Raw genomic sequence first — 41,443 nt, 5'->3', positions numbered from 1 at the left:
GCGCCCCCGCCCCCCCGCCCCCGCGCTCCCCGCCCTCGCCGGGGGCGGCGGTCGCCCCCCGCGCCCCCCCCCCCCCCCCGCCCGCCCCCCCCCACGACTCTCACATGGCCATGGGGCGGCCGACCGGCTGTCACATGACCACTTGGCGGTCGACGGCTGTCACATGACCACGTGGCGGCCGACGGCTGCTCCTACGCCACGTGGAGGGTGTAGTGACCGGAGGTGTGCGCGGTGAGGCGCCAGCCGCCGGGCTGTTCCGTCGTCCGGATGCCGGTGAGGCCGCTGCCCTTGGCCTCGGGGCGGCCCGAACCGGGGACCCACACGTCCAGCGTGCCCGTCCCGGAGCCGGACAGCCTCAGGTCCCGCTCGGTGCGGGAGGACCGCAGAGAGCTCAGGCGGCCGGGAGCGCTGCGCGGATACGCCTGGGAGAGCGCCGTGGTCTCGAAGGCCGGGCTCGCCAGCGGCTTGCCGTCGGGGCACGTGTACAGCACGACACCGCCGCCCGAGGTGGTGGCCTCGGGGTCGTTCTGCGGATCGCCGCAGGCCTTCTTCCACACCCAGATCGCCGAACCCAGCGCATCGGAGTTCTGCCGGTCCAGGAAACGGTCGAACCGGGAGCGGAAGTCGTCGGGTTCACCGAACCATCCCCACTCCCCCGACCACAGCGGTGCCCCGTACGCCCGCGCGGTGCGCTCGGCGGCGACGTAGCCCTGCTCGATCGAGGTCAGCGTGACGCCCAGGCCCTGGTCCATGGTGATCGACTCGCTGTACAGGTGGGGCGAGAAGACGAGCTGCGGGTCGTCGGCGAACCCGGCCGGCGGGGTGGTGTCGAAGCCAAGTCCCGACCACAGGATCGAGGGCTCGAAGTACACCAGGTGGTGGAAGCCGCCCGCCACCTTCGACTCCGCGGCCCGGATCGAGGCGATCGCCTGCTGGTAGAGACGTCCGAGCAGGATCGAGGAGGTCACGCCCGGTGCGTCGCCGGGGCCGGGCTCGTTGAGGAGGTCGTAGCCGGCGACCGCGGGATCGTCCGCGAAGATCTTGGCGAGGCGGCCCCACATGCGGGCGAACTCGGTGCCGATGTCGTCGGTGTCGTTGTAGAGGTTGGTGAACGCCTGCTGCACATTGGGCGAGAGGTCGCGCCCGAGGAAACCGCAGGCCTTGGCTCCGTCGGTGCGGGTCGCCCACTTCGGGGCGCCGTCGTTTCCGAACTCCGGTGAGGCGTTGGCGCGGCATCGCGTTCCCGGCGCCGCGCTGACGTACTTCGAGAAGGTGTCCTGGTGGATGTCGAGGACGGTGTGGATGCCGTGGGCGGCGGCCTGGTCGACCGCGGTGCGGATCCGCGCCAGATACGCCTCGTCGAAGACGCCCCGCTTCGGCTCCAGGGCCGACCAGGACAGGGCGAGGCGCTGGACGTCGAATCCGTACCGTTCCATCTGGGCGTAGTCGGAGTCCTTCAGCGGCCACACCGTGGGCTTGGCCGGGTCGGGCTGTCCGTAGTCGATGAGCTGATTGACGTTCACACCGCGGAGCAGCACCTGCCGCCCCTCGCTGTCGCCGATCACCGGGGCCTGTCCGTTCTCGCGCAGCACCATCAGCGGCAGCAGCCCGTTCCGGTCGCGGCCCGCGACCTGGGTCTGCGCGCCGACGGCGGCCACCGCGGGCCCCGGTGCCAGAGTGCCGGCGGCGAGCGCGAACACGGCGGCCACGGCGACGGGCGGCGCCCATCGGACGACCCAGGCGAGACCGCCACCGGCCGAGGGCTCCGTCCGGCGCCGCCACGCCAGTTCCGCGACCCAGGGCACGCACACGACGCCCGCGCACACGCCCGCGGTCACGCCCTCCGCGACCCGTACGAGGACGGACGCGACCGGGAACAGCTCCCCGCCGAAACCGTTCAGGCACCCGTCGAGAATCCACAGGGGCACGAATCCGAGCACGCCCGCCGCGGTGAGGGTGGTAGCGAGCGACCACAGCGTCGCGCCGGTACGCGGTCGGGTCAGGCCGGGCGACACCACCCGGCGCCAGAGCCCGATGCCGGCGAGAACCGCCGTGACTCCGCTGAGAAGCGTCGCCGTCACGAGGCCGCCGGGTATCGGTCCGGCCGCCCAGGCGAACACACCGGTCCCCGCCTGGAGCGCCACGGCGGCACCGGCCGGCAGCCAGGCGAACCCGGCGACCGGGTCGAGACCGGCACGCGATGACCCCGCGGGACGCTCGGAGCGCTTGCCGCCCTCGCCCGCCCCGGCACCCTCGTCCGCGGTGTCACCGTCGCCGACCTCGCCGGCCGTGGCACCCTCGGCACTCCTGCCCGCCTCGGCACCCTCACCCACGTTGACGGCCTTGGCGGCCGTGCGGCGGAGGCGCCATACGCCGATCCGGTACGACGCCGCCGCCAAGCCCGCGACCAGCGGCCCGAAAACGGCGTACTTCGCGCCGGTCAGACCGCACTCGGCGAGCAGCGCCCCGGCCGTCGGGAAGATGTGCAGGCCACCCGGTCCGGCGATCGCCAGCAGCAGCACGCTGTAGGCCAGCTTCGCCAGGAACGCGACCAGGACCAGACTCGACCAGACCCCGCCGAAGACCCATCGTGCCCTCGCCTCGGGAGCCGCGGCGCGCACCAGCCGGTGAACGGCCACCGCGCTGCCGGCGATCAGCAGGGGCAGGAACACCACGGTCGCCCAGGCGGGGCTCGTGGCGTTGCCGGGTACAAAACCCGCGTCCAGCCAGTTCTCCGGCGCGAACAGTCCGGTCCCGTCGGCAAAGCCGAGGGCGGCACAGAGAACCGCGAGTACGACCGCGGTGGTGAGGGATGCGAGGCCGGCGAGCAGACGGCCGCCGCGCTGATCATCGGCAAGGGGCATGGATGGAGAAGATAAGGCAGCCCTGAGGTCGCGCGGAAGGCCTGTGAGCAGGAATTTCTTCGGGTTCACGAGGGCTCGGACCGCGTCCGGACCGGGCGCTGAACCAGAACCGCTCGAGGGATGCGTTCCGACGGGACAGGTGCGGAGGTCCGAACTCCCGCTCCGGGCTTGGGAGTCACCGGGTCCGGCGCCCGCCCTCCGCCACGGAGCCGAGGCCCCACAGGGAGGGCGCGCGCCCGTAGGAACGTCACATCACCTGCGCCGCCGACGCGGGTCTCGATCCCATTCCGTTGTTCAGTCGAGACAAAACTCGTTGCCCTCGATGTCCTGCATCGCGATGCAGGACTCGTTCTCGTCGTCGGCGAGCAGTGTCTGCACATGCGTCGCGCCGAGCGCGATCAGCCGCTCGCATTCGGCCTTCAGGACGGCCAGACGCTCGTCACCCACGAGGCCGGTGCCGGCCCGCACGTCCAGGTGCACCCGGTTCTTGACGACCCTGCCCTCGGGAACGCGCTGGAAGTAGAGCCGCGGGCCGACGCCGGAAGGGTCGACGCACGCGAACCACGAGCCCCGATCCTCAGGGGGCCGCGAGCCCTCGTAGTCCTCCCACGTGGCGGACCCCTTCGGCGGTGACGGCACGACGTACCCGAGCACCTCGCACCAGAAGCGGGCGACGCGCTCGGGTTGCTCACAGTCGAAGGTGACCTGGAACTGCTTGACGGATGACATCGGCCCACCGTAACAGGGCGAAATGACGGCCGAACTCTCCGTAGAGAAGGGCACGTTGACACAGCGACAGGAGCTTCTCGCCGGGCTGTGTCCCCGTTTCCTCCCGGAATTGTCCGTGATCCGTAACAGACGCATCCCCCGGCCGTCATCGCTCGTCCTGCCAGGTGGTCGGTGGGCGACCGAGGAACTGCGCGAGAGCGGGGCGGACATGGCACGGCACGGCAGCAAGCGGGGCTGGTACGGGAAGGTGGCCGCGGCGGCGCTTGGGGTGACGGTGCTGGCCGCCGGCACCTCGGTGTGGACCGCGCAGGCCGGTGCCGTGCACGACCCGTCGCCCCGCCCGGCCGCGTCGGCCGGGCAGTCCGCCGTCAAGCCGGTGGCGGTGACCATCGCGCACGCCTCGGACAAGGGAGCGAGCGGCGTCAACATCACCATCGACGACGGCCCCGACCCCGTATGGACTCCTCAAGTGCTCGACGTCCTGCGCGAGTACGGAGTGAAGGCCACCTTCTGCATGGTGGGGACTCAAGCGCAGGCGCATCCGGATCTCGTCAAGAAGGTGGTCGCCGCCGGACACCGGCTGTGCGACCACTCGGTGTCGCACGACACCACCATGGACACCAAGTCGCAGGCCTACCAGTCGCAGCAGATACTCGACGCCGAACGCATGATCACCAAGGCGTCCGGGGGCGTGCGGCCGATGTACTACCGGGCGCCCGGCGGGGCCTTCACCCCCTACAGCCGCAAGCTGGCCGCCTCGCGGGGCATGCGTCCGCTGGGCTGGAACGTGGACTCCAAGGACTTCGAGCGGCCGGGCACGGACGCGGTCGTCGCCACGGTCGAGCGGGAGCTGCCCAACGGGCCGACGCTCCTCTTCCACGACGCGGGCGGCGACCGCTCCCAGACGGTCGAGGCCCTGCGCCAGATCCTGCCCCGGCTCAAGGAGCAGGGCCACACGTTCGGCTTCCCGGTGCGCTGAGCCCAGGGCCGCAGCCTGCGGTTCAGGACTGATTCGGGAGCCTGGACCGCCCAGTGACGGGCGGCGGGGGCGGGCGCCACGGACGGCGGGGGCGGGCACCACGGGCGGCGGGCGCCACGGACGGCCTCTGTCACGGACGGCCCCGTCACCACCGCCGCCCGGAAGCCGTCGGCTTCCGGGCGGTCGAGGCGCGTCAGGGCAGGCGGGCCCGTACGGCGGATCAGCGCTGCTGTGTCCCGGGCGGAAGGGCCAGGCCGACGGGAGCGGCGGGCCAGGAGCCCTCGGCCGCGACGGGAGCGGAAGCCTCGAGAGGCGGCATCACCCGCTGCAGGTCGCTGCGAATCCGCTCGGCCTCACCTCGGACCTGCGCGGGAACATCACCGCGCTCCGCGACGAGCTGGCGGTAGATCGGGGCTTCCTGGAACACGGACAACGCGTCCTTCCTGTCGGGGCCTCGCGCCGGACACGGAGGCGGTTGCCGAGTGTACGGGCCTCACGGCCCCCTCCGTTCCAGCACTGGACCCCGGCGCCCCCACCACACGCCTCCCGGCCCGCGACCGTGCCGGCACGGAAGTGTTCCTCCGGTCCCCCACGGAGGCCAACAACCCACGAACAAGCGACTTTTCAGCCCCTGTCACCTTCCCCGTACCGCCACGAATGTGCGGCTGGCCACACCGACGCGACCGGGCCCGACGAAGGCCTTCAATCCCGCCGTGGCGGCGACGGCGTCACGGCGGGGTGCTCAAGCGGTGACCTCATGGCCGCGGGCCGGGCGTCTCGTCGGACTCGCTTCTCCGGGTGAGGTGCTGGAACTGCCGTTCGTGCACGCCGGGCAGCCAGTCCTTGCCGTACGTGGCCGACGGGCCGAGCCGCGGGTCGCTGGGGGCATGGGCGTCACGCACGGCTTGTACGTAGGCGCGATCCTGGGCGATCCGCGCGCGAACCTCATCTCCGCGACCGACGGACCCGTGGCCGGGGATGACGACATCGACGTCGTCCGCCACGTCCTCGAGCAGCCTCAGTGCGGCGAGGTAGCTCTCGATCGGGTCAGGGCTGTTGTTCAGATCGAGCATCGGGATGAGCACGTCGGAGAGCATGTCGCCGGCGACGAGGACCCCGCGTTCCCCGATCAGCAGCGCCGCATGGCCTGGGGCATGCGCGTCATGCTCGATGATCCGGACGAGAGGGCCGTCCCAAGGAATCCGCGCCGCCTCGGCGGGCAGCCCGGAAATGCGGCCCAGCAGGTCCAGGGGTACCTGCTCGACGATGTCCGCCGGGATCAACGTGGCCACTCGGGCCATCGCACCTTCGCCCGACAGCCGATCCCGGACAGTGGCGGCGCAGCGGGCCGTGCCGTAACGGGGCGCCGAGCCGAGCGTGGCGTGCCAGAGAAGGTGATCCCAATGAGGATGCGTGGAAAACCCCGCCACAACGGTCTGCCCCGCATCGGACAGGTCGTTCGCGAGACAGACCATTTCGTGGCCCTGCACCCCGGCGTCGATCAGCAGCACACCGGCACGTCCCTGGACGACAACGGCGTTGGTCCGCATGAACTCACTCTCGTGAACCAGCACACCCTCCGCGACCCGCTTCAGCACGTGGACTCCTTCCGCTCGCGGTTTGCATCCCTCGCCGAGACCGTAGTACCTGCCGGACCTGTTTCCCGCTCAACACCGACTTTCCTTCTCAACACCGACTTCCCTTCTCAATACTGACCTTTCTTCCCGACACCGACTTTTCCGCTCGACACCGACAGGTGGTGCCATGTACGACCTCACAGCGCTGCTGCGCGAGTACGACCGGGCCCGCGGCTACACCGACGAGCTGTGGAGGGACCTCACCCCGGACGAGGTGATCTGGCGCCCTCATGAGAATTCCAGCGCCATCGGGTGGCATCTCGGGCACCAGGCCCACGTCGCCCACTTCATGATCCGCAACCTCACCGCGGCGGAGCCCAGCCCCGACCCGGAGCTCGACGCGATCATGGACTCGGCGAACCCGGAGAAGTTCCGCGGCGCACTGCCCACGGTCGAGCGGCTCTCCGCGTTCCGCGGCGCCGTCGCCGAACGCGTCCATGCCCGTATCGGCGACATCGCGGCAGGAAACGTCGGCGCCCCCGCCCAACTCACCATCGTCGCCACCCATCTGACGATCGCGCTCATCAACCACGAGTACCAGCACGACCAGTGGATCAGCGAGGTCCGGGCCGACAACCTCGGCCACGCGCTTCCACCCGACCCCGAATCCGACCGGCTCAGCCGCGTCGACGGCTACCTCGTCCTCGACGCATAGGGCCACCCTGACCGCTGGGCATCGGTGGAAGTCCCTCACCACCCCCACTACGCTTATGGGGAGATAGAGGCCGCCGCGCTGTCGAGCCGCGCCGCCCGCGTGCCCCGGGAGGGTGCGCCGACCGGGCTCCGCGCAGACCCGCGAGCACGCGTCGAGCCCGCCTGAAGGCGGCGCCGCACGCTCGGACTCAGCCCATGTACGCGGAGGTACCCTGGACACGGCAACTGACTTCCCGCGCAGGATACAAGCGGTTCCCAGCAGGCACCCTCGGAGTATCTTCATGGCATCGCACCAGTCGCCCACCCATCGCCCCGGCGTCAGCCGACGTGTCTGGCTCGCATCCGCACTGGCGGTGTCGCTCGCGGCGGCGGGACTCGCAGGTGTCCAGGTCTCGCGGGCCGCCACGGTCGACCCCTCCACTCCGGTGTCCAAACTCGCGGCGTCCACGTGCGCCGACCGGACCTACTCGGCGATGACCGCCTCCCAGCGGGTCGGTCAGCTCTTCATGGGAGGGGTCACGCCGTCCGCTCCGGACAGCAAGCGGATCAGCCTCATGCGCCAGTACCACGTCGGCTCGGTGTTCCTCGCCGGGCGCAGCAAGGCCGGGACGGCGGCGACCAAGAGCGTTGTCGACGGTCTTCAGGCGAAGGCGGACACCGTGGCCGGGCATCGCGTGGGCCTCCTGATCTCGACCGACCAGGAGGGCGGACAGGTGCAGGTGCTGTCCGGTCCCGGTTTCTCGACCATTCCGAGTGCGCTGACGCAGGGGACGTGGACGACGACGAAGCTGCGCAGCGAATCGGCCGTGTGGGCCAAGCAGCTCAAGTCGGCCGGTGTGAATCTGAACCTCGCGCCCGTCGCGGATGTCGTGCCGGCGAGCCTGGGCACGGCCAATCCTCCGATCGGCAAGTTCAACCGCGAGTTCGGTCATACCGCGGCGGTCGTGGCCCCGCACAGCGACGCGTTCCTGGAGGGCTCCCTGCAGTCCGGGGTCCTGGCCACGCTCAAGCACTTCCCCGGGCTCGGCTATGTCCGCGGCAACACCGACACCACGGCAGGCGTCGTGGACTCGGTGACGACGAGCACGAGTTCGAGCATCACGCCGTTCAAGTCGGGGATCCAGGCCGGGGCGCCGTTCGTCATGATCTCGTCCGCGACGTACAGCAAGATCGACGCGAGGAACCGGGCCGCGTTCTCCTCGACGGTTATCCAGACGCTGCTGCGCAAGAACCTGGGGTTCAAGGGCGTGGTCATCTCGGACGACCTCGGGAACGCGGTGGCGGTGAAGGCCGTGGCCCCGGGTGACCGCGCGGTCAGGTTCCTCTCGGCCGGCGGCGACGTGGTCCTGACGGTCGAGCCGAACCTGATCCCGGCCATGACGAAGGCGGTGCAGAGCCGGATGACGCAGAGCTCGGCATTCCGCACGCAGGTCAGTCAGAGCGTCCATCGCATCCTGAACGCCAAGCAGAAGGCGGGCCTGCTCACCTGCAGTTGACCGTCTCGTCTCCCGGAGGTGCGCGACAGGACCGGGGGCGTGCGGCAGGCTCCCGTCATGGACAGGGAGCGCTGTCCACCGCCCGGCGATGGCCGGCGGACCGAACCCGGGCCTCCGCGTGAGCGGTTCGCACCCCCGACGCCGAGCGGTTCGCGCCCCCGACGCCGTGCGGTTCGCACCCCCGTGGCTCGGTGGGCGCCGCACGGCGTCGAGGGCTCCGGTCACTCGGTGCGCAGGGCCGTGGCCGTGCGGACCTTGGCCGCCCATCCCGCCGGGGCCATCGCGCCGATCAGGGCGACGAGTACTCCGGCCAGGCCCAGCAGCACCAGTTGCGTGCCGTCGTACACATCGAGGACCGAAGGCGGCAGGCCGGTGCCGGCGGCCTCGCCCATGACCGGCAGGACGTAGTCGTGCAGCGCGAACCCGGCCGGGACCCCGATCAGTCCGCCGACCACACCGATGCCGGCCACCGAGGCGAGTACGAGACTCACGGTCTGCCGCGGGGACATGCCGAGCGCCTTGCACACGCCGAGGTCGTGGACGCGTTCGCGGGTGTCGAGGACAACGGAGTTGAGCACGCCGAGGCCCGCCACGGAGACCAGCATCAGGGTGAGGAGCGCGGCCATCGCCTCCAGCAGGACGATCATGTTCTCCCCCTCGGGGGCGGATTCGGCGAAGGCGGCGCCGCCCAGCGGCTCGACCACGGCGGCGAGCTTCCGCGCGTAGTCGGCGGGTGAGACCCCCGGCTCGACCTCGATGTGGAAGGCCTCCGGCTCCGCTTTGGAGAAGCTCGCCAGATCCGCGTGGACCCGCATGCCGTCGTCCGACGTGTCGAAGGCCTCGCCGACGATGCGCAGGCTCACCGTCTCCTTCCGGAAGGTGACCCGCACGGACTCGCCGATCTTGGTGCCCGTCCGCTCCAGGAAGTGGGTGGGCACCACGACCTGGCCCCGCCCGGTGATCCAGTGCCCCGCGATCATCTCGTAGCCGCCGGCTCGGGAGTCACCCTGGTAAAGGGTGGCCCGGACGGTGCCGGAGATCCCGGCCACCCTGGCGTCGCCCGTCGCGGTGCCGTAGTACGAGGCGGTGCCGGCCTGCTTCGCGATCGCGGCACGCACCGCGTCCGGATCGGCCGACGGCTGCTGCTGGTTCGACCCCGAACCGGCCGGAGCACGCCCGGCCGCGGGCGCCTTCTCCACCCGGCCGGCGCCGGGACCCGAGCCGCCTGCCCCGCTGATGGCGGTGACATCGGCGCTGTTCTCGGGATCCTGCGCGCTCGCCACCGCGTTGAGGGACTGGGTCAGTCCCACCGCGAACGTCGCGGCCACGGTCCCGAAGGTCACCGCCAGCACCATGGCGATCGCCCGCACGGGATGCGCGAAGGGACTCGCGAGGCCGTACGTGACCGGACGGGGCAGTGGGAGCCGCCCGGCCGCGCGGTGCGCCCACTGACCGCGCGTGGTGCGCGGCGCCCTGCCGACGGCGATGGCCTCCACCGTGCGCAGCCTCCCGGCCCGTAGCGCGGGCACCAGCGCCGCGACCGCGACCACCAGCAGCGCACCGGCGGGCACCACCACGTCCACCCACCAGGCCACCGACAGCGACACGGTGCCGTACACGGACTCGGTGTCGTTCAGCAGCGGCACGGCCAGCAGGTTGCCGAGGACGACACCCAGGGCGATACCGGCCGCGGCGGGGATCAACGCCTGGGCCACATAGGCCCGTACGACCTCACGCGGGGTGAATCCGATGGCCTTGAGGATGCCGATCCGGCGCAGACTGGTGCCGACGGCGCCGCTGATGACACTGCCGACGATGATCACCGACATGACGATGCCGAGCACGCCGAACGCGAACAGGAACGGGATCGTCGCGGCCGCGCCCTGATCGGCGGCGCGCTTGGTGTCCAGCCACGACTGGGTACCGACCAGCGCCCCGGAGGGCAGGGCGGCGGCGAGCTTCTTGCGGTCGGCGGTGATCTGCGCCTTCGTGGCCGCGGAGTCGAAGCGGTAGAGCATCTGGCTCGCGAGGCCGCTCTCCCCGGTGGCGAGGGACCTGACCTGGGCGGGGGTCGCCCACATGTCGGCGCTCCCGCTCGCGGAGAGCGCGAAGCCGACGAGGGTCAGCGTCTGCGCGTCCGCCTCCTCGGAAGTCTTCAGGGTCGCGCCGAGCACGAGATCCGGGCCCTGGAACGAGGCGGACAGCACGATCTCACCCGATGTGCGCGGCCACCGGCCGGACTTCAGGTCGAGTACGTCCACGTCCTTGCCGGGACCGGGCCGTCCGACGAGCGTCAGCGCGGGCAGGTGTCCGCCGCCCTGGCCGATCGGGTTGATCGTCGTGGAGGGGAACGGTCCCGCGCTCGCCGTGACGCCCTCCAGGCCCCGGGTGCTTGCCAGTTGGGCGGCGTCGGCCTTCTTCGGGTCGAGCTGGGCGACGAGGTGCGCCCCGTGCTGCCGCGCGAAGGCGTGGTCGAAGGGAGCGTTCGTGGCGACCATGAGGGACCCGGCGACCACGGCCGAGGCCACCGCCATCATGGTGGCCACGGCGATCACCAGCGTCTGGACGCGTCGTCTGCCGACCCCGGAGCGCACGACCCGCCCGAGGGCGCCATTGCCGAACCCGGTCATCGGACGGCCTCCGCGTGCGTGTCGACCGCGACCTTGCCGTCGACCAGATGGATCGTGCGGTGCGCGCACGCCCGGGCCAGCTCCAGGTCGTGCGTGACCAGGACGACGGTCTGCCCGCCGCGGTGCAGATCCACGAGCAGTTCCCGGACCTCCTGCCCCGACGCGGTGTCCAGCGCGCCGGTCGGCTCGTCGGCGAGCAGCAGCGCGGGCTTGTTCACCAAGGCCCGTGCCACCGCGACGCGTTGGCGTTCGCCGCCGGACAGCCGTCCGGGGTAGGCGCGGGCGTGCTTCTGGATTCCGAGTACCTCCATCAGCTCCCCGGCACGGGTCGCCGCCGCCCGCCGGGCGGTTCCGGTCAACTGGGCCGGGAGCTGGATGTTGTCGGCGACGGTGAGGTCGTCGAGCAGATTGAAGAACTGGAAGACCATGCCGATCCGTTCGCGGCGGAACCGGGCCAGCGCGTGCTCGCTCAGCCGGTCGATGCGCTGCCCGGCCACGGTCACGATTCCCTCGCTCGGCCGGTCCAGACCGGCGATGAGATTGAGCAGCGTGGACTTGCCGCTGCCGGACGGCCCCGTCACGGCCAGGGCCTCGCCCTCGGCCACGCCGAGATCGACCGGTCCGAGCGCCGCGGTGTCGGCGCCGCCGTACCGCTTGGCCACGCCCTCCAGTTCGATCACGTGATTCATGGGTGTGTCCGTCCTTCGTGGTCGGGAAGCCGATGCCCTGTGGGGGCTCGGTGAACGTACGGGCGGACGCCGCGGCGGCGCGTCGGCCGTGGCACCGACATACGGCCCTCCCCGCGGAGGACCCGGCGGCGGGGTCATCCTGGAGGAGTACGCCTGGCGGTCGGGTGCGCCGGTCACACAGGGGGACGTGGACCCGTGCCGCGGGACCGCACAATGTGCGGATGGAGAAGGAGGACCCGTACGGGCGGCCGCGCGACACGTCGTGGGCGGACACAGGGCGAGAGCGGACCGGCCACTGGCAAAAGCGGGCCGGCCACTGGCGGGAGCGGGCCGGCGACGTACTGCGGCCGTGGACGTGGTGGGCGCGTCTCCGCGACGCGATGCGGCCGGAGGGCGAGCCCGCCCCGCTGTCCCGGCGAGCGGTGCGCCTGGACGTGCTGCTGGCGGTCGTCCTGACCGTCGTCGCGCTGGTCGTGGCGGCGCGCTACCCCGGGGACGGGCCGGTACGGATCAGCTCCCGGGCCGTGACCGAGGGCCGGGACTCGATCCCGTACCCCCCAGCCGTTCCCGAACCCGGGCCGATGTTCGAACCGGAAACCCAACCCAGATCCGCGTCCTGGGTCCTGGTCGTGCTGTCGGCGCTGCCACTGGCGGCCCGGCGCCGGTATCCGCTGCTCGCGTTCGGAGTCATCGCCATCGCCGTACTGGCCCTGGCGGACGACGTCTCCTGGATCAACGTGCTGACCTGCAGTATCGCCGCGTACGGAGCGGTCGCGCACAGCCGCTACCGCACGCGGGCCCTGGCCGGTCTGATCGTCGCGGCCGTGCTGGCCGGTCTCGCGTTCCGGGACGCGGATCCCATGCTTCCCGGCTGGTCCAGTCCCGCCGTGGTGCTCCTGGTCGTCGGGGTGCTGGCCAGCCTCGTCCGGCTCGGGCGACTGCGGCTGGAGGCCAGCCGAAAGCGTTTCACGGACCTCCAGCAGACCCAGGAGAAGGCCATGCGCCGGGCCGTCGAGGAGGAGCGCGCCCGGATCGCCGCCGAGCTCCACGACGTCGTCACCCACAATGTGAGCGTGATGGTCATCCAGGCGGGGGCGGCACGCAAGGTGATGGACGCGGCGCCGGAACGGTCCAAACAGGCACTGCTGGCGGTGGAGGCCGGGGGCCGCGCCGCGATGGCCGAACTCCGCCATGTGATGGGCCTGCTCGCGGGCGCGGAGGCAGGCGCCGACACCCCCGCCGACGGTCTGGAACCGCAGCCCGGCCTCGGGCAGCTCGACGCACTCGCCGAGCGGGTGCGGGCCGCCGGGACTCCCGTGGGCCTGACGGTGTCGCTGCCTCCCGGCCCGCTGCCTCCCGGGGTGGAGCTCACGGCGTACCGCGTCGTCCAGGAGGCACTCACCAACACGATCAAGCACGCGGCGGGCGCCGGCGCGGCGGTGTCGATCGGCGTCGCCGGCTCCTGGCTGGAGATAGAGGTCACCGACACGGGGGCGGTACGGGACTCGCCGCCGGTGGACGGCAACGGCCGCGGGCTGATCGGGCTGCGCGAGCGGCTCGCGGTCTACGGCGGCAGGCTCACCGCCGGGCCCACGCTCACCGGCGGATACCGGGTCACGGCCCGCATCCCGTGGGAGGCGGTGTGAACGGGCCCGCCCTGCGCGCCGTCATCGCGGACGACCAGGCCTTGGTCCGTACCGGTTTCGGGATGATCCTCGCCGCCGACGGGATCGAGGTGGTGGCCGAGGCCGCGGACGGCGCCGAGGCGGTCGACGCCGTGAGACGCACCCGGCCCGACGTCGTCCTCATGGACATCCGGATGCCGCGGATGGACGGCATCGAGGCTACCCGGCGCATCCTCGGTGCCGGCCCCGAGGGCTCCGAAGGGCCCGCGGGTTCCCCGGGAACCCGGGTCATCATCCTCACCACGTACGACCTCGACCACTACGTGTACGCGGCGCTCACCGCCGGAGCGAGCGGGTTCCTGCTCAAGGACGTCACCCCCGAGCACCTCGTGGCGGCTGTACGGCTCGTGCGCTCGGGCGACGCGCTGCTCGCGCCGACGATCACCCGCAGACTGATCGAGCGCTTCGCGCACCGCCAGGAGTCCCCGCAGACCGGCCTCCACCGCGATCTGTCCGGGCTGACCCCGCGCGAACTGGAGGTTCTCCGCCTCATGGCGACCGGCCTCAGCAACGCCGAACTCGCGGACCGTCTGTTCCTGAGCCCGACCACGGTGAAGACACATGTAGGCCGCATCCTGTCGAAGCTCGATCTGCGGGACCGGGTGCAGGCCGTCGTCCTCGCCTACGAGAGCGGGCTGATCTCTCCCCAGGGGCCGAACGGCACCGGCTGACGTCCTGGTCCGGTCCCCCATGTGATGGGTTCGCCCGCTCGACCGTCATGGCGCGCCAGTGGGCACCAACGGCCCCTCACAGATGACGAGTTCGCAGCCGTTCGCAGCCGTTCGCAGCCCGCAGGAAGGTGTCGGCGTCGTCGGCTTCCGCCAGGCGGCAAAGCTCCGGCCAGGAACCGTCGCTGAAGCGGAGCCGGAACGCGGCGAACCCCGGAACCGACCCCGGTTCACTCGCCCTTGACGGTCCTGCTCTCGACGCCCGGGATCCCCTTGTCCCACCAGTGGTTGTAGCGGCTGTACGGGGCCGGGTCCCGGTCCGCGAGCAGGGCCGCCAGCTTCCGCGCCTCCTCGGTCAGGCCGCGCCAAGCCGCCTTGTCGAGCTTGCGGAACGCGGTCAGTTCCAGGCCTCCGTCCGCCGCGCGCCACACCCCGGCGACCTGACCGTCGACGAGCAGGGTGGGCAGCATGTCGCCGTTGCGCCGGACGACGAGCGGCCGGTATTCCTGGGGCATGACGCGCCCGGGGAGGGCGTGGGCCAGCAGCGTGCTGTCCCACATCGGCAGCAGCCTCGGCGGCGCGGGGGTGTCCTCCGCGGGCACGGTGGCGTCCGGCAGGTCGAACAGAGCGGCGCGGGCCGGCCCGGGAACCCGCACCACCTGGTCTCCGAGCTCGCTCAGCGCCTGGGTGATCACGGGGCGTCCCAGCAGGGTGAACCGTGCGAAGTCCGGTGCCGACGCCGGTCCGAACGCCCGGAGGTAGGAGAGCAGGAGCCGCCGTACTCCCGCCGCCGCGTCCTTCGTCTCGTCCACCGGGTCCACGGCCGAGGCGCGATAGGTGTTCGGCAGCTTGAAGGACCACGGACCGCCGGTCGGCGTGTGCTGGATCGGCGCGTACGTCCTCAGGGCCCACCACAGGCGGTGCACGTCGCCGCCGAGGCTCTCGGTGAACTCGGCCTCCACGTCGGCTCCGGTGCGGGGGCGGGCCAGGAACTCGGCGAGCCGCGGAAGCAGCGTGTCGGCGTCCTCCTCGCGCAGCTCGGTCGAGGTGTAGCGGCGGTCGTACAGCCGCGACGCCCGCAGGCTCCGGACCATGGCGGCGTGGTACGGCGCGTAGTCGTCGGCGTGGACGGCGTGCAGGGTGATCCGCATGAGGGTCGCCTTCACGATCCGGCGGTCCGTGAACGCCGCGTCGAGATCCTCGGGTACGAAGCCCTCCACGCGGTTCCACAGAGCCAGGTAAGGCGAAGCGGGCGCCTGTGCCTGAACGGCGCAGACCTGGCGGACCGCCTCCGCCACGTCGAGGCGCTTGCGCTCCAGGAGGAGCTGACGGTCCAGGGTCGCCAGGGTGAGCTGCCGCGCGGTGAGGGTCACGCCCGGATTATCCCGCCCGCTCGGCATCGGCGGCACCGTTATCCTCACGGACGGGGGTGCCATGAGCGATCAGGACTGGTACGACGACAGCGCGTACGAGAACGCGGCCGAGCAGTCCCACCGGGTGGCGCGGGCCGGGTGGACGGCGATTCTGGGCGTGTCGGGGCTGCTGGGCGCGGCCGCGATCGCCGCCGCCGTCGTCTGCGTGGCCTCCGCCGCGGGCATGATCTACGTCGTCATGACGGCCACCCGTTAGCGCGTCCCCGCCAGTTGGTCACCGAGCCGGATCGTGAACCGCGGCACGGCATAAACACACCCCGGAAACCGCCGCAGAAGCACCGCGCATCACCCCTGACACCACGTCAGGGTCCGCTCAGGGTCGAGGCGGGGGCGTCACGGATAGCAGGGGTGGTGTCGCGGGCGGAAGGCTGTGGGCATGTCGAAGACCACTCCTGATCGCCGCCGTCCGTCTCGCCCCCGCCGCGCCGCGCTCGCTCTCGCCGGGGCCGCCGCCCTGACGGGGCTCGTGGGGGCGTACACCCCGAGCTTCGCGTCCGCGGAACCGAGTTCCACCACCCCGACGTCCGCCACCGACTTCAGCGATTGCCCCGCCCTTCCGGCCGGAGCCGACCCGGCTCGCTGGCGGTGTGAAGTCCACACCGCTGCACCTCGGTTGACCATGGGGAAGGTCGAGGTGACTCTCGCTCCGATCACCATGACGCACGCCGAGGGGCCGATGCCGGACGGCTCCAAGGCACAGGTCTGGGGCGCGATGCACAGCGCGCCCACCGCCGTTCCGGGCGGACTCACCGGCACCGCCACGGGTGAGCACGCACGACAGCTCCGTCTGGCGATCAAGCCGGAGTACGGGGGCCGGTCCGACTTCTACACCGGGCAATTCAGCCTGCGCTTCCGGTTGTTGAGCCCGCTGCTGCCGCACGGATGCACCATCGGGGCGAGCACGCCGGTCGACTTCCAGCTCAAGCGGTCGGGCCCCTCCAAGTGGGTCTCGCAGGATCCACCGATCATCGAGTTCTCGGCCTACGACGACACCTTCACCGCCCCAGCGGCCGAACACTGCGGGCCCCTGACAGGGCCGCTCAACCGCCGCCTGGGGCTGCCCGCGTCGAGCGGAAACCTGATGACGTACGACGCGACCTACACGTTCCGGATGTACGACCAACTGCCGTCTGCGTAAGGCTGGCAGTCGGCCACCACGCGCACACCGGGCCACCGCCCACGTACGCGCCCCCGTACGCGCCACCGCCACCGCCCCCATGCGCGCACGCGCACGCTCGACGATCTCTCACTCGGTGGTGTGAACTTGTCGGTCACACCCGTAGCGGCTGATCAACTCCGTGCGTTTGGGGAGTCGTGTCCGCTCTAGACTCCCCGCGCATCTCGCTCTGGCTGCTCAACCACTTCAGCACCTTCACGCTGACCGTCGTCATCGTCGGTGGGACCGTCCTCCTCGCTGTCGGCGGCAGTGTGCTGCTGCGCCGCAGGTACCCCTCGGTGGCCCGCGGCGAACACAACGAGATGGTCGGGGTGACGCTCGGCATGTTCGGCGCGATCTACGGGATCATCCTCGCCTTCGTCATCGTCACGCTCTGGACCCAACTGGAGGACACCCAGACCATCGTCGCCTCCGAGGCCACCGACGCGGCGCTCATCACCCGGGACGCCACCGCGTTCCCGGCGCCGGTACGTGCTCGGCTCGACGCCACGATGAACGGTTACGTCCACGCGGTCGTCGAGGACCAGTGGCCCCGGATGCGCGCGGGAAACCCCAGCTACGGGGCCACGGAAACCCACCTGCGATCCGCCTTCCTGGTACTCCAGGAATACGACCCGAAGAGCCAGAGCGAGCAGGTCTTCTACGAGGAGGCCGTCACCCATCTCAACGACGTCGCCTCCCAGCGCCGCGCCCGCATCACCATGGCACGCCAGGAACTCCCCGCGCTGCTCCAGGTCCTGGCCTTCGGCGGCGCACTCGTCCTGGTCCCGCTCACGTTCCTCTACGGCATGCGCAAGCTGAGGGTCCAGATCCTCTTCGTCGCCTCGGTCGCCGGACTCGTCGGCTTCAGTCTGCTCCTGGTCTTCGTCCTGGACCGCCCGTTCGCCGGCGAACTCAGCGTGACCCCGGCCCCGTTCAGAGAAGGGGCTCTCGCCCAGTACTGGACCCGGTGAGCGGGCGCCGTACGCGGATGGGATGAACCGTGAGCCCCAAGCGCCGAGTTCTGCAAATAGAGGCCTCGGCGTCGCCTGAAACGGTGTCATCCCCAGCTTCGACGGGACCGTCAACGCTGTGCGACAGCCCTCCGTCGCCCCGGGGCCGACCGCCGCCCCGCAGGCTCTCACCTACCGATCCGAAGCCTCGCCACAAGGCATCTGACCTGGCGTTTTGGAGAATCTCGCGTACCGTGACGAGCTCTGCCGGACACCGTCTCAGGGGGTCTTCATGAGCCAGGAAATCACCGGTATCTACACAGCTCGCGGTCGGGTGCTGGAAGGGTTCGAAGCCGTACGGAAGCGGCCGGGGATGTACGTCGGCTCGACCGGTGAACGCGGCCTGCGTCATATGGTGTTCGATGTCGTCGAACGCGCGGCCACCGAGGCTCTGGCCGGCCGGGGCGGGCGCATCGACGTCACCCTCACGGAAGACGGCGGTGTCCGGGTGGCGGATGACGGGCCGGGCATTCCCGTGGAAGCGGCCGGTCACACCGACGGCCCCGGCCTCGAAGGCATGCTGACTCGCCTGCGTACCAACCCCCGCAGCCTTCGTGGCCGTCACACCATGGCCATGAGCCCCATGGGCGCCGAACCAGCCGTGGTCAACGCACTGTCGAGCCGACTGACGGTCGAGGTGCGCCGTGGAGGCGGACGTTGGGTCCAGGAGTACACGCGCGGCGTCGCCGTCGCCCCGCCCGCCGCCGTGGGGGCGACGACCGGAAGCGGGACCACCATCACGTTCTGGCCCGACGCCGACATCTTCGAGACGACGCGGCCCTCGTTCACGGACCTGGCGAACCGCTTCCGTGAAGTGACCGCCCTGAACCGGGGCTTGTGCCTTTCGCTGACCGACGAAGGCAACCGGAACGAGCCCCGGTTCGCGGTGTTCCGGTTCTCGGACGAGGAGCGGGACCTGGCCGCCGCCCTCGGAATGGAGACAGGGTCGCGAGTGCACCCGGACGTCATCGCCTTCCAGGAGGAGGACACCCGGATGGCGGGGACCGTCGAGGTGTCCCTCCGGTGGTGTGACTCCCCCGAGGAGAGCGTCCGGAGTTTTGCCAACAGCATGCACACCTACGAAGGCGGCACCCACGAAACGGGTCTCCGTGACGGGGTGGCCGACGCCGTCAACGCATACGCCCGCAGGCACCTCCTGTTGACAGCCACGGATCCCCGACTGAGCTTCGAGCACATCGGCGAGGGCCTGACGGCCGTCGTGTCCGTCAAGCTGGACAGCCCCGAGTTCTACGGGGCCACGCGCACCCGTCTGGGCGGCGACGGCGACGCCGTTCACCCCGACGTGCGGGACACCGGCGCCGTACACGCCGGTGTCCGGGACGCCGTCCGAGCGCACCTCGGCACATGGCTGGAGCAGCATCCGGACCAGGCCGCGGCCGTCATCGGCCGGATCATCGAGAGATCCCGCCAGGGCTGATCCGGCCCGGACCCGCGCCCCTGCGCCGCGCCCGGCCTCACGGCCCGGCCGCGGGCAGGAGCAGGTCCTGGTACGGATTGAACTGGAACTGAAGCGGTGGAGCCATGTCGCCGAAGGACTCGCCGAACGCGCTTGGCGTGTCCCTCAGTTCGCTCCGAATCCGCTCCGCCGTGTCGTCGCCGGTTAGGCCGGGCGCGAGGGCAGCGCAGACTCGTACGCCCGTATGCGGATCGGTGAGCCAGGGGCGCGTGTCGCCGCCGAGACGGCCGATGGCGATCAACAGGGTCGCCACTTCGTACGCGGATTCGGCGGCCCGGGCCATCGACGTCAACCGGTCCAGCAGCGCCGGGCGTTGCGCCGACGCCGAGGGGTGTCCGGCCAGTGACCCGACGGCCACGGCGGCACACGTCCTGCGCTGGAGACGTTCCGAGGCGAGGTGCGGCAGCGTTGGCCGCAGGAGCGTGGGAACGAGGTCGAAGCAGGCGAGCGCCGCCCGGTCGAGGACGAGTTCGCCCCGGCCCGTGCCGTCCCGCCACATGCGGGCCCGCGCGTCGGCGTCGGCCGCCAGATAGGCGTCGGTCCACGCTCTCAGCTCCGCCGCACGCCCCTCGCCCCGGGCACGGACCTCCGGCGCCCGTTCGCCGAGGTCGGCCGCGACGCCGACCGCGTACAGGTAGGCGAGCATCGCGTCCTGCATGGAGGGATCGTCGGGGCCCAGCAGCGGATTGTCGAGAAGTTCGGCGACCAGCAGCGCGGTAGGCGCCGTAGCGGGCCAGGCCTTGCCCTCCCGGCGGAGCGTCGTCGACCACAGGTGCGTGTACCCGTCGACGAACGCGTCCGCGTCGTCACCGAGGAGTGCGGCCAGACGACGCGGGGTGTCGGAGGCCCGCCCCTCGGCGTGGAAGAGCCCGGACCAGTCCACGTCATCCATACGATCGACCACGGTGGGGATGGTGCCACACCGTTCCGACCGGCTGGACTCGACCAGCCGCAGCGCACGGGAAACTCGGATGCGCTTCCCACACGGTCCTCCCTAAGCTGCACGCGCGCGGAGCGCAGCGCGTCGAATCGACCGTCAGCGAATCGGAGTTGCACAGGTATGACCAGTCGACTGTTCGCGATCTGCTTCAACGCCACCCGGCCGTCGGACCTGGCGCGGTTCTGGTCCGGTGTCCTCGGCTGGCGGTCGGCCGACGGCCCCGACGACGACGTCGCGATCCTCCCGCCCGACGGATCCGGGTTCCGCATCCGCTTCCTCCCGAGCCAGGAGCCGAGGACCGGCCGGAACCAGGCGCACTTCGACCTGCCGAGCGCCACACCGGAGGATCAGCGGCAGACGGTCGCCAGGGCTCTGGAACTCGGCGGTGAGCACATCGACGTGGGCCAACTCCCGGAAGAGGAACACGTGGTGCTCGCCGATCCGGACGGCAACGAGTTCTGCGTCATCGAGGCGGGCAACAAGTTCCTCGCCGACACCGGCGTGATCGGCGCGCTGGCCTGCGACGGTACGCAGGAGGTCGGCTACTTCTGGAGCGAGGCGCTGCGGTGGCCGCTGGTCTGGGACCAGGACCAGGAGACCGCGATCCAGTCGCCGGACGGCGGCACGAAGATCACCTGGGGCGGTCCCCCAGTGGCGCCGAAGGCGGGCACGAACCGACTGTTCTTCGAGCTGGCGCTCCCCGCCGACGCCGACCGCGAGGCTGAGCTCGCCCGCCTGGTCTCACTCGGCGCGACACGGACGTCCACCGGTGAGGGTCACAGCGACCGCGTCCTGCTGCTCGACCCCGACGGCAACGAATTCGTCGTACAGCAGCAGCGGTAGCGACCCGGCCCCGCCGTTCGCCTTCCCGCTCACCCGCCCGCGGCGCTCGCCGACTCCTCCGCTCCGCCTGCCGCGTCGCGGCGCCCCTGCCATGCCGGGCGGCTCACCGGCGAGCCACCCGCGTTCGCGGCTCTCTCACGCGTTCCGGGTGAGGTGATGCCTGACCGGTGTCCTGCCGGCCGGCGCGCTTGGGGCGGCCCAGGACGACTCCGGCCAGGACCAGGACCAGTCCGCCCAGTTGCTGCACGGTCAGCGACTCTTTCGCGACCACCGTGCCGAGCAGGACGCCGGTGACGGGATTGAGCAGTCCGATCAGTCCGACGGTCCCGGTGGGCAGATGCCGCAGCCCGGTGAACCAGGCGGCGAAGGCCAGCGCGGTGGCGATCAGGGTGACGTAGCCGAACGCGAGGACCGTCTGCCCGGAGAGCGCGGGCGGGCGGCCTTCCACGGCCGCGGCGACCGGGAGCAGGAACAGACCTCCGGCGGTGAGCTGCCAGGCGGTGGAGGCGAGCACGTCGACACCGGCGCTCCACCGTTTGGCCAGGATGAACCCGAAGGACGACACCAGCATCGCGGCGGCCGAGGCGAGGACTCCCGGGACGCTCACCGTCTCCACCCCGGAGAGCAGCATGAGGCAGACCCCTCCGAGTCCGATCGCGGCGCCGGCCAGGTGGGCGGTCCGGGGCCGCTCGGAGACCAGGGGCCAGGCTATGAGCATCATCGTCAGCGGGGCCACCGCCATGACGGTCGAGGCCACGCTCGTCGGCAGGAGCTGGGAGGCGGTGTAGACGAGGACGAAGAACACGCTCATGTTGAGCAGCCCGAGCACCGCGGACCGCCACCACCACGCGCCGCGGGGCAGCCGTCTGCACAGGGCCAGCAGAACGAGGCCCGCGGGCAGCGCCCGCAGGGCGGCCCCGTAGAGGGGTCGGTCGGCCGGCAGGAACTCGTGCGTCACGAAGTAGTTGGTCCCCCAGGCCACCGGCGCGACCGCGGTCAGGGCCACCCATCGCATATTAGCTTCCATGGAAGCTAATATAACTTCCCGGGAAGCTAATATGAAGCCATGGAGCACGGTGAATCTCTCGAGCACGGCGAATCTCCCCAGCACGGCGAGTCTCTGCAGCACGCTGAATCCGTGGAGCACGGTGAATCTCAGGACCGCGTGGCCCGCATCCAGGCGGAGTGGCGCCGCGAGCGCCCCGACGTCGACATCGCCCCACAGGGAGTGATCGGCCGGTTGCACCGCCTGGCCGACCGGCTCACCGAGGAACTACGCCTCGTGTACGACCGCTACGGTCTGAGCGAGGGCGAGTTCGACGTCCTGTGCGCGCTGCGCCGGACCGGTGAACCCTACGAACGGGCGCCCGGGGAACTCGCCGCCCACACCATGGTCACCACCGGCGCGATGACGAAGAGGATCGACCGCCTGGAGCGGGCCGGGCTCGTCACCCGCCGCCGTACCCACGGCGATCAACGCGGCCGGATCGTCGCCCTCACCGGGCCCGGACGCGAACTGATCGACCAGGCGTTCACTGACCACATGCGCAACGAACGGCACCTGCTGGACGCGCTGACGACGACCGAGGCCGCGTCGCTGGAATCGCTGCTCGTCACCTGGCTCTCCCGCATGGACGATCCGCGCACTCCCGTCGGCGAGTGACGAGAAGCCGCCGGCGCGAGGGATCGTCGGCGTCGCACGCTACGTTGGCGGCATGATCGAGGGAGAGAACAGGACCGAACACATCAGGCCGCAGCGCTTCCACGAGACCGCCGGTCTCGAGGACTGGCGCGTGGTCGGCGAGGGGGCGTGCGCCTACTTCCGAACCGGGTCGTTCGCGGTCGGCGCCCAACTCGTACGGGCCATCGGCGAGTTGCCGGGAGTCGTCGAGGACCACCCGGACGTCGACCTGCGCCGGGAGGGTGTGACCGTACGGCTGATCACGCTCACGGACGACTACTACGGACTGACCGAGCGGCACATCGATCTCGCCGGACAGATCTCCGCGCTCGCGCGCTCGCTGGACATCACGGCGGACCCGTCCGCCGTCCAGACCGTCCAGGTCACCGTGGACGCGCTCTCCGGCGCTGACGTGGTGCCGTTCTGGCGTGCGCTGCTCGGTTACCGGGACCGCGCGAACAGCGGCGAGGACCTGGTCGACCCGGGCGGCCGAGGAGCGCCGTTCTACTTCCAGGCGATGGACGCCCCGAGGCCGCAGCGCAACCGCGTCCACATCGACGTGTGGGTGCCGTACGACCAGGCCCAGGCACGGATCGCCGCGGCCCTGGCGGCGGGCGGGCGCCTGGTGAGCGACGCCGACGCCCCGTCGAACTGGGTACTGGCCGACCCCGAGGGCAACGAGGCCTGCGTCGGCGTGGCCGGTCCCCCCGAGCCGGCCGCCGAGCGGCGATAGGCTCGCGCGAACGGATCTGGAGCGAAGGGCGAGCCGAGCAGTGATACGAGACCTGTACAACGTCCGGACGCGGCCCGCGGAGGATTCGCCCGAACCGCTCTCCGCAGAGGAAGAGGCACGCTTCCGGGCGCTGCTGTTCACCGAGCTCGGCGACAGGATCGCCGACGAGGGTTGGGCGAGGTATCCCGCGTACACCCGGGAGGACCGCCGTCGGCTGGTCGACGTGGCGCACCGCCTCTCCGCCCACTGGGGCCGGCAGGTGGGCGTCGAGGCGGAGGACGAGTGCCGTCTCAGGCTCTTCCTCGTCGACGAGACGCCCGGTGCATCGCTGCCGGCCCGTTCCTGACACGGATCCGCCGGGACCACCGGCCCGCCGGAGCGGGTCCCAGCCTGCCCGGGGTCGGCCCGGGCAGGTACCTCAATGCCGGGCCGGTGCCCGGACATGCGCGTCGGCCTCGGACAAGGCGCCGCGGACCGCTTCGGGGTCCCGCACCTCCGGAAAGACCCACCGCAGGTCACCTCGGCTCAGCGGGATGGTGTCCATGCGCCCGAGTCCGGTCCACCGGGGCGCGCGGCGGAAAGGGCAGCAGGACGCGGGGCGGAAAGAGCAGTAGGACGCTGGGCGGAAAGAGGCACAGGGCGCGGGGCGGGGAGAGGGACAGATCCCCGGCGCTCCGGTGACCGGCTCATTGTTCCGGGCGCAGGCCGCCCAGCTCCGACGCTCGCTTCAGGGCCGGGACGAACTCCGGATTCGCCTGGAGGACGAGGATCGCCACGGTCCTGGCGTCGCGCCGCACCAGCTCGAACCGGTGGAAGGTGAGCAGGGGCGACAGGTTCGACATGTGCTTCAGCTCGGTGACCCGGTCCCACGGAACGACGTGCTTCACCTGGCCGAACAGTCCCGTGACGGCGAGACCGCCGGTGTGGATGTGGCACAGGCGCACCCCGGCCCGCGCGGACAGTCGGCCCCACGCGATCCGCAGCCCGATCAGGCCGAGGATCACGGCTATCGCGATCAGCCCCTTGGAGAGCCCGCCATGAGGCCTCTTGAAGACCAGGAATCCCAGAAAGATGAGAAAGAACAGCACGGTCAGGCGCCGGAACATCTGCAGAACCCCGCCCATGGCACCGGCTATCGGGTAACTCCCGCGTCTGTCACCGAGTTCCGCCGTAATCCTGGCACCCCGCACCACGCCGCCCCCCAGTCATCGGTACCGCCTCCATGGAACGGATCACCATGGAACGGGTCAACTATCAAGGGACTCACCCGCGTTGACAAGACCGTATCCGGTGCGCCCGTCTTGACCCTCACGCGGCGTGATGCCGCATGGTCGGTGGCGTGGAGGAACACCTGACCGTGGGACGCGTGGCGGAGCTGGCCGGCGTGAGCGTCCGCACGCTGCATCACTACGACGAGATCGGCCTCGTACGGCCGTCCGCGCGGACCGCGGTCGGATACCGGGCCTACGCGACGGGCGATGTGCAACGGCTGCGCGAGGTGCTCGCCTACCGGCGGCTGGGCTTCGGATTACGGGAGATCGCGGATCTGGTCGACGACCCGGCCACCGACGCGGTCGCGCACCTGCACCGGTTGCGCGGCCTGCTGCTGGAACAGCGGGACCGCGCGGCGGCCATGGTGACGGCGATAGACAGGGAACTGGAGGCACGAGCGATGGGGATCAGGACGACACCGGAGGAGCAACTGACCATGTTCGGAGCGAAGTTGTACGACGCCATCGGGTCCGCGTACCCGGCGACCCGGCGGACCGAGCCGCGGATCGCGGCGCGGGTCTGGGAGGCACTCGGGGACGCCCGGACGGTGCTGAACGTCGGCGCCGGCACCGGCTCGTACGAACCCTCGGACCGTGAGGTGACCGCGGTGGAACCGTCGGCGGTGATGCGGGCTCAACGCCCCGCGGACGCCGCGCCCTGCGTGGCCGCGAGCGCGGAGAACCTTCCGTTCGAGGACGGGTCCTTCGACGCGGCGATGGCCTTCAGCACGGTCCATCACTGGCGGGACCCGATCGCCGGGCTGCGCGAGATGCGGCGCGTGGCCCGCCGCGTGGTGGTGGTCACGTACGACGCGGGCAGCCCGGCCTGGCGTGAGCGGTTCTGGCTCACCCGCGACTATCTGCCCGAGTTCGCCGACCTTCTGGTCGACTGGCCTTCGCTGGCCGACCTGACCCACGCGATCGGGGGCCGGGCGGAGCCGGTGCTCATCCCGTGGGACTGCGCCGACGGATTCCTCGAGGCCTACTGGCGCAGGCCCGAGGCGTACCTGGACGAACCCGTGCGCCGCGCGGTGTCCGTATGGACAAGGGTCGGACCGGAGGCCGAGCGGCGGGCGGTGACACGGCTGCGCGAGGACCTGTCCTCGGGCCGGTGGGCAGAACGCAACCGCGACCTCGTCGCCCTCGACGCGGCGGAACTCGGACTCCGCCTGCTCGTGGCCTGAAACGACAAAGGCAAGGAGAGCCCTCTCCTTGCCTGTCTCAACGTATAGCGCACTGGGGGGCTTGCCGCAAGGCCCCCGTCACCGCGCACAATCGTCGCTCCGTGCCTCAGCCCGCGACGGCGCGGGGTGCGCGCCGCCCGACTGGCGGAGCGGCCGGACGCCGCGTCAGCGGGAAGGCAACGAGGGACGACGACGTGTTCGGCAAGAGGTTCGACAGAGTGGGGGGCGCCAGTGACCGGACAGCGCAGGACGACACAGCACGGCCGCCCCGGAGGCATCGCGATGACAGAGCAGTTCGAGTGCGACGAGCAGGACGAGCGGTACGTGCTGGATCTTCGAGAGGCCGACCGGACGCGGGTCGCGGTCGTCGGCGGCAAGGGCGCGCATCTTGGCGCGCTGTCGGAGATCGAGGGCGTCCGTGTACCGGCCGGCTTCGTCGTGACGACGGACGCGTTCCGCCGGATCACGGCGGCGGAGCCGTCGCTCGACGACCGGCTCGACGAGTTGTGGCGTGTGAACCCGGACGACCGGGAGGCGATCCGTACGCTCAGCGCGCGGATCCGCCGGACCGTCGAGGAGATCGCCGTCCCGGATGATCTCGCGGCGGAGATCACCCGCGCGCTGGCCGGGCACGGTGACGAGCGGGCCGCCTACGCCGTCCGGTCCAGTGCGACGGCGGAGGACCTGCCGACGGCGTCCTTCGCCGGTCAGCAGGACACGTATCTGAACGTCATGGGGCCGGCGGAGATCCTGCGGCACATCAGCCGGTGCTGGGCATCGCTGTTCACCGAGCGGGCGGTGACCTACCGCCGCCGGAACGGCATCGACCACCGTGCGGTCCACATGGCCGTGGTCGTGCAGCGGATGGTGTTCCCGGAAGCGTCCGGGATCCTGTTCACGGCCGACCCCGTCACGGGTGACCGGAAGGTCGCCACCGTGGACGCCGGGTTCGGTCTCGGCGAGGCGCTGGTCTCCGGACTGGTGAACCCGGATGTCTTCAAGGTGCGGGACGACGTCGTCGTCGAGCGGACGATCGGCGCCAAGCAGCGTGCCGTTCAGGCCCTGCCGGCCGGTGGTACACGGGACGTGGTGATCGACGCGCGGCGGCAGGAGCAGCCGGCGCTGACGGATGAGCAGGTCGTACGGCTCGTTCGCCTGGGGCGGCGGATCGAGGCGCACTTCGGCCGCCCTCAGGACATCGAATGGTGCCTGGCCGACGACGACTTCCGGATCGTGCAGAGCCGGCCCATCACGACACTCTTCCCCGTCCCGAAGGCCGACGACCAGGAGAACCACGTCTACGTCTCCGTCGGCCATCAGCAGATGATGACCGACGCCATGAAGCCGCTGGGGCACTCCATGTGGCGTCTCACGGCCATGGTGCCCATGCACGAGGCCGGCGGGAGGCTTTTCGTCGACGTCACCCGGCGCCTGGCCTCGCCCGCGAACCGGGCCGCCCTCCTGGACGTCATGGGGAAGGGGGATCCGCTGGTCAGAAGCGCTCTGGAGACCGTCCTCGACCGCGACGGCTTCGTCCCCTCGCTCCCTGATCCGGCTCCCGGCGGGCCCCCGGCGGGCGGCGGGTCCACCCCGGCCGAGGCCGATCCCGCGATCGTCACCGAACTCGTCGGGCGGAGCCGGGCGTCCGTCGCCGCCCTGGAGCGCGGCATCCGTACGAAGACCGGACCGGCGCTGTTCGACTTCCTGCTGGAGGCCTTCGAGGAGCACAAGCGGGTCCTCGGTGATCCGCGGAACATGCGGGCGATCATGGCGGGGATGGAGGCCACCTGGTGGCTCAACGACAAGCTGCTGGAGTGGCTGGGCGAGAAGAACGCGGCGGACACGCTGACGCTGTCCGCTCCCGACAACATCACGTCGGAGATGGGCCTGGAACTGCTCGACGTCGCCGACGTGATCCGCTCACGGCCGGAGGTCGTGGCGTTCCTGCGGGACGTCGAGGACGACGGCTTCCTGGACGAGCTGCCGAAGCTCCCCGGCGGGACCGAGGCCCGCGACGCCATCGAGGCCTACCTCGACCGGTACGGCATGCGCTGCGTCGGCGAGATCGACATCACGCGGCCACGGTGGCGCGAGCGCCCCGCCACGCTCGTGCCCGTGATCCTCGACAACGTCAGGAACTTCGAGCCGGGCGCCGCCGAACGGCGCTTCGAGCAGGGGCGGCACAGAGCGCGGGAGAAGGAACAGGACGTCCTGGCACGCCTGCGGGCCCTGCCGGACGGGGACCGGAGAGCCGACGCGACCAAGCGGATGATCGACCAGGTCAGGGCCTTCGCCGGATACCGGGAGTATCCGAAGTACGGCATCGTCAGCCGCTCCTTCGTCTACAAGCGGGCTCTGCTGGAGGAGGCCGAACGGCTCGTGCGGGCGGACGTGCTGGCCGAGAAGGAGGACGTCTTCTACCTCACGTTCCAGGAGCTTCACGAGGTCGTCCGCACGAACCGGGTGGACGCCCGGCTCGTCCAGCGGCGCAAGGAGGCGTTTCGCCGGCACCAGTCGCTCACACCGCCCCGGGTGCTCACCTCGGACGGTGAGGCGGTCAACGGGGCCTACCGGCGTGACGACGCGCCCGACGGCTCCCTGGTCGGCCTGCCCGTGTCCGCCGGGACGATCGAGGGCAGGGCCCGCGTCATCCTCGACATGGCGGACGCCGATCTCGAACCGGGCGACATCCTGGTCACGCCCTTCACCGACCCCAGTTGGTCGCCGCTGTTCGTGGCGGTCGCGGGCCTGGTGACGGAGGTGGGCGGCCTGATGACCCATGGCGCGGTGATCGCCCGGGAGTACGGTCTGCCGGCCGTCGTGGGCGTGGAGGGGGCCACCCGGCTGATCCGGGACGGGCAGCGGATCCGCGTGCACGGCACCGACGGGTACGTCGAGCTCCTGTCCTGACCGACCGCACCGGCGGGTGTGCCTGCCCGTGCCCGCTCCCGGGGAACGCCGGCCTCGCTGGTGCTCCCCGGGGACACGGGCTTCGCCGGGGCGGGGCCCGGCACGGTCCGGCGGGCGTCTCGTACGGCGCCTTCCACACGTACTTCGAGTCCCGGGAAGACCTGCTGCACCACGTCGTCCGATCGGTCGCCGGCGAGATGTTCGCGTCCAGTCTGGTGCCGCCGGACACGCGGACGACCCGTACACGAAGCTCGTGGAGGCGAACCGCCTGTACCTGCGCGCCCGGGACAGGACGTCGAAGGTGCTGCGGCTCGTGGACCAGGGGGCGGCCGCTGCAAGGCGTGGCATCCCACGGCGTTGGTGCCACGGTCGCCCTCACGGTGCGGCGGGGTCGGTGTAGTCGTCGAGCAGGGGGCTGTGGCGTTCGGTGAGGGGGCCGACTCCGAGGTCTTCACGCATCAGTTTGCGCATCGTGGCGGCTGCCTTGCCGCGAGCCTCCCAGCGGGCGCGGTCCTCCGGACTGCTGACAGCGGTGCCCTCGATGTAGCTGTCGCAGATGCGGCGCAGACAATGGAACACGCTGTTGGAGGCCTTGACGACGGGTTCGGGTGCGGTGAGCCACATCCGTTCCGACGCGATGCCTATGCCGGATTCCCGGAAGGCCTCGCGCAGCGCGTGCGCCCGCTCGCCGTCGGAGGGGTGCTCGCGCCCGGCCAGAGCCCGCAGGGTCTCGCCGAGGACCTTCACGGTGGTGGTGTACTGCGTGTAGACGTCGAGCCGGAGGCGAACGCTGTCCTTGACATCCTCGTGCTTCCACCGATTCCGGTCGGCGATGAGGGTCGAGCCGATGCCGATCGCGGCACCGGCCAGGGTGGAGAGCAGTGGCAACCAGTCCATGCGAGCCAGCTTGGGCCATCCCGCACCGGCCGCACCAGGTGTACCCCCGAGAACGAACCCGTACCCACGCCTTCTCCGCGGACCGGGAGCCGGCAGGGTCTGCTCGGTCTCGCGGTGGATCAGGAACACGGAGGCGGCGGGAACGCCGGCTACCGGGACCGCGCCGTGCTCGCCGAGAAGTTCGGTCGTGCGTACGCCGCCGACTTCGCCATCGGCCTGCACGACGACATGATGGTGGGCGACCGAGCTCCAGAAGCGCGTCGCGAACCGGTCTCCGCAACTCCACTGCGGTTACGGCTACATGACCGACCACCCGATCGCCCAAGGCGTTCACGGACGGCCGTGTCCGGACCATCCACGGCGGGACGACCGAGATCATGAAGGAGATCATCGGCCGCTCGCTGCTCGCCCGACCTGTGCGGTCGGTACGGTTCGATCATGTCCGCGTTTCTTCAGCAACTCCCCGCTCTCATAGGCGTCGTGATCGGTGCCCTCGGTTCCTATCTCGCCCTGGTCCGCAGCGACCGCGAACGCTTCAAGCGCGATCGGGCGAGCCGGTGGGAAGAGCGGCGCCTCGCGGTGTACTCGGAGTACGCACGGTCGCTGAAGAAGTCGGTGACGCTCACCTACCGCGTCGCCGCCCACATAGGCAACGACCCGCATCCGCACCCGTTGACCCTGGCCGAGGCCGAACCGCTCCTGGCCCGGGCCACCGACGACCGCGATCCTCCGGGAGAGGCCCTGCTCATGCTGGGGAGCCGCGAAGTGGTGGACCGGGCCCGGGTATGGGTGACCGTGGTGATGGAGATGGAACGGTTCCAGCGCGCCGGCACCCGCGATCCGCAGGCATGGCAGGCGCTCCTGGAACGTCAACGCGTCGGCCGCGAGGGCTACTACGCGGCCGTACGCGAAGATCTCCAACTGCCCCCGGGACACCCGGGCCGATGGCTGACGATGCCGGAGGCGTGAGCGGAGGCGCGACCGAAGCGCTCTGGCGTCACACTTGTCTCGTACCGCTCGCCATTCGTACCGCTCGCCATTCGTACCGCCTGCTCGTCGTACCGCTCGCCATTCGTGCCCCTCGCCATTCGTACCCCTCGCCATTCGTACCGCCTGCTCGTCGAACGGCCTGCTCGTCGTCCACTCCCCCCATCCGCTCCAGGAGGAGAACGTTGGCTCCCACCGATGCCACCTACGCGATCACCGGAGCCTCCGGCCGCCTGGGCGGGCGGATCGCGCGCCGACTGGCCGCCGCCGACATCGCGCAGACCCTCCTGGCCCGCACCCCCTCCCGCGCTCCGCAGCTCCCCGGCGCGATCGCGGTACCCGGCGGCTACGACGACCACGAAGCCCTCGTGGCCGCCCTGCGCGGCACCGACCGCGTCCTGATGGTCTCGGCCTCGGAGTCCCCCGACCGGCTCCAGGACCACCGCACCTTCATCGACGCCGCGACTCGGGCCGGGGTCGCCCACCTGGTGTACATCTCCTTCTACGGGGCCGCGCCCGACGCGACCTTCACGCTGGCCCGGGACCACTGGCACACCGAACAGCACATCCGCGCCGCCGGAATCCCCTTCACCTTCCTGCGCGACAACCTCTACGCCGACTTCATGCCCGCTCTCGTGGGCGCCGACGGCGCGATCCGCGGGCCGGCCGGTGACGGCAGAGCGGCTCTTATCGCCCAGGATGACATCGCCGACGCCGCGGTGGCGGTCCTGCGCGATCCGCGTCCGCACTCCGGCCGCGCCTACGAGCTCACGGGACCGGAGGCGCTCACCCTCACGGAGGTCGCCCGGATCCTCACCGCCGTCGGCGGCCGGCCGGTCGCCTACGTCCCGGAGACGACCGAGGAGGCATACGTCTCCCGTGCGGCGTACGGGGCACCCGACTGGCAGCTCGACGCATGGGTGTCCACCTACACGGCGATCGCCGACGGCTCCCTCGCCACCGTGACGACAGCCGTCGAGGACCTCACCGGGCACCGGGCGACATCGCTGGACGAGGTCCTGCGGGCAGAGGCCGACGGGCGGTCGACTGCCTAAGGAACAGCCTCAGCGGGCACGTCGACTGCCTCAGGAGCTGCCTGAGGGCGGCGAGTCCCGCAGCCGCGTTCAGCGCGGGATCACCCAGCGCGGGGTCCAGGTCCCGGCCGCGTCGTGACCGGCCGCCGCGGCGGCGAGGTAGGCGCGGAGCGTGGCCGGCGCCGGATGGGGATTGTCCCGGTGCCACAGAAGCGAGTGCGGGTAGACGGGGGTCGGGTCGGTCACCGGGATCAGCCGCAGACCGCGCTCGTCGCGCCAGACGTTCGGAGCACCTCCCGGCGACAGCCTGGGGAGGGTCCGCTCGCCCATGAACGTGGCGAGCGCCGGGGTGTCGGCGACGGTGTCGAGGAGCGCGTCGGAGCCGAAGTTCGGACCGGTCGCCTCGATGGTGAGTCCGAACTCGGCGGCGAGGTCGTCGTAGTACGCGGCCCACTCGGTGCCGGGGACGATGCCCGGCATCCAGATCCGGTGCCCGACGAGCTCGGCGACGGTCACCGAAGGGGCCCCGGCCAGCGCGTGTGCGGGGCCGGTGAGCAGATGGAGCGGCTCGTCGAGCACACGTACCGACTCGATGTCCTCGGGCAGGGGCCGGCCCGGTACGGCGACGGCACGGAAGGACGCGTCGATCGCACCGGACCGGATGGCGGCGACGGCCGTCTCGATCTCGAACAGCATCACCACGTCGAGGTCGATCTCGGGGTACGCACGATGGAAGCCGCGCATCAGGCCGGACGCCGCGCCGCGCGAGGCGATGATGTCGACGCGCAGCGGACGGCGGCCGGGGCGCACGGAAGCGACCGCGCGTTCGGACACGCGCAGCAGCTCACGCGCGTGGGGCAGGAACGCCTGGCCGTCGATGGTGAGCTCGGCCCCTCGCGGAGTCCGGGTGAACAGCCGAACTCCGAGGGTCCGCTCCAGCACGGCGACGCGTTTGGAGACGGCCTGCTGGGTGACCGCCAGCTCGGCGGCGGCCTCCTGGAACTGCCCCGCGTCGGCGACGGCGACGAACGTCCGGACAGTGTCGAGGTCCACACGGCCACCCTAGCGCCACAACCGATGGTTGTGGCGTGCGCTCATGCGGTTGTTTGATCCCCGGTCACGGTGCTCGCTTTGATGTCTTCGGACACGGATCGGTCATGCGGGTCCGAGTGCGGATGCGGAACGAGGGGCAGGGTGCGAGGGGTGTCGGGCATGAGGAGCGGGCACCGGCTGGGGCGGCCGTTCGGGTGGCTCTGGGGGGCGTACGGGGCGAGCGCGCTCGGCACGTGGCTCGCCTTCGGCTCCTTCGAACTGATCGCCATCCGGGTGCTGCACGCCGGCGCGGCCGAGGTGGCCGTGCTCGCCTCCGTGGGGGCGGCGGTGGGCGCGGCCGTGGCGGTACCGCTGGGCCCGTGGGTGGAGTTCCGGCGCAAACGGCCGGTGCTCGTGGCGATGGACCTGGTGCGGTTCGCGGCGCTGCTGACGATCCCCGCCGCGTTCGCGCTCGGTGTGCTCACCTTCGTTCAGCTCCTGCTCGTCTCGATCGTCGTCGCCGCGGCCGACATCGCCTTCCGTGCCGCCTCCGGCGCCTACCTGAAGACGCTGGTGGCGGCGGAGGACCTGCTGATCGCGGGCGCCCGGTTCGAGTCGACGGCCTGGACGACCACGATCATCGGACCACCGCTGGGCGGCGCGGCGGTCGGGCTGCTCGGTCCGGTGGCGACGGTGGTGGCCGACGGGGTCAGCTACCTGCTCTCCGCCCTGGGCATCCGCGCGACGGGCGGGCACGAGCCGCGGCCCGAACGCCGGGAGGCCACGCGTGTGCGGGCCTCGGACCTGCTCGACGGCTGGCGGTACATCCTCGCCGACCGCACCCTGCGTCCGCTGTTCTTCAACACGGCCTTGTTCAACGGCCTGGTGATGGCCGCCCAGCCGCTGCTGGCCGTCCTGATGCTCGGCAGGCTCGGGTTCACACCGTGGCAGTACGGTCTGGCCTTCGCCGCGCCCTCGATCGGCGGCCTGCTCGGGTCACGGCTGGCCCGGCCGCTGGTCACCCGGTTCGGGCAGCGTCAGGTCCTGGTCGCGTCCGGGGCACTGCGCGCCGTCTGGCCGCTCGGCCTGGCGTTCCTGGGGCCGGGCACCGGAGGGCTGCTGCTGGTCATGGGCGTCGAGCTCGGGCTCATCTTCTGCTGCGGGGTCTTCAACCCCGTCTACTCCACGTACCGCCTCGAACGCACCGCGACGGACCGGGTCGCCCGCACGCTGACCGCCTGGGCGGTGACGACCAAGGGCGCGACCGCGCTCCTGACGGCCCTGTGGGGCGTACTGGGCACTCTGCTCGGCCCGCGCGCGGCCATCGCCCTGGCCGGAGTGCTCCTGCTGGCGACCCCGCTGCTCCTCCCCCGGCACACCCGGGCGAACCCCACGACCACGAAGGCGGCACGGGGGCACGTCTGAAACGGGTGTCGGCTCAGCCACGCCCCTTGATGTAGCGGCCGATGCAGCTGTTGGTGGTCGTGCGGCCGCGTTCGGCGCAGAACGCGAGGGCCGCGCGGTTGTCGGCGAACGGACCGGGCGCGTAGATCACCCAGTAGCCGGGGCGCAGGGGCGCGTAGTCGTCGCTGCGCAGCACGAGCGCTTCCGGCACAGAGAGACGAATGTCCGCGAGATGCCGGTCGCGGGCCGCGGTACCCGAGGAGACGGGTTCGGAGGACAGCTGGGCGATCCAGCGACCTGACTCCGCCGGAGCGGGCGACGACTCGGAACGGGCGGGGGTGGACACCACCGCATCACTGCGGGCGGGGCTGGACACCACCGGATCACTGGGCGCGGCGGCGGGACTCGCACTCCGCTGCGGCGGCGAACTCTGGGCTGTGGTGGCGGGTGCGGCGGATGTGCTCGGCGCGGCACCTCCTGTCCGGGCGGACGGCTTGTCGTCGCCGAACGGGGCCAAGGTGAGGACCAGTGTGGTGACCGCGATGACGGTCAGGGTGAGCGCAACGGCGAGGACGGCTCCGCGGTGCCGGTGCGGATGTCCTGGGAGCGGGGAATCCGGCCGGGTGGGCGCTGCCGGGAAGGAGGGTGCCGGGGAGAACGGTGCCGGGACGGGCGGGGCCGGGATCGACGCCGCCGTCAGCGTCGGCGGGTCCCACCGCGGGGGGGGCGCCCGACTCGACCTGGGCCAGCAACGCGTCCAGTCGCGCGCCGTCGGGGCGGGCGGCCGGGTCGCGTACGAGGAGGGAACGCAGGACCTCGGAGAGGGGGCCGGAGCGCGCGGGCGGTGGCACCGGGTCGTCGAGGACGGCGGCCAGGGTGGCGAGCGTGGTCCCACGGCGGAGCGGGCTCACACCCTCCACGCACACGTACAGGAGCAGCCCGAGGGACCACAGGTCGGAGGCCGGGTCGTCGCCGTGGCCGCGGATGCGCTCGGGGGCCATGTACTCGGGAGAGCCGACGAGTTCGCCGGTGACCGTGAGTGCGGTCGCGCCCTGGAGAGCGGCGATACCGAAGTCCGTGAGAACGGCCTGGCCGTCGGGACGGAGCAGGACGTTGGCCGGCTTGACGTCCCGGTGCTGAATGCCTGCCGCGTGGGCGACACGTAAGGCGGCGAGCACCTGCCTGCCGATGCGCGCGGTCTCCTCCGGGCTCAACAATCCTTCGGACAAGCGTTGTTGCAATGACTGGCCGGGCACCAGCTCCATCACGATCCACGGGTGGGGGTGTGTGTCGACGATCTGATGGACGGTCACCACATGCGGATTGCTGAGCCGTGCCAGGGCCTTCGCCTCGCGCATGACCCGTTCACGGACTGCCTGGGACGCCTCCGCCTCGGGGTGTACGGCTTTGAGGGCGACGTCCCGGTCCAGCACGGTGTCGCGAGCCCGCCACACCGTGCCCATACCCCCGCTGCCCAGCCGATCGATCAACTCGAAGCGTCCGTCGATCATGTCCCCCGGTGCATTCATATGCGCCAGATTAGGGCAGCGGGACGAAGACCTGGACAAGGTTGCCGAAGCGGAGCCCGTCGGCACACCGGCAGGACAACCGATCAGTGTGCGGCCGAGTGGCGACCGCCCGCACGCTGTTCCAAGGGGCATTCGGTCAGCAGTGCCGATGCGTCCGCGTCGGCCGGGCGCGGCACGGTGTGGTCGGCCGGAGGGCGTCCGTCGCCGGCCAGCCAGCGCTCCAGTGCCGTGAAGGCCGAGCGGTGGCAGGGTGTCATCGGGCGGAGCCGGTCCGGGAAGGCGTCGACGAGCGAGTCGGTGTGGGTCCCGTCCGCGATGCGGTAGTACCGCAGCAACGGGCCCCGCCCGGCCTCGCGCACCATGCGGGCGTAGACGTCCCCGTCGCGGCTGATCGGCAGCAGCACGTCGAGCGTGCCCTGAAGGGTGATCAGCGGTTTGCCGATACGCCCGGTCAGCGCGATGCGGTCGACGGCGCGGTGCACGGACCGAGGTCGGGCGCCGTAGTCGTAGTCGGCGTCACAGCCGGGGATTCCGGAGGCGCAGAACGGGGTTCCGGCCTCGGTCGCCCCGTCGTAACCGGGGTCCATTTCCTCACGGTAGATGCGCTGCGTCAGATCCCAGTAGGTCTTGTAGTGGTACGGCCACAGGAACTCCGACCCGGCCGGATAGCCGGCCGCGTGCAGGGCGTCCTGAGCCTCTTCGGCGCCGGGTCCGCCTGCCGCGTAGTCCGGGTACGCGCGCAGCGCGGGCGGCAGGAAGGTGAGCAGCCCGCCGTCGGAGTTCCAGAGCGTGCCCTCCCAGTCGACTCCCCCGTCGTAGAGCTCGGGGTGGTTCTCCAGTTGCCAGCGGACCAGATAGCCGCCGTTGGACATGCCCGTGGCGATGGTGCGGGACGGGGGCTTCCCGTAGCGCTCCTTGACGACGGAGCGGGCTGCCCGGGTGAGCTGGGTGAGCCGTGTGTTCCACTCGGCCACGGCGTCGCCCGGCCTGCGGCCGTCGCGGTAGAAGCTGAGACCGGTGTTGCCCTTGTCGGTGGCGGCGTAGGCGTAGCCGCGTGAGAGCACCCAGTCGGAGATCGCGCGGTCGTTGGCGTACTGCTCGCGGTTGCCCGGTGTTCCGGCGACGACGAGTCCGCCGTTCCAGTGATCGGGCAGCCGGATCACGAACTGCGCGTCGTGATTCCAGCCGTGGTTGGTGTTGGTGGTGGACGTGTCGGGGAAGTAGCCGTCGATCTGGGTCCCGGGCACTCCGCTGGGCGTCGGCAGGTCCTTGGGCGTCAGGCCCGCGTAGTCGGCGGGATCGGTGTGGCCCGAGGCCACGGTCCCGGCGGTGGTCAACTCGTCCAGACAGACGGCCTGTTGGTAGGCGGCGCCGGGTACCCGCGGCTGATCGTCCGTGGAACAGGGCCCGGTGTGCGGGCCGTGGCCGCCGACGGCGGGTGACGGGGTGGCTGACGCGAGGACGCCCGAACCGCCGGTCGCGAGCATCAGCGCGCAGAGCGCGGCCCGCCACCGGCGCCGTCGTCCGCCGGGTGGGGTGACGTCCGTACTGGGGTGGAGCATCCGGGACCTCGAATCCGAGTGGGGTGGAGTGGGGTGGAGTGGGGTGGAGTGGGGTGGAATGGACGCGCCGGAGGCTGATAGGACGGGGACCCGTGGGGACATGTGCCGGGCCGCCATGACGGCGGTGCCGGGAGCAACGCCGGCCACGATGGCGGCCGAAGTCACCATGTATGGAAGGGCCCTGAGATGCAGTCAGGGACAACCGCCGTCGGCGATGGTGTAGGTGCCGACGGGGGACTCCTTCAGGGTGTGGGTGACGAAGGTGTTGTACAGCCCCATGTTCTGGTTCGAGCCCTTGGCGTAGGTGTAGCCGCCGCTGGTGACGGCCCGGCCGGCCTGGACGTGGGCGTAGTTGCTGCTCGTCCAGCAGGCGGCGGTGCCGCCGCCGGTGGTCGTGGCGGTGACCGTTCCCGAACGGGGGCCCGCAGTAACGGCGTTGTCGCGCGCGGCGACCGCGTAGGTGTGCGTGGTGCCCGCCGTCAGTCCGGTGTCCGTGAACGACGTACCGCTCGCCGTCCCGACCGGGTCGCCGTCGCGGAACACGGTGTAGTCGGCGGCGCCGCTCACCGCCTCCCAGGTCAGGCTGACGCTGGTGCCGGTGACCGCGCCCGTGACCAGTCCGGTGGGTGCGGGCAGTGAGCCCCCGCCTGATCCGGCGCCTTCGAGGCCGAAGAAGCGGGCGATCCAGTAGCTGGAGCAGATCGAGTCGAGGAAGTACGGGGCACCGGTGGCACCGCACTGCTGGTCACCGCTGCCCGGTTCGACCGGGGTGCCGTGCCCGATGCCCGGTACCGCGTCGACCTCGACGGCGACCGTGCCGTCCGCCGCCAGGTACTCGTCGTGCCGGGTGGAGTCCGGTCCGATGACGGAGCTGCGGGTGGGGGTCTGGGACAGCCCCTGGACCGCCGTCCATTGATCGCGCAGCTCGACGGCGTTGAGCGGCACGACGGTGCTGTCCTGCTCGCCGTACCAGATCGCCATACGCGGCCGGGGACCGTTGTACGACGGGTAGGCGTCGCGGACCCGCTGGGCCCAGACGCTCGGGGCGAGGTCGACTCCGGGGTTCATGCAGGTGTACGGGCTGTTGTCCCGGGTGCAGTCGTAGGGCAGACCGGCGACGACGGCGCCGGCGGCGAAGACGTCGGGGTAGGCGGCCAGCATGACCGAGGTCATGGCACCGCCCGCGGACAGGCCGGTGACGTACACGCGCCCGGGGTCGGCCCCGTAGGCGGAGACGGCGTGGCTCACCATCTGGCTGATGGAGAGGGCCTCGCCCTGACCACGTCGGTTGTCCGTCGTCTGGAACCAGTTGAAGCACTTGTTGATGTTGTTCGAGGAGGTCGTCTCCGCGAGCACGAGGACGAAGCCGTCCCGGTCGGCGAGCCGGGGCAGTCCGGAGTTGTCGGCGTAGACCTGGGCGCTCTGTGTGCACCCGTGCAGGGCGACGACCACGGGCGGGTTCGCGGGCAGGGACGCCGGACGGTACACGTACATGTTCAACTGGCCCGGATTCGAGCCGAAGCCGGTGACCCGGGTGACCGACACGGCGGCCTGGGCGGCGGGCACCGGGCCGGTCAGGGCAGCCCCCAGGACCAGGGCCACGACGGTGAGGAGGCGGCTCAGCGGGTGGACCGTCCGGTTCCGGGGCCTTCGGGGCGGTGAGGGGCGTTGCATGGGCGGCTCCTTCTGGGGATGTCCCGCCCCCGCACGTCCGGAGCCGTCCCTGACTCCCTGCATGCGGGGCGTTGCGGAACCCCAGAGTCGACCGCCTGTGACCGCCATGACATGGCGTCCGGCACCACAACCGTCCGCACGTCAGTCGGCATCGCACGGATTGCGGAAGCGCCGCCCGGTCTGCTACGCCGGGCGGTTGTCGGATGAAACTCCCGGCACGCCGGAGGGCTCTCCCTGCATCTCGGATACGCCTCCGGTCGCGTCGGATGTCGCCCACAGGTCCGGGCAGAGCACCGCGACGATGCGTTCGAAGCGCGCGGCCATCTCGTCGGCCGTCTGCTCGGGGTGATGCCGCCACCAGGCGACGGCGGCGCTCACGGTCCCGTACCAGAGATGGGTGACGAGATCGGCGTCGAGGGGTTCCACGGCCGGGGAGGTGTGCAGGAACTCGGACACGCCCACGGCACCCATCCGGTTGAGTTCCCTCCGGTACACGGCCGCGGCGTCGTGCAGCGGGCCCTCGGCCGGAAGCGTGCCGTCGTAGACGAGTTCCCAGTCGTGCAAGCGCGATTCGAGCGCGCGGAAGACGGCTTCCAGGGTGCGCACGGCGCGCGAGAGGTCGGAACGCCCGCGCTGAGCCGACCCGACGGCTTCGACGAGGCGGGCGCCGGCCTGATCGAGGCAGGTCAGATACAGGCTGTCCTTCGACCCGAAGTACTCGTAGATCATCGGTTTGGTGATGCCGGCCCGCGCCGCCACGTGCGCGGTCGACCCGCGCGCGTAGCCCTTCGCGCCGAACTCCTCGGCGGCCGCCTCCAGGATCAGCCGCTCCCGGTCCTTGCGTGGCATCCCCTTGGTTCCCACGCCCTGCGTCGTCCTCGGCTGCTTGCTCATGTCTCCACCCTATGCCAAAGTGACCGAGCGGTAAGTTACCCAACGTTCAGTTCAAGCGCCTGGGGAGACGATGAGCGGCAAGACGCGTTCGTGGTGGGGCTGGGGAAACGTCGAGGACGCGGTGACCGGCGCGGAGCGGACGGAACTCACCCGGCGCACCGCCGAGTTGCTTCCGGACGCGGACCTGACCGTGCACTCGGCACCTCCGGTGGAGTCGTTCGAGGTGGCCCCGAACCGGGTCACGGCTCCGCCCGCGCTGGCCCGGCTGGCGTCGTACGACATCCGCGACCGACTGGCGCACAGTCACGGCCAGGCGTTCCGCGACGTCGTCCGCGCGCTGCTCGGAAAGCTGCCCCATGTGCCGGACCTCGTCGTGCGGCCCACGTCGGAGGCCGAGGTGGTGCGGACGCTGGAGTGGTGCTACGGCGCCGGCATCGCGGTCGTCCCGTTCGGCGGCGGCACGTCGGTCGTGGGAGGCGTCGAAGCCCGTACGGGTGCGGAGTACGCCGGAGTGGTCAGCCTGGATCTCGGCTCCATGGACCGGGTTCTGGAGGTCGACGGGACCAGCCGGGCCGCGCTCGTCCAGGCGGGCGTTCTCGGACCGCACCTGGAGGAGCAGCTCAGGCCCCATGGCCACACACTCCGGTTCTTCCCCCAGTCCTTCGAGTTCTCCACGCTCGGCGGCTGGCTGGCGACCCGGGCCGGCGGTCACTTCGCGACCCGCCTCACGCACATCGACGACCTCACCGAGTCGCTGCGGGTGGTCACCCCCGCCGGTGTCGTGGAGACCCGCCGCCTCCCGGGATCCGGTGCCGGCCCCTCGCCCGACCGGATGTTCCTCGGCTCCGAGGGGGCACTCGGTGTCATCACCCAGGCCTGGGTACGACTTCAGGACCGGCCACGTTGGCGGGCCGGGGCGTCGATCGCATTCAAGGACTACGAGGCGGGAGTCCGGGCCGTACGAGCCCTGGCGCAGTCCGGACTCGATCCGGCCAACTGCCGTCTGCTGGACCCGATGGAGGCGTTCATCAACGCGGGCAGTCCGACCGCGGTCCTCGTGCTCGGCTTCGAGTCCGCCGATCATCCCGTCACCGCCTGGATGGAACGCGCCCTGGAGCTCTGCCGCGACCACGGGGGCACGCTGCCGGAGCCGCCGCGCTACACCGACACCGGGGACACGGCCGCGCGGACCTCGGCCGCCGACACCTGGCGCTCCTCCTTCCTGCGGATGCCCTACCAGCGGGACGCCCTCGCGGCTCAGGGCATGATCGTGGAGACGTTCGAGACGGCCTGCACCTGGGACCGGTTCGCCGGGCTCCGCGCGGCCGTCGACGCGGCGGCCCAGGACGCCATGCGCCAGGTCGGCGCCACGGGTGTCGTGACCTGCCGGTTCACCCACGTCTACCCCGATGGCCCCGCCCCGTACTTCGGGGTCTACGCCGCGGGCGCGTGGGGCAGGACCGTCGAGCAGTGGGACGAGATCAAGCAGGCGGTCTCCGAGGCGCTGATCGCGCACGGCGCCACCATCACCCATCATCACGCGGTCGGCCGGGACCACCGGCCGTGGTACGACCGGCAGCGCCCGGACCTGTTCGCCGCGGCCCTGCGGGCGGGCAAGGCCGTACTGGACCCGTCCGGGATCCTCAATCCCGGAGCCGTGATCGACCCCCTTCGCTGAGTCGACTCCGTCGGCCGCGGGGGGGGGGGGGCGGCGCCCCCCGGCGCCGGACCCCCCCCGGGCCCCTCCGGCGCCCGGCG

General features: G+C 71.3%; 36 protein-coding genes and 1 pseudogene. 20 read left to right on the top strand and 17 right to left on the bottom strand.

The genetic code is table 11. The features are described 5' to 3' along the window. Positions 1-191: 191 nt before the first annotated feature. Both ACFXGX_RS04420 and ACFXGX_RS04415 read right to left on the bottom strand, forming a co-directional pair. The gene (locus ACFXGX_RS04420) at positions 192-2,864 is read right to left on the bottom strand and encodes a glycoside hydrolase family 5 protein (RefSeq protein WP_384784540.1); all 2,673 of its coding nucleotides are present in this window, start codon (positions 2,862-2,864) and stop codon (positions 192-194) included. Between the two features lie 294 nt (positions 2,865-3,158). Then, complete coding sequence (locus tag ACFXGX_RS04415) at positions 3,159-3,593, bottom strand: VOC family protein (protein WP_384784538.1); 435 nt, start codon at positions 3,591-3,593, stop codon at positions 3,159-3,161. Positions 3,594-3,801: 208 nt separating this feature from the next. Between ACFXGX_RS04415 and ACFXGX_RS04410 the strand changes: the two genes are divergently transcribed. Next, a complete protein-coding gene (locus tag ACFXGX_RS04410; RefSeq protein WP_384784594.1) occupies positions 3,802-4,572 on the top strand; it encodes a polysaccharide deacetylase family protein in 771 nt (256 codons plus the stop codon). Positions 4,573-4,792: 220 nt separating this feature from the next. Here the strand turns inward: ACFXGX_RS04410 and ACFXGX_RS04405 are convergent, their stop codons facing one another. Next, a complete protein-coding gene (locus ACFXGX_RS04405) occupies positions 4,793-4,999 on the bottom strand; it encodes a hypothetical protein (protein ID WP_384784536.1) in 207 nt (68 codons plus the stop codon). Positions 5,000-5,327: 328 nt separating this feature from the next. Continuing rightward, positions 5,328-6,170 carry an MBL fold metallo-hydrolase gene (locus ACFXGX_RS04400; RefSeq protein ID WP_384784534.1) on the bottom strand — a complete coding sequence of 281 codons (843 nt, stop codon included), beginning with the start codon at positions 6,168-6,170 and terminating at the stop codon, positions 5,328-5,330. Positions 6,171-6,336: 166 nt separating this feature from the next. On the opposite strand from ACFXGX_RS04400, the gene ACFXGX_RS04395 reads away from it, so the two are divergent. Together ACFXGX_RS04395 and ACFXGX_RS04390 are read left to right on the top strand one after the other, a co-directional pair. Beyond that, positions 6,337-6,864, top strand: coding sequence for a DinB family protein (locus tag ACFXGX_RS04395; RefSeq protein ID WP_384784532.1), 528 nt, complete (start codon positions 6,337-6,339; stop codon positions 6,862-6,864). 280 nt (positions 6,865-7,144) lie between these two features. Then, positions 7,145-8,359: a glycoside hydrolase family 3 N-terminal domain-containing protein gene (locus tag ACFXGX_RS04390; protein ID WP_384784530.1), complete on the top strand. Its 1,215-nt coding sequence runs from the start codon at positions 7,145-7,147 to the stop codon at positions 8,357-8,359. A gap of 221 nt (positions 8,360-8,580) precedes the next feature. On the opposite strand, the gene ACFXGX_RS04385 is transcribed toward ACFXGX_RS04390, so the two are convergent. Together ACFXGX_RS04385 and ACFXGX_RS04380 are read right to left on the bottom strand one after the other, a co-directional pair. Further along, complete coding sequence (locus ACFXGX_RS04385) at positions 8,581-10,989, bottom strand: ABC transporter permease (RefSeq protein ID WP_384784528.1); 2,409 nt, start codon at positions 10,987-10,989, stop codon at positions 8,581-8,583. Further along, on the bottom strand, positions 10,986-11,678 hold the full coding sequence (locus tag ACFXGX_RS04380) for an ABC transporter ATP-binding protein (RefSeq protein WP_384784526.1): 693 nt from the start codon (positions 11,676-11,678) through the stop codon (positions 10,986-10,988). The genes ACFXGX_RS04385 and ACFXGX_RS04380 overlap by 4 nt, the downstream gene beginning before the upstream one ends. Before the next feature lie 380 nt (positions 11,679-12,058). Here ACFXGX_RS04380 and ACFXGX_RS04375 point away from each other — a divergent pair, with 380 nt between their 5' ends. Together ACFXGX_RS04375 and ACFXGX_RS04370 are read left to right on the top strand one after the other, a co-directional pair. Beyond that, a complete protein-coding gene (locus ACFXGX_RS04375) occupies positions 12,059-13,324 on the top strand; it encodes a sensor histidine kinase (RefSeq protein WP_384784592.1) in 1,266 nt (421 codons plus the stop codon). Further along, on the top strand, positions 13,321-14,034 hold the full coding sequence (locus tag ACFXGX_RS04370; RefSeq protein WP_384784524.1) for a response regulator: 714 nt from the start codon (positions 13,321-13,323) through the stop codon (positions 14,032-14,034). Before ACFXGX_RS04375 ends, ACFXGX_RS04370 begins: the two co-directional genes overlap by 4 nt. A gap of 227 nt (positions 14,035-14,261) precedes the next feature. On the opposite strand, the gene ACFXGX_RS04365 is transcribed toward ACFXGX_RS04370, so the two are convergent. Continuing rightward, positions 14,262-15,404 carry a winged helix DNA-binding domain-containing protein gene (locus ACFXGX_RS04365; RefSeq protein ID WP_384784522.1) on the bottom strand — a complete coding sequence of 381 codons (1,143 nt, stop codon included), beginning with the start codon at positions 15,402-15,404 and terminating at the stop codon, positions 14,262-14,264. Between the two features lie 61 nt (positions 15,405-15,465). Here ACFXGX_RS04365 and ACFXGX_RS04360 point away from each other — a divergent pair, with 61 nt between their 5' ends. The 4 genes from ACFXGX_RS04360 (at position 15,466) to ACFXGX_RS04345 (ending at position 19,071) form a co-directional block, all read left to right on the top strand. Then, positions 15,466-15,660 carry a hypothetical protein gene (locus ACFXGX_RS04360; protein ID WP_384784520.1) on the top strand — a complete coding sequence of 65 codons (195 nt, stop codon included), beginning with the start codon at positions 15,466-15,468 and terminating at the stop codon, positions 15,658-15,660. A gap of 438 nt (positions 15,661-16,098) precedes the next feature. Next, the gene (locus tag ACFXGX_RS04355; protein WP_384784518.1) at positions 16,099-16,602 is read left to right on the top strand and encodes a hypothetical protein; all 504 of its coding nucleotides are present in this window, start codon (positions 16,099-16,101) and stop codon (positions 16,600-16,602) included. 200 nt (positions 16,603-16,802) lie between these two features. Further along, the gene (locus ACFXGX_RS04350) at positions 16,803-17,594 is read left to right on the top strand and encodes a DUF4239 domain-containing protein (RefSeq protein WP_384784590.1); all 792 of its coding nucleotides are present in this window, start codon (positions 16,803-16,805) and stop codon (positions 17,592-17,594) included. 271 nt (positions 17,595-17,865) lie between these two features. Continuing rightward, entirely contained in the window at positions 17,866-19,071 is a 1,206-nt protein-coding gene (locus tag ACFXGX_RS04345) for an ATP-binding protein (RefSeq protein ID WP_384784517.1), read from the top strand. 37 nt (positions 19,072-19,108) lie between these two features. Here the strand turns inward: ACFXGX_RS04345 and ACFXGX_RS04340 are convergent, their stop codons facing one another. Then, positions 19,109-20,014, bottom strand: coding sequence for a hypothetical protein (locus ACFXGX_RS04340; protein WP_384784515.1), 906 nt, complete (start codon positions 20,012-20,014; stop codon positions 19,109-19,111). Positions 20,015-20,170: 156 nt separating this feature from the next. On the opposite strand from ACFXGX_RS04340, the gene ACFXGX_RS04335 reads away from it, so the two are divergent. Then, positions 20,171-20,893, top strand: a complete 723-nt coding sequence (locus ACFXGX_RS04335; RefSeq protein WP_384784514.1) for a VOC family protein — start codon at positions 20,171-20,173, stop codon at positions 20,891-20,893. A 103-nt stretch (positions 20,894-20,996) separates the two neighbouring features. Here ACFXGX_RS04335 and ACFXGX_RS04330 read toward each other — a convergent pair whose 3' ends face one another. Further along, positions 20,997-21,920, bottom strand: a complete 924-nt coding sequence (locus ACFXGX_RS04330) for an EamA family transporter (RefSeq protein WP_384784512.1) — start codon at positions 21,918-21,920, stop codon at positions 20,997-20,999. Between the two features lie 111 nt (positions 21,921-22,031). Between ACFXGX_RS04330 and ACFXGX_RS04325 the strand changes: the two genes are divergently transcribed. The 3 genes from ACFXGX_RS04325 to ACFXGX_RS04315 are packed head-to-tail and all read left to right on the top strand — an operon-like array spanning position 22,032 to position 23,653. Continuing rightward, positions 22,032-22,556, top strand: a complete 525-nt coding sequence (locus ACFXGX_RS04325; protein ID WP_384784510.1) for a MarR family winged helix-turn-helix transcriptional regulator — start codon at positions 22,032-22,034, stop codon at positions 22,554-22,556. Positions 22,557-22,608: 52 nt separating this feature from the next. Then, positions 22,609-23,307, top strand: coding sequence for a VOC family protein (locus tag ACFXGX_RS04320; RefSeq protein ID WP_384784507.1), 699 nt, complete (start codon positions 22,609-22,611; stop codon positions 23,305-23,307). A gap of 40 nt (positions 23,308-23,347) precedes the next feature. Next, positions 23,348-23,653 carry a hypothetical protein gene (locus ACFXGX_RS04315; RefSeq protein ID WP_384784506.1) on the top strand — a complete coding sequence of 102 codons (306 nt, stop codon included), beginning with the start codon at positions 23,348-23,350 and terminating at the stop codon, positions 23,651-23,653. A 340-nt stretch (positions 23,654-23,993) separates the two neighbouring features. Here the strand turns inward: ACFXGX_RS04315 and ACFXGX_RS04310 are convergent, their stop codons facing one another. After that, positions 23,994-24,431, bottom strand: coding sequence for a hypothetical protein (locus ACFXGX_RS04310; protein WP_384784504.1), 438 nt, complete (start codon positions 24,429-24,431; stop codon positions 23,994-23,996). A gap of 203 nt (positions 24,432-24,634) precedes the next feature. Between ACFXGX_RS04310 and ACFXGX_RS04305 the strand changes: the two genes are divergently transcribed. Further along, complete coding sequence (locus ACFXGX_RS04305) at positions 24,635-25,762, top strand: methyltransferase domain-containing protein (protein WP_384784502.1); 1,128 nt, start codon at positions 24,635-24,637, stop codon at positions 25,760-25,762. A 282-nt stretch (positions 25,763-26,044) separates the two neighbouring features. Then, entirely contained in the window at positions 26,045-28,672 is a 2,628-nt protein-coding gene (gene rph / locus ACFXGX_RS04300; protein WP_384784500.1) for a rifamycin-inactivating phosphotransferase, read from the top strand. A gap of 375 nt (positions 28,673-29,047) precedes the next feature. On the opposite strand, the gene ACFXGX_RS04295 is transcribed toward rph, so the two are convergent. After that, the gene (locus tag ACFXGX_RS04295) at positions 29,048-29,569 is read right to left on the bottom strand and encodes a hypothetical protein (RefSeq protein WP_384784498.1); all 522 of its coding nucleotides are present in this window, start codon (positions 29,567-29,569) and stop codon (positions 29,048-29,050) included. A gap of 232 nt (positions 29,570-29,801) precedes the next feature. Between ACFXGX_RS04295 and ACFXGX_RS04290 the strand changes: the two are divergent. The 3 genes and pseudogenes from ACFXGX_RS04290 to ACFXGX_RS04280 form a co-directional block, all read left to right on the top strand. Then, positions 29,802-29,976 (top strand): annotated as a pseudogene (locus ACFXGX_RS04290) (acyl-CoA dehydrogenase family protein); the annotation flags it as partial. A 31-nt stretch (positions 29,977-30,007) separates the two neighbouring features. After that, complete coding sequence (locus ACFXGX_RS04285) at positions 30,008-30,538, top strand: hypothetical protein (RefSeq protein ID WP_384784496.1); 531 nt, start codon at positions 30,008-30,010, stop codon at positions 30,536-30,538. A gap of 203 nt (positions 30,539-30,741) precedes the next feature. Further along, a complete protein-coding gene (locus tag ACFXGX_RS04280) occupies positions 30,742-31,611 on the top strand; it encodes an SDR family oxidoreductase (protein ID WP_384784494.1) in 870 nt (289 codons plus the stop codon). Between the two features lie 69 nt (positions 31,612-31,680). On the opposite strand, the gene ACFXGX_RS04275 is transcribed toward ACFXGX_RS04280, so the two are convergent. Further along, the gene (locus ACFXGX_RS04275; RefSeq protein ID WP_384784492.1) at positions 31,681-32,643 is read right to left on the bottom strand and encodes a LysR family transcriptional regulator; all 963 of its coding nucleotides are present in this window, start codon (positions 32,641-32,643) and stop codon (positions 31,681-31,683) included. Between the two features lie 159 nt (positions 32,644-32,802). Between ACFXGX_RS04275 and ACFXGX_RS04270 the strand changes: the two genes are divergently transcribed. After that, positions 32,803-34,047, top strand: coding sequence for an MFS transporter (locus tag ACFXGX_RS04270; protein WP_384784490.1), 1,245 nt, complete (start codon positions 32,803-32,805; stop codon positions 34,045-34,047). Positions 34,048-34,060: 13 nt separating this feature from the next. On the opposite strand, the gene ACFXGX_RS04265 is transcribed toward ACFXGX_RS04270, so the two are convergent. The 5 genes from ACFXGX_RS04265 to ACFXGX_RS04245 all read right to left on the bottom strand — a co-directional run bounded on the left by ACFXGX_RS04265 (position 34,061) and on the right by ACFXGX_RS04245 (position 39,685). Further along, positions 34,061-34,402: a hypothetical protein gene (locus ACFXGX_RS04265; protein WP_384784488.1), complete on the bottom strand. Its 342-nt coding sequence runs from the start codon at positions 34,400-34,402 to the stop codon at positions 34,061-34,063. Between the two features lie 7 nt (positions 34,403-34,409). After that, on the bottom strand, positions 34,410-35,555 hold the full coding sequence (locus ACFXGX_RS04260) for a protein kinase (RefSeq protein WP_384784486.1): 1,146 nt from the start codon (positions 35,553-35,555) through the stop codon (positions 34,410-34,412). An 83-nt stretch (positions 35,556-35,638) separates the two neighbouring features. After that, positions 35,639-37,117: a tannase/feruloyl esterase family alpha/beta hydrolase gene (locus tag ACFXGX_RS04255; RefSeq protein WP_384784484.1), complete on the bottom strand. Its 1,479-nt coding sequence runs from the start codon at positions 37,115-37,117 to the stop codon at positions 35,639-35,641. Positions 37,118-37,309: 192 nt separating this feature from the next. Further along, positions 37,310-38,791, bottom strand: a complete 1,482-nt coding sequence (locus ACFXGX_RS04250; protein ID WP_384784482.1) for a PHB depolymerase family esterase — start codon at positions 38,789-38,791, stop codon at positions 37,310-37,312. A gap of 183 nt (positions 38,792-38,974) precedes the next feature. Continuing rightward, positions 38,975-39,685: a TetR/AcrR family transcriptional regulator gene (locus ACFXGX_RS04245; RefSeq protein WP_384784480.1), complete on the bottom strand. Its 711-nt coding sequence runs from the start codon at positions 39,683-39,685 to the stop codon at positions 38,975-38,977. A gap of 70 nt (positions 39,686-39,755) precedes the next feature. On the opposite strand from ACFXGX_RS04245, the gene ACFXGX_RS04240 reads away from it, so the two are divergent. Continuing rightward, the gene (locus ACFXGX_RS04240; protein ID WP_384784478.1) at positions 39,756-41,363 is read left to right on the top strand and encodes an FAD-binding oxidoreductase; all 1,608 of its coding nucleotides are present in this window, start codon (positions 39,756-39,758) and stop codon (positions 41,361-41,363) included. The last annotated feature ends 80 nt before the right edge of the window (positions 41,364-41,443 follow it).

The organism is Streptomyces sp. NPDC059371 (assembly GCF_042751995.1).
GTDB lineage: Bacteria > Actinomycetota > Actinomycetes > Streptomycetales > Streptomycetaceae > Streptomyces.
The sequence above is the reverse complement of the archived record's forward strand: the minus strand, read 5'-3'. Positions and strand labels throughout refer to the sequence as shown.

Bases quoted from the DNA above. Each gene is read 5' to 3' on its own strand.
- ACFXGX_RS04420 (WP_384784540.1), bottom strand. From the start codon at position 2,864: ATGCCCCTTGCCGATGATCAGCGCGGCGGCCGTCTGCTCGCCGGCCTC.
- ACFXGX_RS04415 (WP_384784538.1), bottom strand. From the start codon at position 3,593: ATGTCATCCGTCAAGCAGTTCCAGGTCACCTTCGACTGTGAGCAACCC.
- ACFXGX_RS04410 (WP_384784594.1), top strand. From the start codon at position 3,802: ATGGCACGGCACGGCAGCAAGCGGGGCTGGTACGGGAAGGTGGCCGCG.
- ACFXGX_RS04395 (WP_384784532.1), top strand. From the start codon at position 6,337: ATGTACGACCTCACAGCGCTGCTGCGCGAGTACGACCGGGCCCGCGGC.
- ACFXGX_RS04390 (WP_384784530.1), top strand. From the start codon at position 7,145: ATGGCATCGCACCAGTCGCCCACCCATCGCCCCGGCGTCAGCCGACGT.
- ACFXGX_RS04385 (WP_384784528.1), bottom strand. From the start codon at position 10,989: ATGACCGGGTTCGGCAATGGCGCCCTCGGGCGGGTCGTGCGCTCCGGG.
- ACFXGX_RS04380 (WP_384784526.1), bottom strand. From the start codon at position 11,678: ATGAATCACGTGATCGAACTGGAGGGCGTGGCCAAGCGGTACGGCGGC.
- ACFXGX_RS04375 (WP_384784592.1), top strand. From the start codon at position 12,059: ATGCGGCCGGAGGGCGAGCCCGCCCCGCTGTCCCGGCGAGCGGTGCGC.
- ACFXGX_RS04360 (WP_384784520.1), top strand. From the start codon at position 15,466: ATGAGCGATCAGGACTGGTACGACGACAGCGCGTACGAGAACGCGGCC.
- ACFXGX_RS04345 (WP_384784517.1), top strand. From the start codon at position 17,866: ATGAGCCAGGAAATCACCGGTATCTACACAGCTCGCGGTCGGGTGCTG.
- ACFXGX_RS04335 (WP_384784514.1), top strand. From the start codon at position 20,171: ATGACCAGTCGACTGTTCGCGATCTGCTTCAACGCCACCCGGCCGTCG.
- ACFXGX_RS04330 (WP_384784512.1), bottom strand. From the start codon at position 21,920: ATGGAAGCTAATATGCGATGGGTGGCCCTGACCGCGGTCGCGCCGGTG.
- ACFXGX_RS04320 (WP_384784507.1), top strand. From the start codon at position 22,609: ATGATCGAGGGAGAGAACAGGACCGAACACATCAGGCCGCAGCGCTTC.
- ACFXGX_RS04310 (WP_384784504.1), bottom strand. From the start codon at position 24,431: ATGGGCGGGGTTCTGCAGATGTTCCGGCGCCTGACCGTGCTGTTCTTT.
- ACFXGX_RS04305 (WP_384784502.1), top strand. From the start codon at position 24,635: ATGGTCGGTGGCGTGGAGGAACACCTGACCGTGGGACGCGTGGCGGAG.
- rph (WP_384784500.1), top strand. From the start codon at position 26,045: ATGACAGAGCAGTTCGAGTGCGACGAGCAGGACGAGCGGTACGTGCTG.
- ACFXGX_RS04295 (WP_384784498.1), bottom strand. From the start codon at position 29,569: ATGGACTGGTTGCCACTGCTCTCCACCCTGGCCGGTGCCGCGATCGGC.
- ACFXGX_RS04285 (WP_384784496.1), top strand. From the start codon at position 30,008: ATGTCCGCGTTTCTTCAGCAACTCCCCGCTCTCATAGGCGTCGTGATC.
- ACFXGX_RS04270 (WP_384784490.1), top strand. From the start codon at position 32,803: ATGAGGAGCGGGCACCGGCTGGGGCGGCCGTTCGGGTGGCTCTGGGGG.
- ACFXGX_RS04260 (WP_384784486.1), bottom strand. From the start codon at position 35,555: ATGAATGCACCGGGGGACATGATCGACGGACGCTTCGAGTTGATCGAT.
- ACFXGX_RS04255 (WP_384784484.1), bottom strand. From the start codon at position 37,117: ATGCTCCACCCCAGTACGGACGTCACCCCACCCGGCGGACGACGGCGC.
- ACFXGX_RS04250 (WP_384784482.1), bottom strand. From the start codon at position 38,791: ATGCAACGCCCCTCACCGCCCCGAAGGCCCCGGAACCGGACGGTCCAC.
- ACFXGX_RS04245 (WP_384784480.1), bottom strand. From the start codon at position 39,685: ATGAGCAAGCAGCCGAGGACGACGCAGGGCGTGGGAACCAAGGGGATG.
- ACFXGX_RS04240 (WP_384784478.1), top strand. From the start codon at position 39,756: ATGAGCGGCAAGACGCGTTCGTGGTGGGGCTGGGGAAACGTCGAGGAC.